53 protein-coding genes and 1 pseudogene (1 of these 54 only partly in view) are annotated in these 55,938 nt (G+C 66.3%); 14 read left to right on the top strand and 40 right to left on the bottom strand.

Annotated features, from left to right (window positions below; genetic code table 11):
* Nucleotides 1–287, bottom strand: the 5' portion of a protein-coding gene (locus N7640_RS12700; protein ID WP_279904884.1) for a DUF1302 domain-containing protein. 1,486 nt of this gene lie to the left of the window's left edge; the window shows 287 of its 1,773 coding nt (coding positions 1–287); its start codon is at nt 285–287; the stop codon falls past the left edge of the window.
* Between the two features lie 254 nt (nt 288–541).
* Between N7640_RS12700 and N7640_RS12695 the strand changes: the two genes are divergently transcribed.
* Nucleotides 542–1,150, top strand: coding sequence for a TetR/AcrR family transcriptional regulator (locus N7640_RS12695; RefSeq protein WP_279904885.1), 609 nt, complete (start codon nt 542–544; stop codon nt 1,148–1,150).
* A 63-nt stretch (nt 1,151–1,213) separates the two neighbouring features.
* Here N7640_RS12695 and N7640_RS12690 read toward each other — a convergent pair whose 3' ends face one another.
* From N7640_RS12690 to N7640_RS12670, 5 genes are all read right to left on the bottom strand, one after another.
* Nucleotides 1,214–2,326 carry a cyclic nucleotide-binding domain-containing protein gene (locus N7640_RS12690; protein WP_279904886.1) on the bottom strand — a complete coding sequence of 371 codons (1,113 nt, stop codon included), beginning with the start codon at nt 2,324–2,326 and terminating at the stop codon, nt 1,214–1,216.
* Nucleotides 2,327–2,342: 16 nt separating this feature from the next.
* Nucleotides 2,343–3,320: a 1-aminocyclopropane-1-carboxylate deaminase gene (locus N7640_RS12685; protein WP_279904887.1), complete on the bottom strand. Its 978-nt coding sequence runs from the start codon at nt 3,318–3,320 to the stop codon at nt 2,343–2,345.
* Nucleotides 3,317–4,684, bottom strand: a complete 1,368-nt coding sequence (locus N7640_RS12680) for a chromosome partitioning protein ParA (protein WP_279904888.1) — start codon at nt 4,682–4,684, stop codon at nt 3,317–3,319. Before N7640_RS12680 ends, N7640_RS12685 begins: the two co-directional genes overlap by 4 nt.
* Before the next feature lie 205 nt (nt 4,685–4,889).
* A complete protein-coding gene (locus N7640_RS12675) occupies nt 4,890–5,321 on the bottom strand; it encodes a nuclear transport factor 2 family protein (RefSeq protein ID WP_220815233.1) in 432 nt (143 codons plus the stop codon).
* Nucleotides 5,322–5,385: 64 nt separating this feature from the next.
* Entirely contained in the window at nt 5,386–7,425 is a 2,040-nt protein-coding gene (locus tag N7640_RS12670) for an NADPH-dependent 2,4-dienoyl-CoA reductase (protein WP_279904889.1), read from the bottom strand.
* Nucleotides 7,426–7,620: 195 nt separating this feature from the next.
* On the opposite strand from N7640_RS12670, the gene N7640_RS12665 reads away from it, so the two are divergent.
* Together N7640_RS12665 and N7640_RS12660 are read left to right on the top strand one after the other, a co-directional pair.
* On the top strand, nt 7,621–8,736 hold the full coding sequence (locus N7640_RS12665; protein ID WP_279904890.1) for a carbon-nitrogen hydrolase family protein: 1,116 nt from the start codon (nt 7,621–7,623) through the stop codon (nt 8,734–8,736).
* Complete coding sequence (locus N7640_RS12660) at nt 8,736–9,773, top strand: AraC family transcriptional regulator (RefSeq protein WP_220815236.1); 1,038 nt, start codon at nt 8,736–8,738, stop codon at nt 9,771–9,773. The genes N7640_RS12665 and N7640_RS12660 overlap by 1 nt, the downstream gene beginning before the upstream one ends.
* A gap of 263 nt (nt 9,774–10,036) precedes the next feature.
* On the opposite strand, the gene N7640_RS12655 is transcribed toward N7640_RS12660, so the two are convergent.
* From N7640_RS12655 to N7640_RS12625, 7 genes are all read right to left on the bottom strand, one after another.
* Complete coding sequence (locus N7640_RS12655; RefSeq protein ID WP_279904891.1) at nt 10,037–10,495, bottom strand: PA2169 family four-helix-bundle protein; 459 nt, start codon at nt 10,493–10,495, stop codon at nt 10,037–10,039.
* A gap of 155 nt (nt 10,496–10,650) precedes the next feature.
* Entirely contained in the window at nt 10,651–12,810 is a 2,160-nt protein-coding gene (gene glgB, locus N7640_RS12650) for a 1,4-alpha-glucan branching protein GlgB (RefSeq protein WP_279904892.1), read from the bottom strand.
* A complete protein-coding gene (treS, locus tag N7640_RS12645) occupies nt 12,807–16,100 on the bottom strand; it encodes a maltose alpha-D-glucosyltransferase (protein ID WP_279904893.1) in 3,294 nt (1,097 codons plus the stop codon). Before treS ends, glgB begins: the two co-directional genes overlap by 4 nt.
* Nucleotides 16,101–16,113: 13 nt before the next feature.
* Nucleotides 16,114–18,105, bottom strand: a complete 1,992-nt coding sequence (locus N7640_RS12640) for an alpha-1,4-glucan--maltose-1-phosphate maltosyltransferase (protein WP_279904894.1) — start codon at nt 18,103–18,105, stop codon at nt 16,114–16,116.
* 115 nt (nt 18,106–18,220) lie between these two features.
* The gene (locus N7640_RS12635; protein WP_220815241.1) at nt 18,221–18,463 is read right to left on the bottom strand and encodes a hypothetical protein; all 243 of its coding nucleotides are present in this window, start codon (nt 18,461–18,463) and stop codon (nt 18,221–18,223) included.
* Between the two features lie 16 nt (nt 18,464–18,479).
* Nucleotides 18,480–18,983 (bottom strand): MgtC/SapB family protein, encoded by a 504-nt coding sequence (locus N7640_RS12630; RefSeq protein ID WP_279904895.1) that lies wholly within the window; start codon nt 18,981–18,983, stop codon nt 18,480–18,482.
* A complete protein-coding gene (locus N7640_RS12625) occupies nt 18,974–19,162 on the bottom strand; it encodes a PSPA7_2676 family Cys-rich small protein (RefSeq protein WP_279904896.1) in 189 nt (62 codons plus the stop codon). The genes N7640_RS12630 and N7640_RS12625 overlap by 10 nt, the downstream gene beginning before the upstream one ends.
* A 139-nt stretch (nt 19,163–19,301) precedes the next feature.
* Between N7640_RS12625 and N7640_RS12620 the strand changes: the two genes are divergently transcribed.
* Nucleotides 19,302–19,670: a Rho termination factor N-terminal domain-containing protein gene (locus N7640_RS12620; protein WP_279904897.1), complete on the top strand. Its 369-nt coding sequence runs from the start codon at nt 19,302–19,304 to the stop codon at nt 19,668–19,670.
* Here the strand turns inward: N7640_RS12620 and N7640_RS12615 are convergent.
* The gene (locus N7640_RS12615; RefSeq protein WP_279904898.1) at nt 19,667–20,119 is read right to left on the bottom strand and encodes a phosphotransferase system, HPr-related protein; all 453 of its coding nucleotides are present in this window, start codon (nt 20,117–20,119) and stop codon (nt 19,667–19,669) included. The genes N7640_RS12620 and N7640_RS12615 overlap by 4 nt on opposite strands.
* Nucleotides 20,120–20,336: 217 nt before the next feature.
* Between N7640_RS12615 and N7640_RS12610 the strand changes: the two genes are divergently transcribed.
* On the top strand, nt 20,337–20,507 hold the full coding sequence (locus N7640_RS12610; protein WP_192322170.1) for a general stress protein: 171 nt from the start codon (nt 20,337–20,339) through the stop codon (nt 20,505–20,507).
* Nucleotides 20,508–20,652: 145 nt separating this feature from the next.
* Here the strand turns inward: N7640_RS12610 and N7640_RS12605 are convergent.
* From N7640_RS12605 to gorA, 4 genes and pseudogenes are all read right to left on the bottom strand, one after another.
* Nucleotides 20,653–21,249: pseudogene (locus N7640_RS12605) on the bottom strand (paraquat-inducible protein A); the annotation flags it as partial.
* The gene (locus N7640_RS12600) at nt 21,236–21,901 is read right to left on the bottom strand and encodes a paraquat-inducible protein A (protein WP_279904899.1); all 666 of its coding nucleotides are present in this window, start codon (nt 21,899–21,901) and stop codon (nt 21,236–21,238) included. The gene N7640_RS12600 and the pseudogene N7640_RS12605, both read right to left, overlap by 14 nt.
* Nucleotides 21,902–21,957: 56 nt before the next feature.
* Nucleotides 21,958–22,581 (bottom strand): trimeric intracellular cation channel family protein, encoded by a 624-nt coding sequence (locus N7640_RS12595; RefSeq protein ID WP_220815248.1) that lies wholly within the window; start codon nt 22,579–22,581, stop codon nt 21,958–21,960.
* A gap of 7 nt (nt 22,582–22,588) precedes the next feature.
* On the bottom strand, nt 22,589–23,947 hold the full coding sequence (gorA, locus tag N7640_RS12590; RefSeq protein WP_279904900.1) for a glutathione-disulfide reductase: 1,359 nt from the start codon (nt 23,945–23,947) through the stop codon (nt 22,589–22,591).
* A 124-nt stretch (nt 23,948–24,071) separates the two neighbouring features.
* On the opposite strand from gorA, the gene N7640_RS12585 reads away from it, so the two are divergent.
* On the top strand, nt 24,072–24,494 hold the full coding sequence (locus N7640_RS12585; protein WP_279904901.1) for a VOC family protein: 423 nt from the start codon (nt 24,072–24,074) through the stop codon (nt 24,492–24,494).
* Between the two features lie 58 nt (nt 24,495–24,552).
* Here the strand turns inward: N7640_RS12585 and galU are convergent, their stop codons facing one another.
* The 11 genes from galU to ppsA form a co-directional block, all read right to left on the bottom strand.
* Nucleotides 24,553–25,392 carry a UTP--glucose-1-phosphate uridylyltransferase GalU gene (gene galU / locus N7640_RS12580; RefSeq protein WP_279904902.1) on the bottom strand — a complete coding sequence of 280 codons (840 nt, stop codon included), beginning with the start codon at nt 25,390–25,392 and terminating at the stop codon, nt 24,553–24,555.
* Nucleotides 25,393–25,435: 43 nt separating this feature from the next.
* On the bottom strand, nt 25,436–26,797 hold the full coding sequence (locus tag N7640_RS12575; RefSeq protein ID WP_279904903.1) for a UDP-glucose/GDP-mannose dehydrogenase family protein: 1,362 nt from the start codon (nt 26,795–26,797) through the stop codon (nt 25,436–25,438).
* A 133-nt stretch (nt 26,798–26,930) separates the two neighbouring features.
* Complete coding sequence (locus N7640_RS12570) at nt 26,931–27,896, bottom strand: OmpA family protein (protein ID WP_220815253.1); 966 nt, start codon at nt 27,894–27,896, stop codon at nt 26,931–26,933.
* 141 nt (nt 27,897–28,037) lie between these two features.
* On the bottom strand, nt 28,038–28,628 hold the full coding sequence (sigX, locus tag N7640_RS12565) for an RNA polymerase sigma factor SigX (RefSeq protein ID WP_279904904.1): 591 nt from the start codon (nt 28,626–28,628) through the stop codon (nt 28,038–28,040).
* A gap of 89 nt (nt 28,629–28,717) precedes the next feature.
* The gene (locus tag N7640_RS12560) at nt 28,718–29,542 is read right to left on the bottom strand and encodes a mechanosensitive ion channel domain-containing protein (RefSeq protein WP_220815255.1); all 825 of its coding nucleotides are present in this window, start codon (nt 29,540–29,542) and stop codon (nt 28,718–28,720) included.
* A gap of 2 nt (nt 29,543–29,544) precedes the next feature.
* Nucleotides 29,545–29,784, bottom strand: coding sequence for a CrfX protein (locus N7640_RS12555; RefSeq protein WP_220815256.1), 240 nt, complete (start codon nt 29,782–29,784; stop codon nt 29,545–29,547).
* 55 nt (nt 29,785–29,839) lie between these two features.
* Complete coding sequence (locus N7640_RS12550; RefSeq protein WP_220815257.1) at nt 29,840–30,820, bottom strand: zinc transporter ZntB; 981 nt, start codon at nt 30,818–30,820, stop codon at nt 29,840–29,842.
* Nucleotides 30,821–30,868: 48 nt separating this feature from the next.
* On the bottom strand, nt 30,869–31,357 hold the full coding sequence (gene rraA, locus N7640_RS12545) for a ribonuclease E activity regulator RraA (RefSeq protein ID WP_279904905.1): 489 nt from the start codon (nt 31,355–31,357) through the stop codon (nt 30,869–30,871).
* A 24-nt stretch (nt 31,358–31,381) separates the two neighbouring features.
* Nucleotides 31,382–31,714, bottom strand: coding sequence for a Rieske (2Fe-2S) protein (locus tag N7640_RS12540; RefSeq protein WP_279904906.1), 333 nt, complete (start codon nt 31,712–31,714; stop codon nt 31,382–31,384).
* 3 nt (nt 31,715–31,717) lie between these two features.
* Nucleotides 31,718–32,713, bottom strand: a complete 996-nt coding sequence (locus tag N7640_RS12535) for an alpha/beta fold hydrolase (protein ID WP_279904907.1) — start codon at nt 32,711–32,713, stop codon at nt 31,718–31,720.
* A gap of 112 nt (nt 32,714–32,825) precedes the next feature.
* Nucleotides 32,826–35,201, bottom strand: a complete 2,376-nt coding sequence (gene ppsA / locus N7640_RS12530) for a phosphoenolpyruvate synthase (RefSeq protein ID WP_220815261.1) — start codon at nt 35,199–35,201, stop codon at nt 32,826–32,828.
* Nucleotides 35,202–35,356: 155 nt separating this feature from the next.
* Here ppsA and N7640_RS12525 point away from each other — a divergent pair, with 155 nt between their 5' ends.
* Complete coding sequence (locus tag N7640_RS12525; RefSeq protein WP_220815262.1) at nt 35,357–36,175, top strand: pyruvate, water dikinase regulatory protein; 819 nt, start codon at nt 35,357–35,359, stop codon at nt 36,173–36,175.
* Between the two features lie 24 nt (nt 36,176–36,199).
* A complete protein-coding gene (locus N7640_RS12520) occupies nt 36,200–36,847 on the top strand; it encodes a LysE family transporter (protein WP_279904908.1) in 648 nt (215 codons plus the stop codon).
* Nucleotides 36,848–36,863: 16 nt separating this feature from the next.
* Here the strand turns inward: N7640_RS12520 and prpF are convergent, their stop codons facing one another.
* The 5 genes from prpF to N7640_RS12495 form a co-directional block, all read right to left on the bottom strand.
* Complete coding sequence (gene prpF, locus N7640_RS12515; RefSeq protein WP_279904909.1) at nt 36,864–38,045, bottom strand: 2-methylaconitate cis-trans isomerase PrpF; 1,182 nt, start codon at nt 38,043–38,045, stop codon at nt 36,864–36,866.
* 211 nt (nt 38,046–38,256) lie between these two features.
* A complete protein-coding gene (gene acnD, locus N7640_RS12510) occupies nt 38,257–40,866 on the bottom strand; it encodes a Fe/S-dependent 2-methylisocitrate dehydratase AcnD (protein WP_279904910.1) in 2,610 nt (869 codons plus the stop codon).
* Between the two features lie 95 nt (nt 40,867–40,961).
* Nucleotides 40,962–42,122: a 2-methylcitrate synthase gene (gene prpC, locus N7640_RS12505; protein WP_279904911.1), complete on the bottom strand. Its 1,161-nt coding sequence runs from the start codon at nt 42,120–42,122 to the stop codon at nt 40,962–40,964.
* A gap of 57 nt (nt 42,123–42,179) precedes the next feature.
* Nucleotides 42,180–43,067 carry a methylisocitrate lyase gene (gene prpB / locus N7640_RS12500; RefSeq protein ID WP_279904912.1) on the bottom strand — a complete coding sequence of 296 codons (888 nt, stop codon included), beginning with the start codon at nt 43,065–43,067 and terminating at the stop codon, nt 42,180–42,182.
* Complete coding sequence (locus N7640_RS12495) at nt 43,064–43,786, bottom strand: GntR family transcriptional regulator (protein ID WP_279904924.1); 723 nt, start codon at nt 43,784–43,786, stop codon at nt 43,064–43,066. Before N7640_RS12495 ends, prpB begins: the two co-directional genes overlap by 4 nt.
* Before the next feature lie 281 nt (nt 43,787–44,067).
* Here N7640_RS12495 and N7640_RS12490 point away from each other — a divergent pair, with 281 nt between their 5' ends.
* From N7640_RS12490 to N7640_RS12475, 4 genes are all read left to right on the top strand, one after another.
* Nucleotides 44,068–44,601: an ATP-dependent zinc protease gene (locus N7640_RS12490; RefSeq protein WP_220815268.1), complete on the top strand. Its 534-nt coding sequence runs from the start codon at nt 44,068–44,070 to the stop codon at nt 44,599–44,601.
* 5 nt (nt 44,602–44,606) lie between these two features.
* The gene (locus N7640_RS12485) at nt 44,607–46,133 is read left to right on the top strand and encodes an inactive transglutaminase family protein (RefSeq protein ID WP_279904913.1); all 1,527 of its coding nucleotides are present in this window, start codon (nt 44,607–44,609) and stop codon (nt 46,131–46,133) included.
* Nucleotides 46,134–46,140: 7 nt separating this feature from the next.
* Nucleotides 46,141–47,124, top strand: a complete 984-nt coding sequence (locus N7640_RS12480; RefSeq protein WP_220815289.1) for an alpha-L-glutamate ligase-like protein — start codon at nt 46,141–46,143, stop codon at nt 47,122–47,124.
* Between the two features lie 181 nt (nt 47,125–47,305).
* Nucleotides 47,306–48,457 (top strand): glycosyltransferase family 1 protein, encoded by a 1,152-nt coding sequence (locus N7640_RS12475; protein WP_279904914.1) that lies wholly within the window; start codon nt 47,306–47,308, stop codon nt 48,455–48,457.
* Nucleotides 48,458–48,464: 7 nt separating this feature from the next.
* Here the strand turns inward: N7640_RS12475 and N7640_RS12470 are convergent, their stop codons facing one another.
* Together N7640_RS12470 and aspS are read right to left on the bottom strand one after the other, a co-directional pair.
* Nucleotides 48,465–49,214, bottom strand: a complete 750-nt coding sequence (locus tag N7640_RS12470; protein ID WP_279904915.1) for a YebC/PmpR family DNA-binding transcriptional regulator — start codon at nt 49,212–49,214, stop codon at nt 48,465–48,467.
* Nucleotides 49,215–49,293: 79 nt separating this feature from the next.
* Complete coding sequence (aspS, locus tag N7640_RS12465) at nt 49,294–51,069, bottom strand: aspartate--tRNA ligase (protein ID WP_279904916.1); 1,776 nt, start codon at nt 51,067–51,069, stop codon at nt 49,294–49,296.
* A 218-nt stretch (nt 51,070–51,287) separates the two neighbouring features.
* Here aspS and N7640_RS12460 point away from each other — a divergent pair, with 218 nt between their 5' ends.
* On the top strand, nt 51,288–52,400 hold the full coding sequence (locus tag N7640_RS12460; RefSeq protein ID WP_279904917.1) for an HD domain-containing phosphohydrolase: 1,113 nt from the start codon (nt 51,288–51,290) through the stop codon (nt 52,398–52,400).
* Between the two features lie 133 nt (nt 52,401–52,533).
* Complete coding sequence (locus tag N7640_RS12455) at nt 52,534–53,004, top strand: DNA starvation/stationary phase protection protein (protein WP_279904918.1); 471 nt, start codon at nt 52,534–52,536, stop codon at nt 53,002–53,004.
* Between the two features lie 118 nt (nt 53,005–53,122).
* Here the strand turns inward: N7640_RS12455 and N7640_RS12450 are convergent, their stop codons facing one another.
* The 4 genes from N7640_RS12450 to N7640_RS12435 all read right to left on the bottom strand — a co-directional run bounded on the left by N7640_RS12450 (nt 53,123) and on the right by N7640_RS12435 (nt 55,865).
* Entirely contained in the window at nt 53,123–53,518 is a 396-nt protein-coding gene (locus tag N7640_RS12450; protein ID WP_279904919.1) for a hypothetical protein, read from the bottom strand.
* A gap of 221 nt (nt 53,519–53,739) precedes the next feature.
* On the bottom strand, nt 53,740–54,120 hold the full coding sequence (locus N7640_RS12445) for a hypothetical protein (protein WP_279904920.1): 381 nt from the start codon (nt 54,118–54,120) through the stop codon (nt 53,740–53,742).
* Nucleotides 54,120–54,668 (bottom strand): hypothetical protein, encoded by a 549-nt coding sequence (locus N7640_RS12440; RefSeq protein ID WP_279904921.1) that lies wholly within the window; start codon nt 54,666–54,668, stop codon nt 54,120–54,122. The genes N7640_RS12445 and N7640_RS12440 overlap by 1 nt, the downstream gene beginning before the upstream one ends.
* Before the next feature lie 24 nt (nt 54,669–54,692).
* Complete coding sequence (locus N7640_RS12435) at nt 54,693–55,865, bottom strand: tetratricopeptide repeat protein (RefSeq protein ID WP_279904922.1); 1,173 nt, start codon at nt 55,863–55,865, stop codon at nt 54,693–54,695.
* Nucleotides 55,866–55,938: the final 73 nt, after the last annotated feature.

Below are 55,938 nucleotides of genomic sequence, written 5' to 3'. Positions count from 1 at the left end.
ATGCCCTTGAAGATCTTCGAGAAGGTCTCGCCCTTCTTGAAGTTCAGGCGGCCGTCGTCGGCCGTGGTGGACGAGCCGCGACCACCGTTGTCGTCGCCGATCAGGTCACGGTCCGGGCTGCGCAGCGCCCAGCTGGCGCCGACGGAGAGGCTGCTGTCGAGCTGGCCCTGGATTTCGCCGAGGTTGAACGTGATGGCCTGCGCGGCCGGCGCGCCGACCACGGCGAGGGCCGCCGCGATGGCACCGAGGGGCCGGTGCCGCCCATGGTGCGTTGTTGTTGTTTTCATGGCAGTTCCACTGGAGTTGGTGGGTACGCTGACGGGCGTCTGCCTGCCCTGCTCCGCCCGGCCCATCGCAAGCGACGAACCGAAGCGGTCATGGGCCTGACTGTCTCGACACCCTTAATAGCAACTTTAGTTGCTTTTAAAAGACAAGTAAACCACCTCCGTGTCGTGCGCACGGATTCGCCGGCTTTCTCTGCCCGGCGCGCAAATGCAACAATCGTTGCGACAGAGGCAGGAAAACCAGCAGGGAGATTCGGATGAGCGATACCGAGCAGGCAGCCGGCGCCGGCAAGCGCGCGCGCCCCGGTGGGCGTGCGGCCCAGGTGGTCGCGGCCGTCCATGCCGCCACCCTGGAAATCCTCGGCGAAGGGGGTTACGAACGCCTGGAGCTGCCCGAGGTGGCCGCCCGCGCCGGGGTCAACAAGACCACCGTCTACCGCCGCTGGCCGACCAAGGCGGAACTGGTGCTCGAGATCGCCCTGCTGCGCATGCGGCAGGACGTGCCACTACCGGACACCGGCACGCTGCTGGGCGACCTGCACCGATTGCTGCTGGATATCGAGGCGACATTGCGCTCGCCGCTGATCGCCGGCCTGCTCCAGGCCGTGGTGACTCAGGGACGGGACATCGAGACGATCCGCCAGGCCCGGGTGCGCTTCTGGGCCGAGCGGTTCGCCGTCAGCGGCCGGCTCGTGGAACGGGCCATCGAACGGGGCGAACTGCCCGCGGGCACCGATCCCCGGCAGTTCCTCGAACTGGCCTCGTCGCCCCTGTTCTTCCGCGGGGTGATCACCGGCGAGCCGTTCGCCGGGGAAGAAATTCTCGAGATCGCCCGGCGCACCCTCCTCGCCTACCAGAGCCCATGAAAAACGACCGGAGCCATCCCGGCCTCCGGTCGTTCTCGATGCGGCGATGGGCGATGCGCGGGGCTAGCCGCTGCGCTCGGTGCGCCCGCCGGAGCGGGCCAGGTAGCCGGGGCCGCTCTCGCACAGCAGGCCGGCGCGATGCACCGCCGGCAGCGCGTCCAGGCCGTCGCGCAGGGCATAGGCGGTGAAGCCCAGCTGGGACAGCAGGAATACGGCGCTGGCGCTGCGCTTGCCGCTGTCGCAGTAGCACAGGTAGGTGCGCTCCTTGTCCAGCAGGCGCACTTTCAGGCGCAGCAGGTGCAGCGGCATGTTCAGCGCCTGCTGGGCGTGGCTGCGTTCGTATTCGGACTGCAGCCGCACGTCCAGCCACTGGGCACCGGCCGACAGCAGGCGCGCGGCCTCGCCGAACGACACCTCGTCCACCACCGGCGCCTTGAGCAGGGCGAAGAAGTCCTGGCGGTCCAGGCGCATCACCACACCGGGCTCGATCAGGGTCACCGTGGCGTTGCGCGGCTGGTCGGACAGCAGCGCTTCCTCGCCGAAGCAGGCGCCGACGTCCAGCTCGGCCAGCACCTGGCGGGTACTGCCCTCGCCGCCGCGGAACACTTCGGCCCGGCCGCTCTTGAGGAAGTAGCAGCAGTCGCCGCCCTCGCCCTCGATCAGCACCCGGCTGCCGGCCGGCAGGTCGATGGGGTGCAGGCGGTCGAGCATGGCCCGCACGTTGGCCGAGGGCACCTTGGTGAACAGCGGGTTTTCCAGCAGGCGCTCCAGCCACTCGACGTCCTCACCGCCGCCGCCCAGGTCCAGCAGCAGGTCCTGGTAGGACAGGCGCCAGGTGAGCAGGCGGCCGAGGTTGGCGCTGTCCAGCGCCAGCACGCTGACATCGCTCAGCGCCCGTGCCTCGTGCTGGCGCGGCAGGGTCGGCGACAGCGGGTGGCAACTGGCCTCGCTGCCGGCCTGCAGCAGCTCCTCGCGGCCGTCGCCGTCGCGCAGCAGCAGCTCGCCGGACAGCAGGTAGTAGGTGGTGCGGGCATGGTCGCCCTGGCGGAACAGCAGCTGGCCGGCGAGCAGGGGCTGCGGCACCAGCTGGTTGCGCAGCTCTCGCCACTGCTGTTCGGAAAGCACGTTGAGGGGAGTGAAGCTGCGCAGCTGTTCAGGGTTCAGCGGCTCGGTCATCGACACCTGTCCTTCATTATTCTTGGCGTACCGCAGCCAGTTCTTCCAGGCGTTGGGCCATGGCCCGGCGTCCTTGCAGCCCTCCGGTATGGAGCAACAGCAGGCGCGTACCCGGAGCAAAGTAACCGGCCTCCACCTCGCCGCGCAATGCCAGCAGCGCCTTGCCCGTGTAGAGCGGCTCCAGTGGCAGGTCGCAGCACCGTTCGCTATCGAGAATGCAGCGCGCCAGCGCCGCATCCACCCGGCCGAAGCCGCCACGGCTGGCATCCACCAGCCGGTAGCCGGCATCGGCCTGCCCCGCCTCGTCGAGGATCGCCGGCAATTGCTGCTCCACGCCATGGCCGGGCGGCACCGCCATCGCCGCATGGATTATTCGCTCCCCCCGCTCGGCCAGCACCAGGCCGGCCGCCGTGGTGCCGGTACCGGCGGCGAGCCACCAGCCGTGGTAGTCGTTCCAGCCCAGGCCGGCCAACTGCGCCCTCGCCAACTCGGCTATCGCCGCGCAGGCCCTGGCCGCCAGCAGCCCACCGCCGCCCTCGGCCACTGGCAACAGTCCCGGATAGCGGGCCTGCCAGGCAGTCCAGAAGTCCGCATCGTGGCGCTTGCGGTAGCCGGCGTAGCCGAGCCAGTGCAGGCGCATGCCGAAGGCCTGCAGGTCGCGCACCGTCGGCGTGTCCTGCGGCTCGCCGCGAAGCAGGCCGAGCGTGGCGAAGCCGAAGCGCCGCCCGGCCGCGGCCAGGGCGTGCAGGTGGTTGGAATGGGCGCCGCCAAGGCTCATCAGGCCTTCGGCGCCACGGGCCACGGCGGCCTCGATATGGGGTTTCAGCTTGAACCACTTGTTGCCCGAGATCAGCGGGTCGAGCAGGTCCAGGCGCAATACCGCCACCTCGACGCCGGCGCGCGCCAGCCAGTCGAGCAATAGCGGTTGCAGGGGGGCCGAGGGCTGCCAGGAGGGAAGGACGACGGGCCGCGGATCGGGCGCCCGCCGGATCATCCGCTCACGGTGCGCAGGCGTGCGCCCGCCTTGTGCCGGGCGCAGCAGTTGGTCTCGCCGAAGACGAAGCGGCTCGGCGTCTCCACCCGGTCGATGGGCATGGCGCAGCGCTCGCCGGACGGCAGCGTGCTCTCGCAGGTCGGCTGCTGGTAGTGGGCCAGCCACTGGCGGTACTGCTCCTCGGAGACGAAGCACTTGGCCGCCGCGTAGCCCAGGGGATTGTTCTGGTAGCGGGCCATGTCCTGCAGCGGGATGGTCAGGTGACCGGCGCCCGGGTGATAGACCACGAACACCACGCCGAGCTTGGCCAGGCGCTCGAGAATCTGCTCGCCGCCCTGGCTGGCCAGGTCGTCGCGCTCGCGGCGCAGACGGTCAATTTCCTGCTGCAACTGGGTGTCCTGCTCGGCGCGATAGGCAAGCTCGACGTCGCGGATCGCCACCTGCTCCCGGTACTCAGCCACGGCCGCCGCCACCCGGGCCTGCAGCTCAGAATCGAACTGGGATCGCAGGATGTCGGCCTCGGTGCGGCCGTGGCGCTCCAGGTCGCGCAACTGACGGGACATGTCCTCCCGGCTCTGCTGCATGCTGTCGGCCTGGGCGCCAAGCTGGGTCTTGAGGCTGTTGTTCAGTTCTTCCTGCTGGCGCAGCGACTGCTGCAGGGCGCCGATCTCCGCCTGCAGGGCGCGATGGCGCTCCTCCGCCGCCAGTTTGATGCGGGCCAAATCTTCTTCGTGCTGCTTGCCTAGCGTGCTGATGCGCAGGCGCTGCTGCTTGATCAGCTGCGCCGTCTTCAGGCGGTTCTCCTGCTCCTTCTGCTCGGCCTGCTTCTCGGCCTGCTCGCGGGCCGGATCGGGCGCCTGCCAGGTATCCTCGGCGGCCACCTGCAGGCGCTCGGGCAGCACCACCGGCGCCTCTTCCTCCACCAGCAGGCCGAGGGCGTTGCGCTTGACCGTTTCGCGCAACAGCACTAGGTCGTTCTTGCCGGGCGCCAGGCTCGGGTCCCACAGGTGCATCTGGTGCCAGGACACCGGGCACTGGCTGCGGCAGGCCAGGCGGATAGGGCCGGCACCCAGGTCCGGGCCACGCCCGGCGTTGTCGGCCAGGTGGCGCAGCGGCAGGTTCCAGCCCTTGTCGGCGGAGCCGTTCTCGTCGAAATCCAGGTAGAAGAACACCACGGCGCGCACCAGCAGGCGCGGGTTGATCAGCACGTAGGCCAGGCGCATCTGCTGGTCGGCGAACTCCGCCATGCTCACCACGTTGTCGAGCAGCGCCTCGAACTCGGGGAACAGCATCTCCTTGCAGATCCCGCGCTCGTTGAAGAACAGGACGGCCTCGACCATCTGCGCTTTGTTCTGCATGCTCATGGGTTTTCCTCAAGGCCATCGGGATCATGGTCGGCACGCAGCGGGCCTGCCCTGCGCGCGCACAGCCTGCGAGGCAGGCGCAATCCCTTGTTTCGGGCAAGTCTAGGGGAAAACGGAATGCGGGCAATGTGACTGGGTTGGCAGCCGCCCGCCACCGACCGCTCTAGGGCCGGCGACGAAGCGAAAGTGTGACGGGTTGGGCGAATCAGGCCTGCTTGGCGGCCAGGAAAGGCGCCAGGCGACGGCCCATTTCCTCGCCCAGGGCCTGCAGGCCGCTCATGGGACGGATCATGACCTCGAACTCGACGATCTTGCCGCTCTCGTCGAAGCGGATCATGTCGATGCCCTTGAGCTGGCGCTCGCCGACCCGGGCACTGAACTCCAGCACCACGCTGAGGCCGTCGGCGCTGGCCAGTTCGCGGTGGTAGGCGAAGTCCTGGAACACCTGCAGCACCGTGTTGAGGATCAGGTTGACCTTCTGCGCGCCCGGATAGGGCGTGTGCGCCATGGGCGAGCGGAACACCGCGTCGGCGTGCAGCAGTTCCGGCAGCGGGCTCAGGTCCTTGGCGGCGATCAGCTGGTGCCAGCGTTGCAGGCTGGCGGCCGCGGCGGGGTTCAGTTGGTTTTCGAGGGACATCGGGCTTCTCCTTGTTGTTGTGGTGCCATAAGGAAGACGCCCCGCACGGGGCGGGGCGTTCCGGTCACAGCTCGGCGGCGAGGCGCGAGCCCTGGTTGATCGCACGCTTGGCGTCCAGCTCGGCGGCCACGTCGGCGCCGCCGATCAGGTGCACGTTCTGCCCGGCAGCGACCAGGCCGTCGTGCAGCTCGCGCAGCGGGTCCTGGCCGGCGCAGACGATCACGGTGTCCACCGGCAGCAGTTGCGGCTCGCCTTCGCCGATGCGGATGTGCAGGCCCTCGTCGTCGACCTTGAGGTACTCGACCGAGTTGAGCATCTGCACGTTCTTGTTCTTCAGGCCGGTGCGGTGAATCCAGCCGGTGGTCTTGCCCAGGCCGTCGCCGACCTTGGTCTTCTTGCGCTGCAGCAGGAACACCTCGCGCGCCGCCGGGTGCACCTCGGCCTTGATCCCGGCGATGCCGCCACGGGCGTCCAGTGCGGTGTCGATGCCCCACTCCTTCCAGAAGGCGTCGCGGTCCAGGCTGGTGGCCTCGCCGCTATGGGTGATGAACTCGGAGACGTCGAAGCCGATGCCGCCGGCGCCGATCACCGCGACCCGCTGGCCGACCGATTTGCGCTGCAGGATGGCGTCCAGATAGCTGATCACCTTGGCGTTGTCGATACCCTCGATGGCCGGGGTACGCGGAGCGATGCCGGTGGCCAGGATCACTTCGTCGAAGCCGCCCTTGGCCAGGTCATCGACATTCACACGGGTGTTCAGGCGCAGGTCGACGCCGGTGCTTTCGACCTTCTTCTTGAAGTAGCGCAGGGTCTCGTAGAACTCTTCCTTGCCCGGCACGCGCTTGGCCACGTTGAACTGGCCGCCGATCTCGCCGGCCGCGTCGAACAGGGTCACCTGATGGCCGCGCTCGGCCGCCACGGTGGCGGCGGACAGCCCGGCCGGGCCGGCACCGACCACGGCGATCTTCTTCACCGTGGTGGTAGGGATATAGTTCAGCTCGGTCTCGTGGCAGGCGCGCGGGTTGACCAGGCAGGTGGTCAACTTGCCGCCGAAGGTGTGGTCGAGGCAGGCCTGGTTGCAGCCGATGCAGGTGTTGATCTCGTCGGCGCGGCCGGCGGCGGCCTTGTTGACGAAATCCGGGTCGGCCAGGAACGGGCGGGCCATGGACACCATGTCGGCGTCGCCCTCGGCCAGCACCTGCTCGGCCACTTCCGGGGTGTTGATCCGGTTGGTGGTGCACAGCGGGATGTTCACCTCACCCTTGAGCTTGGCGGTGACCTTGGTGAAGGCCGCGCGCGGCACCTTGGTGGCGATGGTCGGGATGCGCGCCTCATGCCAGCCGATACCGGTGTTGATGATGGTGGCGCCGGCCTTCTCGATGGCCTTGGCCAGCAGCACGATCTCGTCCCAGGTGCTGCCGCCCTCGACCAGGTCGAGCATGGACAGGCGATAGATGATGATGAAGTTCGGGCCCACGGCCTCGCGCACCCGGCGGACGATCTCCACCGGCAGGCGCATGCGGTTCTCGTAGCTGCCGCCCCAGCGGTCGGTGCGGTGGTTGGTGTGGGCGGCGAGGAACTGGTTGATGAAGTAGCCTTCCGAACCCATGATCTCGACGCCGTCGTACTCGGCCTGCTGGGCCAGCACGGAGCAGGTGACGAAGTCCTGGATCTGCTTCTCGATGCCTTCCTCGTCCAGCTCGCGCGGCTTGAACGGGTTGATCGGCGCCTGGATGGCGCTCGGCGCCACCGACTTCGGGCTGTAGGCGTAGCGGCCGGCGTGGAGGATCTGCATGGCGATCTTGCCGCCCGCCTCGTGCACCGCGCGGGTGACGATCTTGTGCTTCTCGGCCTCTTCCAGGGTGGTCAGCTTGGCCGCGCCGGAGTACACGCCGCCCTCCTCGTTCGGGCCGATGCCGCCGGTGACCATCAGGCCGACGCCGCCGCGGGCGCGCTCGGCGAAGTAGGCCGCCATGCGCTCGAAGCCGTTCGGCTTCTCTTCCAGGCCGGTGTGCATGGAACCCATCAGGGTGCGGTTCTTCAGGGTGGTGAAACCCAGGTCCAGGGGGGCTAGCAGGTTCGGGTAGGCGTTGCTCATGGTCATCTCCACAGCGTCGGGCTCGTCACGGGGCGCCGCGCGCTCGAAGGGGCGCGGTCGTTGTTGCGGCAGACGATAAAGAGCGGCCGCCGACCGCTCAATGATCGAAAAGCACAAGTTATTGATCGTAAGTGACAGGCCGACTAGCCAAGGACGCCCCCTTGCCCTAGGCTGGCGGCTTCATCGCCACCAGGCCTCATCATGCTCAAGTTGCTCCATCGCACTTTCTGGCTGCTGCTCGTCGTCCTTCTGGTCGCCTACGCCGCCTGGATTCAGTGGCGCCCCGCCAGCCATTTCCTCAGCGACCTGCGCAGCTCGCTGGCCTTCAGCCAGGGCAGCGACCAGGGCCGCGGCAATCTGCTGGGCATCCAGCCCGAGCTGTACCGCGCCGACTACCGCAGCGCCCTGCACCTGCATCGCAAGCTGGCCGCCTATCTGGACCAGGCCCGGGATGAAGGCCTGCTCAACCCGAAGACGGTGGTGGTGCTGCCCGAGCACATCGGCACCTGGCTGGTCGCGGTCGGCGAGAAGCGCGAGGTGTTCGCCGCCCGCGACCTGGCCGAGGCCCGCGTCTGGCTGGGCCTCAGCCATCCGCTGGAGCTGATCCGCGCGCTGCTCGCCAACCAGGGCACCGCCCGCTTCAGCGACGCCCTGCTGCGGATGAAGGCCGAGCAGATGGCCGCCGACTACCAGAGCCTGTTCGGCGGCCTGGCCGAGACCTACGGGGTGACCATCGTCGCCGGCTCCATCGTGCTACCCGAGCCCAGCGTGGCGGAAGGCGTGCTGCAGGTCGGCGACGGCCCGCTGTACAACGTCAGCCTGGTGTTCGGCAGCGACGGGCTGCCGATCGGCCAGCCGCAGCGCAAGGTGCTGCCGCACCGTGACGAGGACAGCTTCACCGCCGCCGCCTCCGACCAGGCGCTACAGGTGGTGAACACGCCGGCCGGGCGCCTGGGCGTGCTGATCGGCACCGACAGCTGGCGGCCGGAGAGCTACGCACGGCTGGCGACGCAGCAGGTCGAACTGCTTGCGGTGCCGGCCTTCCTGCACGGCAACGGCCACTGGAACGGCACCTGGGCCGGCACGCCGAGCGACCTGCGCAGCCGCGCCAGCCAGCTCAGCGAGGGCGAGGCCTGGCTACGCCATTCGCTGCCGGCGCAACTGGCGGAAACACCGGCGCGGGCCGGCATGGCTGTGTTCATGCGTGGTCAATTGTGGGGCCTGGGCAGCGACGGACGCAGCATGGCGGTGCAGCGGGACGGCCAGCAGATGGTCGACGAAACGCCCGGCGCGCGCCTGCTCAACCTGTGGCTGTGATGAAACCGACCCGCGTGCGGCTGGGCGACCTCTCCGTCGCCTTCGTCCACAGCCTGGTGGCCGCGCTGCACGAGAAGGGCGTCGCTAGCGACGAGCTGCTGCGCCAGTTCCGCCTTGACGCTGCGCGGCTCGCTCTGCCCCGCGAGCGCCTGTCGATCCCGCGCTACATGCGCCTGGGCCACAGCGCCATCGGCCTGTGCGGCGACCCGGCGCTGGGCCTGGAAATGGGCCGTCACAGCCGCATCAGCCAGGCCGGGCTGGCCGGCGTCACCGCCGCCCAGGCGCCGACCCTGCGCGAGGCGGCGCGCACGCTGATCCGCTTCGAGCCGCTCTACGCCCACAACTACCGGGGCCAGTCGAGCTTCACCGAGGACGCCGGCGGCGCCTGGCTGAGCTTCTACTCGATCAGCCCGTACAACGGCTTCAACCGCTTCGTGGTGGATTCGGTGCTGTCCAGCTGGCGCCACCAGCTCGGCGCCCTGCTGGGCGAAACCCTGGCGCTGGAGCGGGTGGAGATCGAATTCCCCGCCCCGGTCTACGCCGAGCGCTACGAGACCTGCTTCGGCTGCCCGGTGGACTTCGGCGCCGCCCACAACCGGCTGCGCCTGGCCAACGCCAGCCTCGACCAGCCGCTCTCGCAGCACTGCCCGAGCACCTGGCAGCAGCTGCTGGAACTGGCCGAGCGGGAACTGGAACAGCTGACCCGCACCCGCAGCCTGCGCGAACGCATCATCCACCTGCTGGGGCCGATGCTGCACGGGCGGGAGCCGGAGCTGGAAGAAGTAGCGAGAAGGCTGCAGCTGCCGAGCTGGACGCTGCGGCGCAAGCTGGCCGAGGAAGGCACCCAGTTCCGCACCCTGCTCAACGAGACCCGGCGCGACCTGGCGATGGCCTATATCCGCGACACCGAACTGACGTTCGGCGAGATCGCCTACCTGCTCGGCTTCGCCTCGGCGGAGGCGTTCCAGCGTGCCTTCAAGCGCTGGAGCGGGCAGACACCCGGGGAATTCCGCCGCCACCAGCGCCTGCTGGCCTGAGACGCAGGAGGCTGGCGCGCGCGGCGCACCCTAGGGTGGGGAAAGTCTAGAGTTCGGTGGCGTCGTCGGCCGGTTCCAGGGTGTCCTGCTCGAAGGCGCGGGACTCGAGCAGTTCTTCGACGTAGTCGTCCATAGGTTCATCCTCCTGTGGTTGCATCATGTTCCCAACAAGGACCATGCCAACAGCCTGAAGATTCCCCATGACAGAACGATGAAAACGAAAACGGCCGGCAAGATGCCGGCCGCGGTTCGCTACAACCGGATCAGCTGGCGCGGGCCATATTGCGCAGGGCCTTGATCTGGTCGTGGTTGCGCAGTACGCCGGCGTACTGGCGCTGGATCACTTCGCGCACCTTGATCGGCAGCGCTTTTTCTTCCAGTGCCTCGGCGTAGTGCTTCTTGGCCACGTCCTCGCCGCGCTCGCACTCATTGAGGATGGCTTCGTCGCTCTTGCCGGTGACCAGGGCCTTGAGGTCGACCCAGCGACGGTGGATGTCGCCGCCCAGGCTGGTGCTGTCTTCCGGCTTGCCGCCCAGTTCCAGGACCAGGCCCTGCAGTTCGCCGGCAGCGGCGGCACACTCGCGGGCGCGGTTGCTGAACAGTGCCTGCAGCTGCGGGTCCTTGACGTCCTTGGCGCAGGTACGGAAGCCTTCTTCGCCGTCCTTGCTGGTTTCGATCAGGTTGTTGAGGACCTTGATGGTGTCTTTGACGGTATCGCTCATCTCTGTCTTCCTTTGCCGGCCGTGCCGGCGGTTGGGTGGGATGATCGCAGTGGCGCGGTGTTGTCCTGCTTTCGCGCCGCCTGAAGTGTCGACTGCGCCGTTTCGATGGGTGTTCCACCTACCCGATGGGCGGTATGGGTCGATAGATCAATCACTTAGCTCACTGGGGCGAGAATCAGCGCACCCAGCGGCGGCAGGTCGAGGCACAGCGACTGGGGCTGGCCGTGGGCCGACTCCACGGTGTAGCCGAGTTCGCCGCGGCTGCCGGCGCCGGAGCCGAGGAAGCGCTCGTCGTCGCTGTTGAGCAGCACCTGCCAGCGCCCCCGCACAGGCACGCCGACGTGGTAGCCGCTTCGCGGCAACGGGGTGAAGTTGAGCACCACCAGCAGCGGCGCCTCGCCCTCCCCGGCATGCCGCAGCCAGGCGAACACGCTGTTGCGCTGGTCGTCGCCGATCAGCCACTGGAAGCCCTCGGCGCGGCCGTCCTGGCGGTGCAGCGCCGGGCGCTCGCGGTACAGCCGGTTGAGTTCGCGTACCAGGCTCTGCACGCCGGCGTGCTCGCCGTAGCGCAGCAGGTACCAGTCCAGTTGCTGGTCGTGGTCCCACTCGCGCCACTGGCCGAACTCGCAGCCCATGAACAGCAGCTTCTTGCCCGGGTGCGTCCACATGTTGCTGAGGAACAGGCGCAGGTTGGCGAACTGCTGCCAGCGGTCGCCGGGCATCTTGCCCAGCAGCGAGCCCTTGCCGTGCACCACCTCGTCGTGGGAGATGGGCAGGACGAAGTGCTCGGAGAAGGCGTAGATCAGGCCGAAGGTCAGCTGGTGGTGGTGGAAGCTGCGGTGCACAGGGTCCTGCTGGATGTAGGCCAGGCTGTCGTGCATCCAGCCCATGTTCCACTTGTAGGAGAAGCCCAGGCCACCCTCCGCACTCGGCCGGCTGACGCCCGGCCAGGCGGTGGATTCCTCGGCGATCACCAGGGCGCCGGGCGCCTCGCTGGCGACCACTTCGTTGAGGTGACGGAGGAACTCGATGGCCTCCAGGTTCTCGCGCCCGCCATGGCTATTGGGAATCCACTCGCCGTCCTTGCGCGAATAGTCGCGGTAGAGCATCGAGGCCACCGCGTCCACGCGCAGGCCGTCGATGTGGTAGACGCGCAGCCAGTGCAGCGCCGAGGCCAGCATGAAGCCGTGCACCTCGGTACGGCCGAGGTTGTAGATGAAGGTGTCCCAGTCCTGGTGGAAGCCCTCGAACGGGTGCTCGTACTCGTACAGCGCGGTGCCGTCGAAGCGCGCCAGACCGTGTTCGTCGGTGGGGAAATGCGCCGGCACCCAGTCCAGGATCACGCCGATCCCGGCCCGGTGGCAGGCGTCGACGAAAGCGGCGAAGTCGGCCGGCGAGCCGTAGCGCGAGGTCGGTGCGAACAGGGACAGCGGCTGGTAGCCCCAGGAGCCGCCGAACGGGTGTTCCATCACCGGCAGCAGTTCGATGTGAGTGAAGCCCATGTCCTGCACGTAGGGGATCAGCCGCTCGGCCAGCTCGGCCCAGGTCGGCGGGCGGTCGTCGACGTGCTGCCAGGAGCCGACATGCACCTCGTAGATGCTCAGCGGCCGGTCGTGGCCCTGGAGCTCCTGGCGACGCGCCAGCCAGTCCTGGTCGTGCCAGTCGAAGTCCAGCGGCGCCGCGACGCGGGAACCGGTCGCCGGCGGCAGCTCGCCTTCCAGCGCCACCGGGTCGGCCTTGAGCGGCAGCAGGCCGTCAGCGCCGAGGATCTCGAACTTGTACACCTCGCCCGCCTCCAGGCGCGGGATGAACAGCTCCCACACCCCGGTCGGATAGCGCAGGCGCATCGGGTGGCGGCGGCCGTCCCAGCCGTTGAAGCCGCCCACCACTGACACCCGCCGTGCGTTGGGCGCCCACACCGCGAAGCGCACGCCGGGGATGCCGTCCTGCTCCATCAGCTGGGCGCCGAAGCAGCGCCCCAGCGCCCGGTGGTTGCCCTCGGCGAACAGGTAGAGGTCGATCTCGCCGAGCAGCGGGCCGAAGGCGTAGGGGTCCTCGGTCTCCTGCTCGGCTTCCGGCCAGTGGATGCGCAGGCGATAGGGCCGCGGCGCAGGCAGGCGCAGGGTGAACAGCCCGGCGGCGTCCTCCAGCTGCATGGCGCCGAGCGTATCGCCGCTGTCGGCGGCCAGCAGTTCCACGGCCAGCGCGCCGGGCAGCCAGGTCCGCACCAGCACCCCCTCGCCATCGGGCCGCGGCCCGAGGAAGGCGAAGGGGTCGCCGTGCTCGGCGCGGCGCAGGCGTTCCAGGTCGGTCATCGACGGTTTCCCTGTAGTTGGTGGATCAGTTCCAGCAGCCCGTGCAGCGGCACGTCCAGCCAGTCCGGACGGTGGGCGGACTCGTAGAGGATTTCGTAGGCGGCCTTCTCCAGGCTGAACAGCGCCAGCGCGGCACCCTCGCCTTCGCGGGCGTGCCATTCGTGCGGCAGGTCGGCGGCGGCCAGCCGGTAGGCGTCGTAGAAGGCGGTGCGCGCCTCGCTGCGGTAGCGCGAGGCGATGCGCTGGCGCGCCACCGAGGCCTCGTCCGAGGAGTCGCCGCCCTGGCTGTTGCGCAAGGCTACGGCTGCCGCGTAGTCGAAGGAGCGGAGCATGCCGGACACGTCCTTCATCGGGCTGTGGCGCTGGCGGCGCTGCTCCAGCGGCCGGCTCGGCTCGCCCTCGAAGTCGATGATGCAGGCATCGCCCTGCACCACCAGCACCTGGCCCAGGTGCAGGTCGCCATGCACACGGATACGGATGCCGCCGGCGGCCAGGCGGGCCAGGTCATGGACCAGGCGCTGCAGCTCGTCGCGCTGCTGCAGGAGCAGGTCGACCTGGCGCCGGTCCGCCTCGCCCAGGCGCTCGCGGCCACGGTCGAGGGCATCCAGCGCCTCACTTAGCTGCGCGCCGACGGACTCGCCCCATTCGGCGCTGTCACGCTCGTCGGTGGGGCGCGCGCCGAAGTCCGGGTCTTCGCTGGGCTGCGCCAGCACCAGGTGCATCTCGCCCAGGCGCCGGCCCAGGGTGGCGGCGAAGTTCTGCAGCTCGGCCAGGGCGTCGTACTCGCTCTCCAGGCTGGAGCCGCCGCTCAGTTCGTCGCGGATGGCCCGCTGCAGGTTGGTCAGGGTCCATTCCCAGGCATCGCCCTGGTTGCTCAGGTAGCCCTGCAGGATCATCAGGGTGACGGACTCGCCGTCGGCGCCGACCCGCCGCACCTCGCCCAGCAGCGGCGCGATGTTGGCGTAGCCGCGGGCGGTGAGGAAGCCGCCCATCTCCGCCTCCGGGTGCACGCCGGGGAACAGGCGGCGCACCAGCTTGAGCACCATGCGCTCGCCGATGATCACCGAGCTGTTGGACTGCTCGGCGGAGATCAGCCGGGTCTCCTCGCCCGCCACCGCCGGGTAGTCGGCGAACTGACTGGCGGGCAAGAAGTGGATTTCACCGTCGCCGGCCTGGAGCACCTGACGGCCGTGCAGGTGGGCGAGCACCTCGTAGGTGAATTCCGGCAGGCTGAAGCCGTCGGTCAGCAGGCCGACCTGGCGGCCGCGGCGCAGGCGCGCCAGGGCCAGTTGCTGGGCCAGCGGGTTGCCGGCCGAGCCTTCGTCCACGTAGGCCAGCGGCAGTTGGTAGCGCTCGTCGCCGAGAGTGACCTCGGCCAGGGCGCGCAGGTCGCCGAAGGGCTGCACGTAGGCCAGTTCCGGCGCGGCGGTGTCGTTCTCGCGGGCGCTGAACCAGCGGCGGCGGCCCAGGTAGCTGCCCAGCAGGTCCTTCTCCAGGGTGTGCCGGGCGGGCGCCCTGGTCAGCTCCTGCAGGTCGCGCTTGATCACCAGGGTCGGCAGTTCGGCCATGCGCTCCACCGGTACCACGTGCCAGCTCGGCATCTGCGAGGCGTCGGCCAGGTAGAACCAGTAGAAGCCGTAGGGCGGCAGGGTCAGCAAGTAAGTCATCTCGCCGATCGGCGGGAACGAGGCGCCGCCGACCATCTCCACCGGCACCCGGCCATCGTAGGCGGACAGTTCCAGCTCCACCGCCTGGGCCGCCCGCGACAGGTTGGCCACGCACAGGATGCTCTCCTCGCGGCCGTCCGCCCCACGATACTCGCGCAGGTAGGCGAGAATGCGCCGGTTGCTCGGCGAGAGCATCTTCAGGCTGCCGCGGCCGAAAGCCTTCTGCTGCCCGCGCACGGCGAGCATGCGCCGCGTCCAGTTGAGCAGCGAGTGGTTGTCCCGGGACTGGGCCTCGACGTTGATGGTCTGGTAGCCATACAGCGGGTCCATGATCGGCGGCAGCACCAGCTTGGCCGGGTCGGCGCGGGAGAAGCCGCCGTTGCGGTCCATCGACCACTGCATGGGCGTGCGCACGCCGTCGCGGTCGCCGAGGTAGATGTTGTCGCCCATGCCGATCTCGTCGCCGTAGTACAGCACCGGGGTGCCGGGCATCGACAGCAGCAGGCTGTTGAGCAGCTCGACCCGCCGCCGATCGCGCTCCACCAGCGGCGCCAGGCGCCGGCGGATGCCCAGGTTGATGCGCGCGCGGTGGTCAGCGGCGTAGTAGTTCCACAGGTAATCGCGCTCGTCGTCGGTGACCATCTCCAGGGTCAACTCATCATGGTTGCGCAGGAACACGGCCCACTGGCAGTTGGCGGGAATGTCCGGGGTCTGGCGCAGAATGTCGGTGATCGGGTAGCGATCTTCCTGGGCGATGGCCATGTACATGCGCGGCATCAACGGGAAGTGGAAGGCCATGTGGCACTCGTCGCCTTCGCCGCCGTCCTCGCCACCGAAATAGGGACGGGTGTCCTCCGGCCACTGGTTGGCTTCGGCCAGCAGCATGCGGTCGCTGTAGCGCTCGTCCAGCGCGGCGCGGATGCGCTTGAGCACCACGTGGGTCTCGGCCAGGTTCTCGTTGTTGGTACCGTCGCGCTCGATCAGGTAGGGAATGGCGTCCAGGCGCAGGCCGTCCACGCCCATGTCCAGCCAGTAGCGCATCACCCCGAGCACCGCGCGCAGCACCTGGGGGTTGTCGAAGTTGAGGTCCGGCTGGTGCGAGTAGAAGCGGTGCCAGAAGTACTGGCCGGCGACCGGGTCCCAGGTCCAGTTGGACTTCTCGGTGTCGAGGAAGATGATCCGGGTGCCGGTGTACTTGTCGTCGGTGTCCGACCAGACGTACCAGTCGCGCGCCTTGGAACCCTTCTTGGCGCGGCGCGCGCGCTGGAACCAGGGGTGCTGGTCCGAGGTGTGGTTGATCACCAGTTCGGTGATCACCCGCAGGCCGCGCTTGTGCGCCTCGGCGATGAAGCGGCGGGCGTCGGCCAGGGTGCCGTAGTCCGGGTGCACGCCCTTGTACAGGGCGATGTCGTAGCCGTCGTCGCGCCGTGGCGAGGGGTAGAACGGCAGCAGCCACAGGGTGTTCACGCCGAGATCGGCGATGTAGTCGAGCTTGTCGATCAGCCCGGCGAAGTCGCCGATGCCGTCGTTGTTGGCATCGTAGAAGGACTTCACGTGCAGCTGATAGATCACCGCGTCCTTGTACCACTGCGGGTCGTCGAGGAAGGGCTTGCTTCGGGCCATCGGGTTACTCCTGTCAGCGCACCGGGCGCACGCGCCAGATGCCGAATGGCAGATGCCAGGGTTCGATGCGCATCCACTGCACCTTGCCGTGCCAGGTCCAGCGGTGGCCGTTCATCAGGTCCTCGCCCTCCAGGGCGGCATCGTCGGCCAGGCCGAACTCCCACAGCGGCAGCTCGAAATGCGCCTCCTGGGCCTGGTGCGGGTCGAGGCTGACCGCCACCAGGATGAAGTTGTCGAGTTCGGCAGTGCGCTTGCCGAAGAGCAGGATGTTGTCGTTCCAGACGCTGTAGGCCTGGAAGCCGAGGTGGCTGTGCAGCGCGCGGTTGTCGCGGCGGATCTGGTTGAGCCGGGTGATCTCGCCGACGATGCTGCCCGGCGCGTGGTAGTCGCGCGGGCGCAGCTGGTACTTCTCCGAGTCCAGGTACTCCTCCTTGCCCGGCACCGGCGCCGACTCGCACAGCTCGAAGCCGGAATACATGCCCCACAGGCCCGAGCCCATGGTCGCCAGCGCGGCGCGGATGAGGAACCCGGCGCGCCCGGCGTGGTGCAGGAAGAAGGGGTTGATGTCCGGCGTGTTGACGAAGAAGTTGGGCCGATAGCACTCGCGCCAGGGCGACTGGTTCAGCTCGGCGAGGTACTCGGCCAGCTCCTGCTTGGTGTTGCGCCAGGTGAAGTAGGTGTAGCTCTGGGCGAAGCCGAGCTTGCCCAGGCGCGCCATCATGGCCGGGCGGGTGAATGCCTCGGCGAGGAAGATCACCTCCGGGTGCGCGTGCCGCACCTCGGCGATCAGCCATTCCCAGAACGGCATCGGCTTGGTGTGCGGGTTGTCCACGCGGAACAGGGTGACGCCCTGCTCCACCCAGCCCAGCACCACCTCCAGCAGGCCCATCCACAGCTCGGGCACCGCCGCCTCGGCGTAGAAGTCGACGTTGACGATGTCCTCGTACTTCTTCGGCGGATTCTCGGCGTGGCGGATGGTGCCGTCCGGCCGCCAACTGAACCAGCCGGGGTGCTGCTTCAGCCAGGGATGGTCCGGCGAGCACTGGATGGCGAAGTCCAGCGCCACCTCCAGGCCGTGCTCCCGTGCCGCCCGCACCAGCTCGCGGAAATCCTCCAGGCTGCCCAGCTGCGGATGCACCGCCTCGTGGCCGCCTTCCTCGCTGCCGATGGCGTAGGGGCTGCCAGGATCGTCCGGGCCGGCCTTGAGGCTGTTGTTCGGACCCTTGCGATGGGTGCGGCCGATGGGGTGGATGGGAGGGAAATACAGCACGTCGAAGCCCATCGCGGCGATCTCGGGCAGGCGCCGGTGCACGTCGCGGAAGGTGCCGTGGCGGGCCGGGTCGCCGCTCTCGGAACGGGGGAACAGCTCATACCAGCTGGCGAACCGGGCCAGCTTGCGATCCACGTCCAGGGCGAAGGTCTCGCTGCGCACCCGATGCGGGCGGTGCTCGGCGCGCCCCAGCAGCTCGCCGGTCTGCGGGTCGAGCAGCACCGCCACGCGCTGATCCAGGGATTCGCAATCGGCGAAGCGCGCCAGCAGCTCGCCCAGGCGCCCGGCCAGTTCCGTCGGCGCCTCGGCGCCGATGCGCCGCAGCAGCGCCTCGCCCTCCTGCACCTCCAGGCTCACCGGTACGCCGGCCGCGTATTTCTTCTTCAGCTCGTGCTGGTAGCTGGCGTAGATGTCCTGCCAGGCCTCGACGACGAACTCGGCGCGGCCCAGCGCCTCGGGGGTCAGCCAGGCCTGCCAGTGGTCGTTGCCCAGCGCGCGCATCGGCACCCGGTGCCAGTCGCTCTCGCCCGCCTGGCGCCAGAGCAGCGCGGCGGCGATCTGGTCGTGGCCGTCGGTGAAGATTACCGCGCCCACCTCCAGCGCCTCGTTGGCCACGCACTTGGCGGCGAAGCGTCCACCCTCCACCTGGGGCGTCACGGATTCGATGGCGATGCGGGGAGCGCTGGCGGCGCGGATGGCGTGGGTACGGGCTTCGTCCTGACGAATCGAGTGCATCTCGGCGGGCTCCTTGACGCCTGGAGGACGTTGTCTGGGGAACGGGATGAAGGCCGGCGTCGGGCGCCGGCTCATGGAATTCCGAGCCCGCCGCGCCTGCAAAAGTTCAGGTCGCTTAGAGCGGGATACCGTCGGCGTAGAGCACCCCGCGGTCAGGGTGGATGTCGAGAATCGCGCACAGCATGCGCTCGGCAGCGTCCTCGGCCTCGCGCTCGCAGACGCAGCTCGGGTCGATCACCCAGAGCACGGTCACTTCGCCGCCGTAGCGCTTGGGCTGGTACTCGATCAGGCCGATGAAGCTGGCGCCGTTGTACATGGCGTCGGTCCAGGCGGTGCAGTGTTCGAATTCGCGGAACATGGCGCGACTCTCTCGGTTACGGATCGTTGCCGGGTGGCTGCTGTTGCCGCGCCTCGCGCTCGAGCAGCGGCAGGGCGTGCAGGATGAGCAGGGCCAGCACGGTGCCGAGCAGCGCCGTGCCCTCGCGCCCGAGGCCGACGGCGATACCGATACCGGTGCTGAACCAGAGCGAGGCCGAGGTGGTGAGGCCCTTGATCTCGCTGGTGTGGTCGCCCTTGAGGATGGTGCCGGCACAGAGGAAGCCGATGCCCGCGGCGATGCCCTGGATAGCTCGGCTGATGGCGTCGTGCTCGGCGCCATCGAGGTCCAGCACCATGACGAACAGCGCCGCGCCGAGGGTGACCATCATGTGGGTGCGCAGCCCCGCCGCCTTGCCCTTGGCCTCGCGCTCGAAGCCCAGCAACCCGCCCAGCGCCGCGGCCATTACCAGGCGCAGGCCGGCGCGGAACATCTGCTCGGGCTGGCCCAGGTCGGCGAATTCGTCATAGACGACCGCCCACAGGTAGTCGCTCAGCTCCACGGCAGACGCTGGCCGGGACGCAGGTTGAACAGCGCGCGCGACTCGCCCGGCAGCAGGTAGCGGCGGAATCCGCAGCGGCTGCAGCACTCATGCACCAGGTCGCTGCCGCACACGCGCGGCACCGCCTCGGACGGGCCCGGCAGCCACTGGCAACCGGAAATCAGGCAAAGCAGTCTCATGACGCAGGCTCCATCTCCATGGGTCTCAGAAAGATGACCCTGGCGCAGCGCGGAAGGTTTGAGAAATTTCGAACTATCGGAAATGCCGCGCTTCTCTTGAGATGAAGCCGTACTCACGCGAACCCGAGAGGTGAAGACCATGGCACGCGGCAGCAAGGACAAGTACACGGACAAGCAGAAGCGCAAGGCCGCGCATATCGAGGAAAGCTACGAGGCGCGCGGCGTTCCCCGCGAGGAAGCCGAGGCCCGCGCCTGGGCCACGGTGAACAAGCAGTCCGGCGGCGGCGAGCGCAAGGGCGGCTCGGGCCAGGACACCAGCCCGCAGAAGAAGGCGGCGGCCCGCAAATCCTCGGCGCGCCACGCGGTGGCGACCCGCCGCGGCACGCCCCGGCCCGGCTCCACGCTGGAGTCCATGACCCGCCAGGAGCTGATGGAGCTGGCCCGCAAGCGCGACATCCGCGGCCGCTCCACCATGCGCAAGGCCGAACTGCTCGAAGCCCTGCGCTAGCGCTCCTCGCCCCCCTCTGGCGGCGACACCTGGTCGGTCCAGGGTTGGCCGTCCAGCGGGGCCGAGCGCGCCAGTTCGGCCTCGTCCAGGCCGATGCCGCCGCCGATCTCCGATCCGTCCACCACGCTCAGTTCCTTGTCCGCCGGCCGAACCTCACCGCGCTCGCCCGGGGAATAGGCGCCGCTCTCGTCGATCAGCGTCTCGGGGCTGAGGTCGTCCAGGGTCACGTTGTCCTCGTGGACGCTTTCCGAGAGCGCCTCGCCGCCGCTCATGCCGGCCTGGGCCTCTCGCTCCGGAGGGAACTCCCGGGCCACCTCGTCCGCCGGCCGCTCGTCGCCGATCCGCCCCTGGCGCTCGTCGCGGCGCTCGCTGAAGTCCAGCTCATGCATGGAGCCCATGCGGTCCTCGATGTCGTCGATCTCTGTCACTCGGGGTTTGTGCTCGCTCATGGGGCTGCTCCAGTCGCAGTGGTTTCTCTGTCGACTCGCCTGGGCGGGCAATGATTCAGGCTGTTTGACCGGGCGCATCTTTCGGACCTTCCGAAGCCCGAACCCGGCTTGATATACCGACAAGGAATCAAAAAATACTGAACACCGCCTGCCCCCACACCTCCGAATAAGGGTGCCGGTTGGCACAACCCTTAAATTACTGACGAGGATAGTGACTATGGCTGGACATAGAGGCGGTAAAGGCAACTTTGCAGAAGACCCCCAGCGCGCTTCCGAAGCTGGCAAGAAAGGCGGCCATGTTAGCGGCGGGAATTTCCGGAACGACCCACAGCGTGCCTCCGAGGCCGGCCGCAAGGGCGGCCAGAACAGCCACGGCGGACGCAATTAGTCTGTGAGTGGTTCGAGGGCGGAGCGGAGGCTCCTCCCTCACGCTGCGGTCTTGGCTGTCAGCCCCGTCGGCCCTGCGCCGCAGCACCCTCGCCCTCTCCCTCCACTCCTTCTTCGCCCTTCTCTTCGTCCTCGCTGCCATCGAAGGTGTTGTCCCAGATCAGGCGCGGGTCGAAGGTGACCGCGGCCATCATCGTGAGGATCACCACGCTGGCGAAGGCCGCCGCGCCCAGGTTGGCCTCGATGCTCGCCAGGTTGCCGAAGTTGACCGCCGCCACCAGGATGGCGATGACGAAGATGTCCAGCATCGACCAGCGCCCGATCCACTCGATGAAGCGGTACATCAGGATGCGCTGGCGCGCCGACATGGGCTGGTGGCGCTGCACCGAATAGAGCAGCAGGGCGATGCCGACCAGCTTGAAGGTCGGCACCAGGATGCTGGCGACGAACACCACCATGGCGATCGGCAGCATGCCCGCGTGCATCAGCTCCACCACCCCTTCCATGATCGTCGCCGGCGTGCCCTTGCCGAGGAAGTTCACCGTCATGATCGGCAGGAGGTTGGCCGGGATGTAGAGGATCGCGGCGGTGACCAGCAGCGCCCAGGTGCGGGCGATGCTGTCCGGCCGGCGGGCGTGCAGGCGCGCGCCGCAGCGGGCGCAGTGCTGCACCTCGCCCTCGCGCAGGTACGCCAGCTTGTGGCATTCGCCGCAGACGATGATGCCGGCATCAAGCGCGCGCATGGTCGCCCTCCTCGTCTTCGCTCAGCGCATCCCAGACCTGGTGCGGCGACATGGTCACCTCCAGCCAGACCTGGGCCAGCATCAGCGCGATGAAGCAGCCCAGCCCCACGCCCAGGTGCAGTTCGGCCATGTCGATCAGCTTGACGATGGACACCAGGATGCCGAACAGGTAGACCTCGAGCATCCCCCACTCGCGCATGTGGTGGTAGACCCGGTAGCAGTGGCACGCCAGCGGCCGCAGCGCCGGATTGGGCATGGCGAGCAGCACGAACAGCTGGCACAGCAGCTTGAGCAGCGGCACAAGCATGCTGCAGAAGAACACCACCAGCGCCACGCCCTGCATGCCCGACTCGTAGAGCCCCAGCACCCCGCTCCAGACGGTGTCCACGGCATTCTGGCCGAGCACGTTGAGGCTCATGATCGGCAGGAAGTTGGCCGGCACGAACAGGATCAGCGCGGTCAGCACCAGGGCCAGGGAGCGGCGGCGCATGTGCGCGCGGTGGACGATCATCTCGTAGCCGCAGCGCGGGCAACAGGCCTTCTGCTCCTCACCGATCCGCGGATGCTGCATGAGCAGGTCGCACTCGTGGCAGGCGATCAGCGCCTCCAGCGGCGGCAGCTGGCCGGGGGTCGGTTTGTCGGCATGCTCCATGTTTCACCTCTCGAGCGGTATGCGCCGGATATTACCCGCCACTGACAGCGACCGCCTCAGTCGCGGTCCAGCAGGTGGAAACGCGGCAGCGACAGGCGCCAGCGGATCGCCGCCAGGCGGGTGAGCAGCACGCTCAGCATGGCGATGCCGGTGTCCAGCCAGTGCGGCGTCTGCAGCTCGCGCAGGGCAATGAAGACCAGCGAGCCGAAGATGCAGGCGGTGGCGTAGATTTCCTTCTGGAAGATCAGCGGTATCTCGTTGCAGATCACGTCCCGCATCACCCCGCCGGCCACGCCGGTCACCACGCCCATGATCACCGCGGTGCTGTAAGGCATGTTGTGCTGCAGCGCCACCTCGGTGCCGATCACCGTGAACACGGCCAGGCCGAAGGCGTCGGCGATCAGCAGGCCGCGCTCGTGGATCGGCCGGGTCAGCCGCACCCACAGCACGGTGCCGACCGCCGCCAGGGACGCGACCAGGATGTAGGTGTCGTTGCGGATCCAGCTGACCGGGTGGTTGTCCAGGATCAGGTCACGCAGGGTGCCGCCGCCCAGGGCGGTGATCACGGCGATCACCAGCACGCCGAACAGGTCCATGGACTTGCGCCCGGCCATCAGCGCGCCGGTGATGGCGAAGACGGCTACGCCGAACAGGTCGGCCAGGTAGAACAGTTGCTGCATGGCGCCTTCAGTCGGCGACCGGGGTGCGCATGGTGACGAACTCCTCGGCGGCGGTCGGGTGGATGCCGATGGTCTCGTCGAAGACGCGCTTGGTGGCGCCGGCCTTCAGCGCCACGGCCAGCCCCTGAACGATCTCGCCGGCCTCCGGCCCGATCATGTGGCAGCCCAGCACCTTGTCGGTCTTGCCATCCACCACCAGCTTCATCAGGGTGCGCTCCTGGCACTCGGTGAGGGTCAGCTTCATCGGCCGGAAGCGGCTCTCGAACACCTTCACCTCGTACCCGCGCTCGCGCGCCTGCTCCTCGGTCAGGCCGACGGTGGCGATGTTCGGCAGGCTGAATACGGCGGTGGGGATCAGATCGTAGTCCAGCTCGCGGTATTCCTCGGGCCTGAACAGCCGGCGCGCCACCGCCATGCCCTCGGCCAGGGCCACCGGGGTGAGCTGCACCCGGCCGATCACGTCGCCCAGGGCCAGGATCGACGGCTCGTGGGTCTCGAAGTTGTCGTTCACCTCGATGAAACCCTTGTCGTTCAGCTTCACACCGGTGTTTTCCAGTCCCAGGTTGTCCAGCATCGGGCGGCGGCCGGTGGCATAGAAGACGCAGTCGGCGGCCAGTTGGCGACCATCTTTCAACGTGGCCAGCAGGCTGCCGTCGTCCTGCCGCTCGATGCGGTCGATGTCGGTGTTGAATTGCAGGTCCAGCCCCTTCTTCTCCAGCTCCTCCTTGAGGTGCTTGCGCACCGCGCCGTCGAAGCCGCGCAGGAACAGGTCCTTGCGATACAGCAGCGAGGTCTGCGCGCCCAGGCCATGGAAGATCGAGGCGAACTCGACGGCGATGTAACCGCCGCCGACCACCAGCACGCGTCTGGGCAACTGTTCGAGGAAGAACGCCTCGTTGGAGGTGATCGCCAGTTCATTGCCGGGAATGTCCGGCACCTGGGGCCAGCCGCCGGTGGCGATCAGGATGTGCCTGGCGCTGTGGCGCTCGCCGTTCACCTCGACCTCGTTCGGACCCAGCAGCCTGGCGTGGCCTTCCAGCAGGGTCACGCCGCTGTTCACCAGCAGGTTGCGGTAGATGCCGTTGAGGCGCTGGATCTCGCGATTCTTGTTGGCGATCAGGGTCGGCCAGTCGAAGGTCGGCTCGCCCGCGTTCCAGCCGAAGCCGGCGGCCTGCTCGAAGTCCTCGGCGTAATGCGCACCGTGGACCAGCAGCTTCTTCGGCACGCAGCCGACGTTGACGCAGGTGCCGCCCAGGTAGCGGCTCTCGGCCACCGCCACCCTGGCGCCGAAACCGGCGGCGAAACGGGCGGCACGCACGCCGCCGGAACCGGCGCCGATCACGAACAGGTCGAATTCATAGGACATCGAAGGTCTCCTCGCAGGCCGTACAGCATACCGGAGAAGCCCGGCGGGCTGGGTGTATGCTGAAATGCATCCATGTTGACTAGACCCGCGACCGAACGCAGCGGTTCGGGTCGGGAGGAACGCCATGCGCCCCACCCTCACCCACGTCGCCCTGCACGTGCCGGACCTGCAGGCCTGCGTGGACTTCTACCGGGACTTCTGCGGCATGCGGGTGATCCACGAGCGCGCCGGCAAGGGCTCCAGGATCGTCTGGATGGCCGAACCGGGCCAGGAGCACCGCTTCATCTTCGTGATCATGCCCGGCGGCACGGACCGCGAACTGGCCGCCGACGACTACAGCCACTTCGGCTTCGCCGTCGCCAGCCGCGAGGACGTCGATGCGATCGCCGCGCGGGCCGCCGAGCGCGGCTGCCTGGTCTGGGCGCCGCGCGACGAGCCCTATCCGGTCGGCTACTACTGCGGCCTGCGCGACCCGGCGGGCAACTACGTCGAGTTCAGCTACGGCCAGCCGCTGGGGCCGGGCTCCGAGACGATGCCCATACCCTGAACCGGGGGCCTGAAACGACGAAGCCACCCGCAGGTGGCTTCGATCGGCTGGCGGCCCGTCAGTAGGCCTTGCCGGTCTTGTACAGGTTCTCGTAGCAGAAGTTGGTCGCCTCGATGTAGCCCTCGGCGCCACCGCAGTCGAAACGCTTGCCCTTGAACTTGTAGGCGATCACGCAGCCGTCCCGGGCCTGCTTCATCAGTGCGTCGGTGATCTGGATCTCGCCGCCCTTGCCCGGCTCGGTCTGCTCGATCAGGTCGAAAATGTCCGGGGTCAGGATGTAGCGGCCGATGATCGCCAGGTTCGACGGGGCGTCCTCGGGCTTCGGCTTCTCTACCATGTTGTTCACCCGGAAGATGTCGTCACGGATCATCTCGCCGGCGATCACGCCGTACTTGGAGGTCTCCTCGCGCGGCACCTCCTGGATGGCGACGATGGAGCAGCGGAACTGGTTGTACAGCTTGACCATCTGCTGCAGCACGCCGTCGCCTTCGAGGTTGAAGCACAGGTCGTCCGCCAGCACCACGGCGAACGGCTCGTCGCCGATCAGCGGGCGGCCGCTGAGGATGGCGTGGCCGAGGCCCTTCATCTCGATCTGGCGGGTATAGGAGAAGGTGCACTCCTCGATCAGGCGGCGGATGCCGACCAGGTATTTCTCCTTGTCGGTGCCCTGGATCTGGTGCTCCAGCTCGTAGCTGATGTCGAAGTGGTCTTCCAGGGCGCGCTTGCCGCGGCCGGTGACCATGGCGATCTCGCTCAGGCCGGCCTCCAGGGCCTCCTCGACGCCGTACTGGATCAGCGGCTTGTTGACCACCGGCAGCATTTCCTTGGGCATGGCCTTGGTGGCGGGCAGGAAGCGGGTGCCGTAGCCAGCCGCCGGAAACAGACATTTCTTGATCATGGCAATCCTTGGAACTGCGGGGCGGAATTGCCGCGCAGTCTAATCAGGCGGCGTCGGCCTTACAATGCCCCGCCGGTGGCCTGCCGATACCCCGGTAGAGGAAGCCCGACCGGGCGATCTCGGCCGGATCGTAGATGTTCCGACCATCGAACAGCACCGGCATTCGCATCGTCGCCCGCACGCGCTGGAAATCCGGCTGGCGGAACTGCTTCCACTCGGTGACCAGCACCAGGGCATCGGCGCCCTGCACCGCCGCATAGGGCGACTCGCCCAGGCTCAACTGCCCGCTTTCCAGCGCCTCGCCGTAGCGCTCGGCCACGGCGGCGCACGCCACCGGGTCGCAGGCCTGCACGCGGGCACCGGCGGCCAGCAGCGCATCGAGCAGGACCAGGCTCGGCGCCTCGCGCAGGTCATCGGTCCCCGGCTTGAAGGAAAGTCCCCAGAGCGCGATCACACGGCCATGCAGGAAACCGTTGAAATGCTCGCGCAGGGCCTGGAACAGCAGGGTCTTCTGCAGCGCATTGCGCGCCTCCACCGCCCGCAGGATGCCGGGCTCGAAGCCCTCCAGCTCGGCGGTGCGGATCAGCGCCCGCACATCCTTGGGAAAGCAGGAGCCGCCATAGCCGCACCCGGCGTAGATGAAGTGGGTGCCGATCCTGCGGTCGCTGCCGATGCCTCGCCGCACGTCCTCGATGTCCACCGCCAGCCGCGCGCAGAGCCCGGCCATCTCGTTCATGAAGGAAATCCGCGTGGCGAGGAAGGCGTTGGCCGCGTACTTGGTGAACTCGGCCGCGCGCACACCCATGCACAGCACCCGGTCGTGGTTGCGCAGGAACGGCGCGTAGAGGCGGCGCAGCTGCTCCTGGCTTTCGCCGTCGTCGCAGCCCAGCACGACCCGGTCCGGGCGCATGAAATCCTCGACGGCGCTGCCCTCCTTGAGGAACTCGGGATTGCTCGCCACCTTGATCCGGAACGGCAGGCCACGGTCGGCCAGCCCTCGATTGATGCGCTGACCGACCCGCTCCGCCGTACCCACCGGCACGGTGGACTTGTCGACGATCAGGCAGGGCGCGGAGAGGCACTGCCCCAGCTGGTCGGCGACCGCCAGCACATGGCTGAGGTCGGCCGAGCCGTCTTCCCCGGTCGGCGTGCCCACGGCGATGAACACGACCTGGGCCTGGCGCACGCCCTCGGCCAGCATCCCGGTGAAGCTCAGCTGGCCGCTGGCGAGATGGGCCCTGAGCATCGGCTCGAGACCCGGCTCGTAGATCGGCGACTCCCCGCGGGCCAGCTGCGCCAGCCTACCTGGGTCGCGCTCCACGCAGACCACCCGGTTGCCCATCTCGGCGAAGCAGCTCGCCGTCACCAGCCCCACATAACCCGCACCGATCACGCACAGTCGCATCGCCTGGCTCCCGAGAGTCCTTGTATGGCGATTGCAGCGCAGTGATATGGCGGAGGAATGACGCGGACGTGACAAATCGCGGGCAACAAAAAACCCGGCCGAGGCCGGGTTTTCTGCAGAGCGCCGGGCCGGATTACTTGGCCTGGGCTTCCACTTCGGCTTCTACGCGACGGTTGACCGCGCGACCGGCTTCGGTGGCGTTGTCGGCAACCGGGCGGGACTCGCCGTAGCCAACGGAGCCAACGCGCTCGGAACCTACACCGTACTCGTTGACCAGTACGTCGCGAACGGCGTTGGCACGACGCTCGGACAGCTTCTGGTTGTAGGCGTCGGTGCCGACGGAGTCGGTGTGGCCTTCAACGGTGGTGTTGGTCTGCGGGTACTGGTTCATGAAGTCGGCCAGGTTCTTGATGTCGCTGTAGCTTTCTTCCTTGACCTTGGACTTGTCGAAGTCGAACTTCACGTCCAGCTCGACACGTACGGTCTCGGCGGCTTCCGGAGTAGCCGGAGCTTCTTCGACGTACGGGGCCGGCTCGGCAACCGGGGCCGGAGCCGGGGCGGAACCGCCACCGAAGTTCAGGCCGATACCGATGCTCGGGGCCCACTCGGTGTCGCCCTGGTCGATGTTGTACTGAGCTTCAACGCCAGCGCGGGCGTAGAAGTTCTCGGTGAAGTAGTACTTGGCACCGCCGCCCAGGTTGGCGAAGGTGGAGCCATTACGACCGCTGCGGCCGTTCTGGCCGATGCTCTGGTCGGAGAAGCCGGCGGAGATGTACGGACGCAGGCTGTCGCTCGGGGAGTTGAAGTGGTACAGAGCATCCAGGGCGGTGTTGGAGCCCTTGATGTTGCGACCATCGTTGGAACGAGCGTTGTGCACTTCGTCGTAACCCAGGCGCAGCTCGACATCATCGGTCAGGAAGTAACCGATGGAACCGCCGAAGAGGTTGCCGTCGTTGTCGAACTCGCGAGCGCTGTCGAAGTACTGCTTCTTGGCGAAGCCTTCGATTTCAACGGCGCCCTGGCCTTGGGCCAGTGCATTCAGAGAAGAGACAGCAACCAGCGAGCCGATGACTACGCCCAAGGTGTTTTTAAGTTTCATCCGTAAATCCCCATCAAAAAGACGATTAGTAGTTGCCCGCTCCAGAGACCGAGAACAACAGGGCGGCGAGTGTAACAAAACCACACACGGTGGTGTAGTTGATATTTCACGCACCCAGCGCGTAAGAGGCGCTCGGGCTAATTAAGTTTCACCAATATTCCCGAATTTTTCCCGAAGCCGGTCCAGCGCACGTTTGTAACGCATCTTCGTGGCGCTCAATCCCATGTGCATGATGTCTGCGATCTCCTGGAACTCCAGTTCGGCGACGAAACGCAGCACCAGTATTTCCCGGTCGATCGGATTGACGTGAACCAGCCAGCGGTCGAGACCGCCCTTCTCCTCCAGCCTCGGCGCCTTTTCCTCCGAGGCTTCTTCCTGCGGGTCCAGGCTGAGCGCATCGAGCAGTCGGCGCTTGCGGCGCTCCTTGCGGTATTGGGTGATGCATTCGTTGTAAGTGATGCTGTAGAGCCAGGTCTTGAACTTGGACTTGCCCTCGAAGTTCTTCAGACCATAAAGAACTTTGAGCATAACTTCCTGACACACATCGTCGGCATCCCGCTCGTTGCCAAGGTAACGCGCGCATACATTGAACAGGGTGCGCTGGTAACGCCGCATCAGCTCTTCATAGGCACGGGTGACGTGGAACAGCTCGACGTGAGCACGCTGCACCAGCTCCTCGTCCGAGAGCTCGCGTGGGTCGTACCGCGTGGGAAGCGATTGGGCCTTGTTCAAAACAGCTCGTGCCGACAGTCAGATCAGATGGCAGCGCCACAGCGCAACGCGAGTGGCGCCGGTCGCATACATTAGCAGGGATTGATGCGTCAGCGGCTGCTGACGCGCTGCTCGAGCAGAGTGCGGTTGGCCACCGAGACCAGCTCACCGTCGTCGGTGAGCAGAACGGTCTTCACGGTGCCGATCTCCTCGATCTGGCCTTCGACCTCGCCGACCTTCACCTGTTGCCCGACCTCGTAGAGTTCGCGCACATAGATGCCGGCCAGGATCTGCCCGGCGATCTCGCGGCTGCCCAGGCCGAGCGCCAGGGCCACGGCCAGGCCCACGGAAATCAGCACGATGGCGATCACGTTGTTCAGCAGGTCGGTCTTCACTTCCAGCTGACCGATGGCCACCGAGATGCTGATGATGATCACCAGACCCTGGGCGATGCGGCCGAGGCCCGCCGAGTAGTCCAGGCCGACACCCTCGGCGGCTCCGCGGACCAGGCTGCTGACCAGTTGGGCGAGCAGCACGCCGGCGAGCAGTACCAGGGCCGCGCCGAATACCTTGGGCAGGTACAGGGCCAGCACATCGAGGGTCGCCGACACGCGCTGCAGGCCCAGCGACTCGGCGGCGGAGACCAGGAAGATCAACAGCACGAACCAGTAGATGATCTTGCCGATCAGGGTCGACACCGACACCTGAATGCCCACGCGCGCCATCAGCTTGGTCAGGCCGGTGCCCGCCATCAGGCGGTCGAGGCCGAGTTTGGCCAGCAGCTTGGAGATCAGGGTGTCGAGCAGCTTGGCCACCACGAAGCCGAGCAGGCCGAGGATCAGCGCGACGAACAGATTGGGAATGAAGCCCGCGATCTTGCTCCACAGGGTGGTCATGGCGGCCACGAGCGCTTGGGTCCAGGGATCGAGTTCCATAGTCAGTCAGCCTTGTCTGCAGAGCGGGCGGTGGAGCGGGAAACCGGCGTCAGGTGGCCCGAGCCGTTGTTGAGGGCGATCATCAGAGCCTCCAGGCCACGGCCCATGAGGCCGAACAGATCGCCGGCGCCCACCTGGCGATTGGCGGTCTTGAGCACGCGCCCGAGGGCCGCATCGTCGTCATGCTCGGAGGGCGACGAATTCAGCAGATTGCGCAGGGACTCTTCGAAAGGATCGTACATGCCTACCTCGCACGGATTTGTTGGCTAGACGTGGCGCTCGCGGGCGAGGTCACATCTACAGCCAGCGCAGACGGCGGAACAGCCACCACTGCAGGGTGCCGATCCCCGCGAGGATGGCGCAGATGAGCAGGAAGCCATACCGGCTGTCCGCCCCGGGTATGCCGCCGACGTTGATGCCGAGCAGGCCGGTGAGAAAGCTCATGGGCAGGAAGAACACCGTGGTGACACCGAGCAGGTACATGGCGCGGTTCATCTTCTCGCTCATGCGCCGATGCTCGGCTTCGAGGATCAAGCCCACCCGTTCGCGGACCATCTCCAGCTCTTCCAGGTAGCGGGTCAGCCGGTTGTTCAGCTCGTTCCAGTAGTCACCATCGCCGAAGCCGCTGCGCGTGAGCTGGCCGAAGATATCCCGCTGCGGCGCCAGGAAGCGACGCAGGCCGGCAGCCCGACGGCGGACATGCAGCACCAGCCCGTGGTCGGGCATGAAGCGCTCGTCGCCGTCGAGCAGTTCTTCCTGCCCCTCCAGCTGCTCGGACAGATTGTCGATCAGCCCATCGACGCGATCGGTCAGGTGATGGGCCAGCTCCAGCACCAGTTCGGCGCTGTTGCGCGGCCCCTGCCCCTTCTCCAGCAGCGCGATCAATTCCTCGGTGGCGCGCAGCGGGCGCAGACGCAGGGAAATGACCCGGCGCGCGCCGGCGAAGATGCGCACCGACACCATGTCCTCGGGATCGGCGCCGGGATTGAGGTTGACGCCGCGCAGGAACAGCAGCAGCTCGTGCTCCGGTAGCGTCAGCAGTCGTGGGCGAGTGTTCTCTTCCAGCAGCAGGTCGCAGCTGAATTCGCTGAGGCCGCTGTGCTCACGCAGCCAGGCGCCGGTCTGCGGATGGCCGCGATCCCAGTGCAGCCACAGGCTCTCGTGCTCGGCCAGGCGCAAGCCTTCCAGCTGGTCCCATTCCAGGCTGCGGGCACCACCCTCGCCGTCAAGCACGAAGGCGTGCACCAGCCCCCAGTGCAGGTTGTCTTTCTCGTACATCCCAATTCGCATCCTGTCGGGGCCCGCTGAAGACGAGCCCCGACGGCATCACTCCGGCATCTTCAGCGGCTCGGGGGAAACGATCACGCCGTTGTTGTCGGCATATACGTAGTGGCCCGGCTTGAAGGTCACGCCACCGAAGGTCACCGGTACGTTGAGGTCGCCGATGTTGCGCTTGTCGGTCTTCATCGGGTGGCTGGCCAGGGCCTGCACGCCCAGGTCGGTCTGCGCCAGCACGTCGACATCGCGCACGCAGCCGTAGATCACCATGCCTTCCCAGCCGTTCTTGGCGGCCTTCTCGGCGATCATGTCGCCCAGCAGCGCGCGGCGCAGGGAGCCGCCGCCATCCACGACCAGGACCTTGCCCTTGCCTGGCTCGTCGGCCTGAGATTTGACCAGCGAGTTGTCTTCGTGGCACTTGACGGTGACGATCTCGCCGCCGAAGGAGTCGCGGCCGCCGAAGTTGGCGAACATGGGCTCGACCACTTGCACCAGCTCCGGGTAGGCGTCGCACAGATCGGGAGTGACGTATTGCATGGAAAAGCTCCTTTCAGTTGAACCTCAGACATCGATACCGATGCGGTCACCGTCGTACGCCAGGCTGAACCGGCGAAGCGCCGCGCAGGGCGCGTTCAGCGGCTGGCCGCTGTGCAGGTCGAACTCCACGCCGTGGCGCGCGCAACGCAGCACCGAGCCGCTGAGGGTGGCGTCCTGCAGCGGCGCCCCGCGATGGGGGCAGCGATTCTCCAGCAGCAGCGGCTGTCGCTCGACCACCAGCAACAACAGGTCGAGACCGGCGACCGGGAAGGCCTGCCGATAGCCGTCCTGCAGATTGATCAGACGCTCCAGAGCGACGAACATGCGGATCGTGACCGAGCCGGCGGATTTCGTCACATCTTAGCCGCATGCCAGAGCGCTTGTAACCTCGTCCTGGCGTTTTTCGGGCGGCAGTCCCAGTTCCCGCAGCCAGTGCTCGACCAGCGGCCAGACCTCGGTCTGCGCCTCCTTGCTGACCAGCATCTCGATATGGCCGAAATCGCTGGAGTAGCCCTTTTCCTTGCCCAGCAGCAGGAAGCTGCGCGGCGCCGAGATGAACTGGTCGTAGAGCTTGCGGCAGGCCCAGGCCGGGTCCTGCAGGTCGCCCGTGGCGCTCACCGCCAGCAGCGGCACCGTCACGTCGGCCATGCCGGCCCACCAGTCGCGCTCGGCGTCGCCGAAGCGGCCGAACAGCCGGTGCCAGCGCAGGCTTTCCAGCGCCACGCCGATCGGTTCGTCCTCGGGTCCGCGCTTGAAACGGGCACCGGAAATATGAGGAAAGCCCTTGAGCAGCAGGCGGCTGCCCCATTCCAGGGGCGGCACCTTGAGCGGCCAGTAGACACGGCTGATCTGGCTGCCGAACAGGGCCGCCGACGCGGCGCTGCTCTCGTCCAGGTAGCCGCCGCCCAACGCGGCGGCCAGGGTGATGCCGCCCAGCGAATGCCCCACCCAGTGCGGCACCTGCCCGCTCTGCTCGCGGACGAAGGCGGCGATGGCCGGCAGGTCGTAGCGGGCATACTCCGCCACGCTGTTGTGTTTGTACGCCTGGTTGCGCGGCGACAGGCCGTGTCCGCGCATCTCGGCGATCCATACGTCGAAACCGGCGCGGGCCAGGTGCGGGCCGAGCCCGATGCTACGCGGCGAGTACCAGAAGCGCCGGTTGGAGAAGCTGCCGTGCAGCAGGATCACCGGCTGGCCACGCTCCTGCTGGCCGGCCAGGCCCAGCCGGGTCACGGCCAGCTCGACGGAGAAATCCGGCGCAGTGCCGGGCTTCAGGCGGTACACGTCCTCGCTCAGATCGCCGCGCAGTTCGGCGCTGATCAGGGCGACGGGGAACAATTCGCTACTGCTTTGCATACTGCTTTCTTGCACAAGAATTGCCGGGAGCGACTACTGGCGTCGTCCCTGGGCGATAGCCCGGAGCCACAAAAAAGGCGGGATCGCTCCCGCCCTTCTGCATGCGACCGGATCAGCCTTGCTGCTGGCCCTCGGCGAGGAAGAACCAGGTGTCCAGCACCGAGTCCGGGTTCAGCGACACGCTCTCGATGCCCTGCTCCATCAGCCACTTGGCCAGGTCCGGGTGGTCCGACGGGCCCTGGCCGCAGATGCCGATGTACTTGCCGGCCTTGTTGCAGGCGGCGATGGCGTTGGCCAGCAGCTTCTTCACCGCCGGGTTACGCTCGTCGAACAGGTGGGCGACGATGCCGGAGTCGCGGTCCAGGCCCAAGGTCAGCTGGGTCAGATCGTTGGAGCCGATGGAGAAGCCGTCGAAGAACTCGAGGAATTCGTCGGCCAGCAGGGCGTTGGACGGCAGTTCGCACATCATGATGACCTTCAGGCCGTCCTGACCGCGGTTCAGGCCGTTGCTGGCGAGCAGCTCGACCACCTGCGAGGCCTCGCCCAGGGTGCGCACGAAGGGCACCATGATCTCGACGTTGGTCAGGCCCATCTCGTTGCGCACCTTCTTCAGCGCGCGGCACTCCAGTTCGAAGCAGTCGCGGAAGCTCTCGCTGATGTAGCGCGAGGCGCCGCGGAAGCCGAGCATCGGGTTCTCTTCCTCCGGCTCGTACAGCTTGCCGCCGATCAGGTTGGCGTATTCGTTGGACTTGAAGTCCGACAGACGCACGATGACCTTCTTCGGCCAGAAGGCCGCGGCCAGGGTGCTGATGCCCTCGACCAGCTTCTCGACATAGAAGCCGACCGGGTCGTCGTAGCCGGCGATGCGCTTCTCGACGCTGTCCTTGATCTCCGCCGGCAGGCCGGCGAAGTTCAGCAGCGCCTTGGGGTGCACGCCGATCATGCGGTTGATGATGAATTCGAGACGGGCCAGGCCGACGCCCTCGTTGGGCAGCTGGGCGAAGTCGAAGGCGCGGTCCGGGTTGCCCACGTTCATCATGATCTTGAACGGCAGATCAGGCATGGCGTCGACCGAGTTCTTGCGGATGTCGAAGCCCAGCTGGCCTTCGAAGATGAAGCCGGTGTCGCCCTCGGCACAGGAGACGGTCACGCCCTGGCCGTCCTGCAGCACCTGGGTGGCGTTGCCGCAGCCGACCACGGCCGGGATGCCCAGCTCGCGGGCGATGATCGCCGCATGGCAGGTACGACCGCCGCGGTTGGTGACGATGGCGCTGGCGCGCTTCATCACCGGCTCCCAGTCCGGATCGGTCATGTCGGAGACCAGCACGTCGCCCGGCTGCACCTTGTCCATCTCGGACACGTCATGGATGACGCGCACCTTGCCGGCGCCGATGCGCTGACCGATGGCGCGGCCTTCCACCAGTACCTTGCCCTTCTCCTTGAGCAGGTAGCGCTCCATCACGGTAGCGCTGCTGCGGCTCTTCACGGTCTCGGGGCGGGCCTGGACGATGTACAGCTTGCCGTCATCGCCGTCCTTGGCCCACTCGATGTCCATCGGGCGGCCGTAGTGCTTCTCGATGATCAGCGCCTGCTTGGCCAGTTCGGTGACCTCGGCGTCGGACAGAGCGAAGCGGGCGCGATCGGCGCGGTCCACGTCGACGGTCTTGACCGAGCGACCGGCCTTGGCTTCGTCGCCGTAGACCATCTTGATCGCCTTGCTGCCCAGGTTGCGACGCAGGATCGCCGGGCGGCCGGCTTCCAGGGTCTGCTTGTGCACGTAGAATTCGTCGGGGTTCACCGCGCCCTGCACCACGGTCTCGCCGAGGCCGTAGGCGCCGGTAATGAACACCACGTCGCGGAAGCCGGACTCGGTGTCCAGGGTGAACATCACGCCGGCGGTGCCGGTTTCCGAACGCACCATGCGCTGCACGCCGGCGGACAGGGCGACCAGCTTGTGGTCGAAGCCCTGGTGTACGCGATAGGCGATGGCGCGGTCGTTGAACAGGGAGGCGAACACTTCCTTGGCCGCGCGGATCACGTTGTCCACGCCACGGATGTTGAGGAAGGTTTCCTGCTGGCCGGCGAAGGAGGCGTCCGGCAGGTCCTCGGCGGTGGCCGAGGAGCGCACGGCAACGGCCATGTTGTCATTGCCGGCGCTCATCTCGGCGAAGGCGGTGCGGATGTCGGCGTCCAGCTGGGCCGGGAACTCGGCGTCCATCACCCACTGGCGGATCTGCGCGCCGGTCTTGGCCAGGGCGTTGACGTCGTCCACGTCCAGCGCGTCGAGGGCGGCGTGGATGCGGTCGTTGAGGCCGCTCTGTTCGAGGAAGTCACGGTAGGCCTGGGCGGTGGTGGCGAAACCACCGGGGACCGATACGCCAGCACCGGCGAGGTTGCTGATCATCTCGCCGAGGGATGCGTTCTTGCCCCCTACATGCTCCACATCGTGGACGCCGAGCTTATCGAGGGAAATGACGTACTCTACCAAGGTGAACTCTCCACTGTACGTGGCAGAGCCGGTGCAGCGCCGCCGCATCCTGGCTTTGCCTCAAGGAAATAAGTCACAATGCCGACCAGTACGGGCCCGGCAAAGGGGGCCTATCATAGCCAAGAATCGTTCCTGACTTAAGGCCTCTGGCATCAATGAAACGAACCGCATTCTTCATTTCCGACGGCACCGGCATCACCGCGGAAACCCTTGGTCAAAGTCTGCTGGCGCAATTCGAGACCATCAGCTTCACCAAGCTCACGCGCCCCTATATAGACAGCGTCGAGAAGGCGCGGGCCATGGTACAGCAAATCAACAATGCTGCCGAGAAAGACGGCGCCCGGCCGATCATCTTCGACACCGTGGTCAACCACGAAATCCGCGACATCCTGGGCCAGTCCGAAGGCTTCATGATCGACATCTTCTCGACCTTCCTGGCACCGCTGGAGGCCGAGCTCAGCGAGCATTCGTCCTACTCGGTCGGCAAGTCCCACTCCATCGCCAGCAGCACCAACTACATGGAGCGCATCGAGGCGGTCAACTTCGCTCTGGACAACGACGACGGCGCCCGCACCCATTACTACGACAAGGCCGACCTGATCCTGATCGGCGTCTCCCGCTGCGGCAAGACGCCCACCTGCCTGTACATGGCCATGCAGTTCGGCATCCGCGCCGCCAACTACCCCCTCACCGAGGAGGACATGGAGCGCCTGCAGCTGCCGACCGCCCTCAAGCCCTACAAGCACAAGCTGTTCGGCCTGACCATCGACCCCGACCGCCTCACCGCCATCCGCCACGAGCGCAAGCCCAACAGCCGCTACGCCAGCTTCGCCCAGTGCGAGTTCGAGGTGCGCGAGGTGGAGAACCTGCTTCGTCGCGAAGGCATCAACTTCATCAACTCGACCCACTTCTCCGTCGAGGAAATCTCGGCGAAGATCCTGGTCGAAAAAGGCGTCGAACGGCGCCTCAAATAATCCACTTGCCCAGCCGGTGATGTCATGACACTCATGGACGCGGTTTTGTTCGCCCCCATCGCGGCGCTGATCTCCCTCGGCCCGGGCCCCAACAACTTCTGCGCCCTCAACAACGGCATCAACTACGGCCTGCGGGCCGCGCTGCTGGCCACCTTCGGCCGGCTGGCATCCTACGCCATCTTCCTGTTCATCTCCGCGGTCGGTCTGGGCGCCATGCTGCTGGCCTCGGAGACCGCCTTCACCCTCATCAAGTGGGTCGGCGCGCTCTATCTGGTGTACCTGGGCATCCGCACCTGGCGCAGCACCGAGTTCAGCGGCCTGAAGGTCGACGAGGGCGAGTTGCGCCCCAAGTCCGCCGCCAGGGCGCCCATCGGCAAGCTGATGCTCAACGAGTTCCTGGTCGGCATCAGCAACCCGAAGGCCATCCTGCTGTTCGCCGCGATCTTTCCCCAGTTCATCAAGCCCGGTGAGCCGGCCGCCGAGCAGTTCCTCTACCTCGGCAGCACCTACCTGCTGGCCGAGCTTTGCGTCGCTTCCATGGCCTATGCCCTGTTCGGCCTGCAGATTCGCCGCCTGGTGCGCAGCCGCAAGGGCGTCAGCCGCCTGAACAAGGGCACCGGTGCCTTCTTCGTCGGCGCCGGCGGCCTGATGCTGGGCGTCAATCACCACTGACACCCGGCGCGGCGACCTAGATCGCGTCGCCCGGCACCCTCACCCAGCCTTCCATCAGGATGCGCGCGCTGCGGCTCATGATGGCCTTGGTCACCGTCCACTGCCCTTCGACCAGCCTGGCCTGTGCGCCGACCCGCAAGGTGCCGGACGGGTGGCCGAAGCGCACCGCCTCGCGCTCGCCGCCACCGGCGGCCAGGTTGACCAGGGTGCCGGGGATCGCCGCCGCCGTGCCGATGGCCACGGCGCAGGTGCCCATCATGGCGTGGTGCAGCTTGCCCATGGACAGGGCGCGCACCAGCAGGTCGACATCGCCCGCCTCGACCGTCTTGCCGCTCGATGCCCGGTAGCTGCGGGGCTTGGTGACGAAGGCGATCTTCGGCGTGTGCTGGCGGGTCGCCGCCTCCTCCGCGGTCTTGATCAGCCCCATGCGCAGGGCGCCGGCGATACGGATCTGCTCGAAGCGCGCCAGCTGCGCCGGGTCGCCGTTGATGTCCTCGCGCAGTTCGGTGCCCTGGTAACCGATGTCCTCGGCGTTGACGAACACGGTGGGGATGCCGGCGGTGATCATGGTCGCCTTGAAAGTGCCGATGCCGGGGACTTCCAGATCGTCGACCAGGTTGCCGGTGGGAAACATCGAGCCGCCCTCCTCGCCGTCATCGGACGGATCGAGGAACTCCAGCACGATCTCGGCGGCCGGGAAGGTGACGCCGTCCAGCTCGAAGTCGCCGGTTTCCTGGACCTGGCCGCCAGTGACCGGCACGTGGGCGATGATGGTCTTCTGGATGTTGGCCTGCCAGATGCGCACCACGCAGGTGCCGTTCTCGGGGATGCGCGCCGGATCGACCAGCCCCGCATGGATGGCGAAGGCGCCGGCGGCGGTGGACAGGTTGCCGCAGTTGCCGCTCCAGTCGACGAAGGCCTTGTCGATGGAGACCTGGCCGTAGAGGTAGTCGACGTCGTGGTCCGGCTGGCTGCTACGCGACAGAATCACGCACTTGCTGGTGCTGGAGGTGGCGCCGCCCATGCCGTCGATGTGTGCAGCATAGGGGTCGGGGCTGCCGATCACGCGCATGAACAGCCTGTCGCGCGCCTCGCCCGGCACCCGGCAGCTTTCCGGCAGGTCCTGCAGGCGGAAGAACACGCCCTTGCTGGTGCCGCCACGCATGTAGGTAGCGGGAATCTTGATCTGTTGCGCCATGATTTCGTCCTGGCTGATGAAGGTAGATCCTATGTTCATAGGCAGTGATTTGGCGCTGTGAGCCTACTGGGTCCCCGCCTTCGCGGGGACGACGGCATGGAAGGATGGCGGGCCTGCCCCCGTCATTCCCGCGTAGGCGGGAATCCAGGTGTTGCTGGCCCTCAGGGCCTACTCCCTCTCCCATTCATGGGAGAGGGAGCAGGCCGTGCCATCAGGCAACCGCCCCTTCAAGGAAGTCCTTGGCGAAGCGCTGCAACACGCCACCGGCCTTGTACACGCTGACGTCGGCGGCGGTGTCCAGGCGGCAGGTCACAGGGACCCTTACCACCTCGCCGTTGCGCCGGTTGACCACCAGGGTCAGGTCACAGCGCGGCGACACTTCGCCCTCGATGTCATAGGTCTCGGTGCCGTCCAGGCCCAGGGTCAGGCGGGTGGTGCCCGGCTTGAACTCCACCGGCAGCACGCCCATGCCGACCAGGTTGGTACGGTGGATGCGCTCGAAGCCCTCGGCGACGATCACTTCCACACCCGCCAGACGCACGCCCTTGGCCGCCCAGTCGCGGGACGAGCCCTGACCGTAGTCGGCGCCGGCGACGATGATCAGGTTCTGCTTGCGGTTCATGTAGGTCTCGATCGCCTCCCACATGCGCATGACCTGGCCTTCCGGCTCGACGCGGGCCAGCGAGCCCTTCTTCACCGCACCGTCGACCACGGCCATCTCGTTGACCAGCTGCGGGTTGGCGAAGGTGGCGCGCTGGGCGGTCAGGTGGTCGCCGCGGTGGGTCGCGTAGGAATTGAAGTCCTCCTCCGGCAGGCCCATCTTGTGCAGGTATTCGCCGGCGGCCGAGTCCATCAGGATCGCGTTGGACGGCGACAGGTGGTCGGTGGTGATGTTGTCCGGCAGGATCGCCAGCGGACGCATGCCCTTGAGCGTGCGCTCACCCGCCAACGCGCCTTCCCAGTACGGCGGGCGGCGGATGTAGGTGGACATCGGGCGCCAGTCGTACAGCGGGCTTTCCGCCTCCTGCACACTGCCCAGGTCGAACATCGGGATGTAGACCTGGCGGAACTGCTCCGGCTTGACGCTGGCGGCGACGATGGCGTCGATCTCCTCGTCGGACGGCCACAGGTCCTTGAGGGTGATCGGGTCGCCGTTGGCATCGGTGCCCAGTGGGTCCTGCTCGATATCGAAGCGCACGGTGCCAGCGATGGCGTAGGCCACCACCAGCGGCGGCGAGGCCAGGAAGGCCTGCTTGGCGTAGGGGTGGATGCGCCCGTCGAAGTTGCGGTTGCCGGAGAGCACGGCGGTGGCATACAGGTCGCGGTCGATGATTTCCTTCTGGATCACCGGATCGAGCGCACCGGACATGCCGTTGCAGGTGGTGCAGGCGTAGGCGACGATGCCGAAGCCGAGTTTTTCCAGCTCCGGCAGCAGGCCGGCCTCTTCCAGATAGAGCCTGGCGACCTTCGAGCCGGGGGCGAAGGAGGTCTTCACCCAGGGCTTGCGTACCAGGCCCAGCGCATTGGCCTTCTTCGCCACCAGGCCGGCGGCGACCACGTTGCGCGGGTTGGAGGTGTTGGTGCAGCTGGTGATGGCGGCGATGATCACCGCGCCGTCCGGCATCAGGCCCTCCGCTTCCTCGACCTTGCCGCTCTGCAGCTTGGCTTCGTCGGCGATGCCGCGCTCGGCCAGCGCCGAGGTCGGCAGGCGGCGGTGCGGGTTGGACGGGCCGGCCATGTTGCGCACCACGCTGCCCAGGTCGAAGGACAGCACGCGCTCGTACTCGGCGGTCTTCAGCGCATCGCTCCACAGGCCGAGGGCCTTGGCGTAGTTCTCCACCAGAGCCACCTGCTCCGGCTCGCGGCCGGTGAGCTTGAGGTAGTCGATGGTCTGGCCGTCGATGTAGAACATCGAGGCGGTGGCGCCGTATTCCGGGCACATGTTGGAGATGGTCGCGCGGTCGCCGATGGACAGGCTGTCGGCCCCCTCGCCGAAGAACTCGACGTAGGCGCCGACCACGCGTTCCTTGCGCAGGAACTCGGTGATCGCCAGGACGATATCGGTGGCAGTGATGTCGGGCTTGCGCTGGCCGGTCAGTTCCACGCCGACGATATCGGGCAGGCGCATCATCGACGGATGGCCGAGCATCACGGTTTCCGCTTCCAGGCCGCCGACGCCGATGGCGATCACGCCCAGGGCATCCACATGCGGGGTGTGCGAGTCGGTGCCAACGCAGGTATCGGGGAAAGCCACGCCGCCGCGCGCCTGGATCACCGGGCTCATCTTCTCCAGGTTGATCTGGTGCATGATGCCGTTGCCGGCCGGGATCACGTCGACGTTCTTGAACGCGGTCTTGGTCCACTCGATGAAGTGGAAGCGGTCCTCGTTGCGGCGGTCCTCGATGGCGCGGTTCTTCTCGAAGGCGTCCGGGTCGAAGCCCGGCGCTTCCACGGCCAGCGAGTGGTCGACGATCAGCTGGGTCGGTACCACCGGGTTGACCTTGGACGGGTCGCCGCCCTGCTCGGCGATGGCGTCGCGCAGGCCGGCCAGGTCGACCAGCGCGGTCTGGCCGAGGATGTCGTGGCAGACCACCCGCGCCGGGTACCAGGGGAAGTCCAGGTCGCGCTTGCGGTAGATCAGCTGCTCCAGAGAGGCGGTCAGGCTCTGCGGGTCGCAGCGGCGCACCAGTTGTTCGGCCAGCACGCGGGAGGTGTACGGCAGGCCGGCCCAGGCGCCGGGCTTGATGGCGTCCACCGCCGCGGGGGCGTTGTAGTAGTCCAGGTCTGTGCCTGGCAGGCGTTCACGGTATTGGCTGTTCATGGTCGAACCTGTATGGGCTTGGCGGGCGGCCCCGGCGACCCTCCCCCGTCCGGGAGAAGGCGCGCTGCACGGTCAGCGAGGGGCGCGCCGCTGGATTACGGACGGTCCTTGAGGGGCACGAACTTCAGGTCTTCCGGACCGACGTAGTTGGCGCTCGGCCGGATGATCTTGCCGTCGATGCGCTGCTCGATGACGTGGCTGGACCAGCCCGAGGTGCGGGCGATCACGAACAGCGGGGTGAACATGGCGGTGGGCACACCCATCATGTGGTAGCTGACAGCGCTGAACCAGTCGAGGTTGGGGAACATCTTCTTGATGTCCCACATGATGGTTTCCAGGCGCTCGGCGATGTCGTACATCTTGGTGTTGCCCTGCTCGCCCGAGAGCTGGCGGGCCACTTCCTTGATCACCTTGTTGCGCGGGTCGGCCACGGTGTAGACCGGATGACCGAAGCCGATCACCACTTCCTTGCGCTCGACGCGGGCACGGATGTCGGCCTCGGCCTCGTCCGGGTTGTCGTAGCGCTTCTGGATCTCGAAGGCCACCTCGTTGGCGCCGCCGTGCTTGGGCCCGCGCAGCGCGCCGATGCCGCCGGCGATGCAGCTGAACATGTCGGAGCCGGTGCCGGCGACCACCCGGGAGGTGAAGGTGGAGGCGTTGAATTCGTGCTCGGCGTACAGGATCAGCGACGTGTGCATGGCACGTACCCAGGACTCGCGCGGCTTCTCGCCGTGCAGCAGGTGCAGGAAGTGACCGCCGATGGAGTCGTCGTCGGTCTCTACCTCGATGCGCCGGCCGTTGTGACTGAAGTGATACCAGTACAGCAGCATGGAGCCCAGCGAGGCCATCAGCTTGTCGGCGATGTCGCGGGCGCCCGGGTGGTTGTGGTCTTCCTTCTCCGGCTGCAGGCAGCCGAGCACGGACACGCCGGTGCGCATCACGTCCATCGGGTGGGCGGACGGCGGCAGCTGCTCCAGCGCGGCCTTGAGGCCCGCCGGCAGGCCGCGCAGTGCCTTCAGCTTGGCCTTGTAGGCGGCCAGTTCGGCGACGTTCGGCAACTTGCCGTGCACCAGCAGGTGGGCGATCTCCTCGAACTCGCAGGTGGTGGCGACATCGAGAATGTCGTAGCCGCGGTAATGCAGATCGTTGCCGGTACGGCCGACGGTGCACAGGGCGGTGTTGCCGGCGGCGGTGCCGCTCAGGGCCACGGACTTCTTCGGCTTGAAGCCAGGGGTGGTCGCTTCTTGGGCGCTCATCGCGGGTCTCTCCTCATCATTCGTTCTTGTGCGTGCGCAGGCGGACCTGCGTGCCGATCACTTCTTGCCGGCGGCGAACAGCGCGTCCAGCTTCTGCTCGAAGGCGTGGTAGCCGATGCGGTCGTACAGTTCAACGCGAGTCTGCATCTGCTCGATGACGTCTTTCTGATGACCGTTCTGGCGGATCGAGGTGTAGACACTTTCCGCTGCCTTGTTGGCCGCACGGAACGCCGACAGCGGATACAGCTGGATGGCTACACCGACCGAGGCCAGCTCGTCGCGGGTGAACAGCGGCGTGGCGCCGAACTCGGTGATGTTGGCCAGCACCGGCACGTTCAACTCGCGCACGAAGCGCTCGTAGGTCGGCAGGTCGTAGGCGGCCTCGGCGAAGATGCCATCGGCGCCCGCCTCCACGTAGCGCCGGCAGCGCTCGATGGCGGCGTCCACGCCCTCGGCCTGAATCGCGTCGGTACGGGCGATCAGGAAGAAGTCCGGGTCGGTCTTGGCGTCGGCGGCGGCCTTCACCCGGTCGACCATTTCCTCGCAGGAGACGATTTCCTTGCCCGGGCGGTGGCCGCAGCGCTTGGCACCGACCTGATCCTCGATGTGGGCGGCGGCGGCGCCGGCCTTGATCAGGCTCTTGATGGTGCGTTCGATGTTGAAGGCGCTGGGACCGAAGCCGGTGTCGATGTCCACCAGCAGCGGCAGGTCGCAGACGTCGGTGATGCGGCGCACGTCGGTGAGCACGTCGTCCAGGGTGTTGATGCCCAGGTCCGGCAGGCCGAGGGAACCGGCCGCCACGCCGCCGCCGGACAGGTAGATGGCGCGGAAGCCGGCACGCTTGGCCAGCAGTGCGTGGTTGGCGTTGATCGCGCCGATGACCTGCAGCGGTTTCTCTTCGGCAAGGGCCTGACGGAAACGCTGGCCGGCGGTGTTCTGACTCATGACTCACCTCGTGTTTTGGACGGGTTGGCGAGCGCTTCCTGGTAGTGGCGCTCGATGTTGCGCTTGGAGGCGCCGATGTGACGGCGCATCAGCAGCTCGGCCAGTTCGCCGTCACGATCGGCGATGGCATCGAGAATGCGGTGGTGTTCGGCGAAGGCCTGGTGCGGCCGGTTGGGCATGCTGGAGAACTGCAGCCGGTACATGCGCACCAGCTGGTACAGCTCGCCGCAGAGCATCTGCGCCAGGGTCTTGTTGCGGCTGCCCTGGATGATCCGGTAGTGGAAGTCGAAATCGCCTTCCTGCTGGTAGTAGCCCACGCCGGCCTTGAACGCTGCGTCCTGCTCGTGCAGTTCGAGCACCCGGCGCAGTTCGTCGATCTCGTCCTGCCCCATGCGCTCGGCCGCCAGGCGGCAGGCCATGCCCTCCAGGGACTCGCGGATCTCGTACAGTTCGATCAGCTCGGCATGGCTGAGCGACACCACCCGGGCGCCCACGTGGGGAACTCGCACCAGCAGCTTCTGTCCCTCGAGACGGTGTATCGCTTCGCGCAACGGCCCGCGGCTGATGCCGTAGGTGCGCGCCAGTTCGGGCTCGGAGATCTTGCTGCCCGGGGGGATTTCGCCCTGCACGATGGCCGCCTGGATGCGGCGGAAGACGTGTTCGGCCAGGGTTTCCGAGTCACCCTGGTCGGCAGCGGTCGAGTCGATAAATTCGAGCATCATTGTCAACAACACTGACTTCAACGAGCCCAAAATAAGCCCTGAAAAGCTTTTATGTCAATGAACAAAACCAGGATTGTCGACAATCTGAAGAGAGAGCAAAACGGTGCCCAACCGACCATTTCACCTGCAGAAACGCTCATAAGCGGCTGTCGCCGCAGAAAAACCCCATGTTAGAATGCCGCCCGCATCCACCGGCCCAGGCCACCCGTGCGCCTGCTAGACTTCATCGGCCGGCCCCATGCCCCGCCGCCCCGACGACGCGACCCATCAAAGGATTTATGCGACTCACGTCCCTCGCCATCCTCCTCGGCATCCTGATGCTTCCCGGCCTGAGTCCCGCCGCCGAAAAGACCGTCTATGGTCTGAACGAATACGTCAGCCTTACCGAACTGGACCTGCAGGTCGCCGCCAAGCTCGACACCGGCGCCAAGACCGCGTCCCTCAGCGCCCGCGACATCAAGCGCTTCAAGCGCGACGGCGAGACCTGGGTACGCTTCTACCTGGCCATCGACGACGCCCACGAGCATCCGATCGAACGCCCGCTGGCGCGCATCAGCAAGATCAAGCGCCGCGCCGGCGACTTCGATCCCGACGAAGACAAGACCTACACCGCACGCCCGGTAATCGAACTGCAGCTGTGCATGGGCAAGGCCCGACGCACCATCGAAGTGAACCTGACCGACCGCAGCGCCTTCCAATACCCGCTGCTGATCGGCTCCGAAGCGCTCAAGCGCCTGGATGCCCTGGTCGATCCCAGTCTTAAATATGCTGCTGGCAAACCTGGCTGCACCTCCGCAAACTCTGCCGAGTAACTCACATGCGCTCTCTTACCCTGCATCTGAAAGTCCTGATCACCCTCCTGGTGACGGTGGGCGTTCTGGTCACGGCCTACCAGATATTCATCCTCGGCATCCCGGTGACCGAAGACGAGACCGACGATCTGTGGAACATCGACGCCAAGGTCGAATTCCAGGCCAGCCCGCGCGAACCGGTGAAGGTGCAGATGTTCGTGCCGCCGCTGAACCAGGACTACGTCAGCCTCAACGAGAGCTTCATCTCCAACAACTACGGCGTGAGCGTCAACCGCGTCGACGGCAACCGCAAGCTGACCTGGTCGGCCCGCCGCGCCAACGGCAACCAGACCCTCTACTACCGCCTGGTGCTGACCAAGCGCTACAGCGGCGAGCCGGCCAAGGCCAAGGGCCCGATCTTCCGCGACAGCATCGCCGTGGAAGGCGCCGAGAAGATCGCCGCAGAAGCCCTGCTCGCCCCCATCCGCCAACACTCGGCGGACGTGCAGACCTTCATCAGCGAGACCATCAAGCGTGTCAACAATGCCGGCGACGACAACGTCAAGCTGCTGCTCGGCGGCGACTCGTCCACCGCCAACAAGGCCAAGGTGATCGACCTGCTGCTGTCCATCGCCCACGTGCCGATGGAGCGCGTGCACACCATCCGCCTGGTCGCCGACACCCAGCAGACCCCGGAACTTTGGCTGCGCAGCTTCAACGGCGACAACTGGCTGTACTTCAACCCGGAAACCGGCGAACAGGGCCTGCCGGTCGATCGCGTGGTCTGGTGGACCGGCGACGAGCCGCTGGTGACCATCGAGGGCGGCAAGAAGCCGCAGGTCAGCTTCACCCTGAACAACAGCGAGATGAACGCCATCCGCCTGGCCAAGCTGACCGACGAGAACACCGACGTCGACTTCCTCGAATACTCGCTGTACGGCCTGCCGCTGCAGACCCAGCAGACCTACCAGATCATGATCATGATCCCGATCGGCGTGCTGGTGATCCTGATCCTGCGCAACCTCGGCGGCCTGCAGACCCTCGGCACCTTCACCCCGGTACTGATCGCCCTCGCCTTCCGCGAGACCCAGCTGGGCTTCGGCATCGCGCTGTTCACCATCATCACTGCCCTCGGCCTGTCATTGCGCTCGTACCTCGAACACCTCAAGCTGCAGATGCTGCCGCGCCTGTCGGTGGTGCTGACCTTCGTGGTGGTGCTGATCGCGGTGATCAGCCTGTTCAGCCACAAGCTCGGCCTGGAGCGCGGCCTGTCGGTAGCCCTGTTCCCGATGGTGATCCTGACCATGACCATCGAGCGCCTGTCCATCACCTGGGAAGAGCGCGGCGGCGCCCACGCCTTCAAGGTCGCCGTCGGCACCCTGATCGCCGCATCGCTGGCCCACATGCTGATGAGCATCGAGCAGCTGACCTACTTCGTCTTCACCTTCCCGGCCGTGCTGCTGATCCTGGTGGGCTTCATGCTGGCGATGGGTCGCTACCGCGGCTACCGCCTGACCGAGCTGTTCCGCTTCAAAGCCTTCCTGAAGGATTGAACCCATGATCGGCCTGTGGAAGACGTGGAAGGCCCTTGAAGCCAAAGGCATCATGGGCATCAACCGACGCAACGCGGACTACGTGCTGAAGTACAACAAGCGGCACCTGTACCCGATCGTCGACGACAAGATCATCACCAAGGAGCGGGCCATCGAGGCCGGCATCCACGTACCGGAGCTGTACGGCATCATCTCCACGGAGAAGGAGATCGAGCGCTTCGACGAGATCATCGGCGGGCGCAGCGACTTCGTTATCAAACCGGCCCAGGGCGCCGGCGGTGACGGCATCCTGGTGATCGCCGACAAGTTCGAGGGCCGCTTCAAGACCGTCTCCGGCAAGATCGTCAGCCACGACGAGATCGAGCAGCAGCTCTCCAGCATTCTGTCCGGCCTGTATTCGCTGGGCGGCCACCGCGACCGCGCGCTGATCGAATACCGCGTCACTCCGGACCCGATCTTCAAGAGCATCAGCTACGAAGGCGTGCCGGACATCCGCATCATCGTGCTGATGGGCTACCCGGTGATGGCCATGCTGCGCCTGCCGACCCGTCAGTCCAACGGCAAGGCCAACCTGCACCAGGGCGCCATCGGCGTCGGCGTGGACCTGGCCACCGGCGTGACCCTGCGCGGCACCTGGCTGAACAACAAGATCACCAAGCACCCGGACACCACCAACGCGGTGGACGGCGTGCAGCTGCCGAACTGGGACGGCTTCATGAAGCTGGCGGCCGGCTGCTATGAACTCTGCGGCCTCGGCTACATCGGCGTGGACATGGTGCTGGACGTGGACAAGGGCCCGCTGATCCTCGAACTCAACGCCCGCCCCGGCCTGAACATCCAGATCGCCAACGACTGCGGCCTGACCCATCGCGCCCACGCGGTGGAAGCCCGCATCGCGGAACTGGCGAAGGACGACATCAAGGAAAGCCCGGAAGAGCGCGTGCGTTTCTCCCAGCAGCTGTTCGGCCACATCAAGCCGAAGGAAGTCTGAGACAGGGCGCGCGGACGAAGCCCCCTCAAACCCCGTCATTCCCGCGCAGGCGGGAATCCATGCGCTGCGTTTCTGGGTCCCCGCCTTCGCGGGGATGACGGGACGGTGCGCCACGAGCGCGGTCACCATTCGGTCATCGCCCCGTCACCTGCGCGACACGGCATCGGTCCAGACTGATGCCATGAATGTCACAAGCCTGCATATCGCCCTGGTCAGCGAGACCTATCCGCCCGAAGTCAATGGCGTGGCCAACACCCTCGGTCGGCTCTGCCAGGGCCTGCGCGAACGCGGCCACCAGCTACAGCTGGTGCGCCCGCGCCAGGTCGACGAAGCCGGCGCCAGCGACGAGGAACTGCTGCTGACGCGCGGCTGGCCGCTGCCCGGCTACGCCGGCCTGCAATGGGGACAGTCGTCGCTGCACAAGCTACTCCGGCGCTGGCAGCGCAACCGGCCGGACGTGCTCTACATCGCCACCGAAGGGCCACTCGGCCTCTCGGCCCTACGCGCCGCGCGGCGCCTCGGCATCCCGGTGGTCAGCGGCTTCCACACCAATTTCCAGCAGTACAGCAGCCACTATGGCCTGGGCCTACTCACCCGCCTGCTGACCGGCTACCTGCGCTGGTTCCACAACCGCTCGCGGCTGACCCTGGTGCCCAGCCCCAGCCAGCGACTGGAACTGCAGCGGCGCGGTTTCGAGCGGCTGGAACTGCTGGCCCGCGGCGTGGACGGCCAGCTGTTCCACCCAGCACGGCGCTCGCCGGAACTACGCGCCGCCTGGGGCCTGGAGGAAGACGAGATCGCCGTGCTGCACGTCGGCCGCCTGGCCGCGGAAAAGAATCTGCAACTGCTGGTGCGCACCTACCGGGCGCTGCAACAGTCCCGGCTACGCCTGCGGCTGGTGATGGTCGGCGACGGCCCGCTGCGAGCGCAGTTGCAGGAAGAGCTGCCGGACGCCGTGTTCTGCGGCGTGAAACGCGGCGAGGACCTGGCTACCCACTACGCCAGCGGCGACCTGTTCCTCTTCCCCAGCCTGTCGGAGACTTTCGGCAACGTCCTGCTGGAGGCCCTGGCCTCGGGGCTTGGCGTAGTCGCCTTCGACCAGGCGGCCGCCGCCCTGCATATCCGCCACGGCCACAACGGCGCACTGGCAACACCCGGCGACGAGCAGACCTTCATCGACGCGGCGCACTGGCTGCTGCACGACACCGAAAGCCTACGACGGGTGCGCCTGAATGCCCGCCAGCATGCCGGCAAGCAGGGCTGGCCGCAGATCGTCGCCCAGTTCGAGGCGCACCTGCACCAGGCCAGCCGGCCCGGCACAGATCAGTCCTGAATGACGATCAGTCCAGCTGCTCCATCAGCTCGTCGGGGATTTCCGCGTTGTGGTAGACGTTCTGCACGTCGTCCAGGTCTTCCAGCATGTCGATCAGCTTGAGCACCTTCTTCGCGGTCTCCAGGTCGGCAATCGGCGCGCTGACCGACGGGATCATGGCGATCTCCGCTTCCTCACTCTTGAAACCGGCACCCTGCAGGGCCTCGTTCACCGCGTGGAAGTCGGAGAAGCTGGTAGAGACCAGGGCCGAACCATCCTCGCCCATCTCCACGTCGTCGGCGCCGGCCTCCAGGGCCGCCTCCATCAGCGCGTCCTCGTCCACGCCCGGGGCGTAGCTGACCTGCCCCTTGCGCTCGAACATGTAGGCCACCGAACCGTCGGTGCCGAGGTTGCCGCCGCACTTGGTGAAGGCGTGGCGTACGTCGGCGGCGGTGCGATTGCGGTTGTCGGTCATGGCCTCGACGATGATCGCCACGCCACTCGGCGCGTAGCCTTCGTAGCTCAGCTCGATCATGTTGTCGGCTTCGTTGTTGCCGGCGCCACGGGCAATGGCGCGGTCGATCACGTCGCGCGACATGTTGGCGGTCAGCGCCTTGTCCACCGCCAGGCGCAGGCGCGGATTGTCCGCCGGCACCCCGCCGCCGTGCTTGGCAGCCACGGTCAGCTCACGGATCAGCTTGGTGAAGATCTTGCCGCGCTTGGCGTCCTGACGCCCCTTGCGGTGCTTGATGTTGGCCCATTTGGAATGACCAGCCATAACTCACTCCGTCTCTTCGATCGATTTCGTACCGCTGAAATGCAAGGAGCCTGGCATGCCAGGCTCCTGTCGCTCTCTCTTATTCCGCCTTGGGCTGTTCGCGCAGGCGGATGTGCAGCTCGCGCAGCGCCTTGGCATCGACGATGCCCGGCGCCTGGGTCATTACGCAGGCCGCGCTCTGGGTTTTCGGGAAGGCGATGACCTCGCGGATCGAACTGGCGCCAGTCATCAGCATCACCAAGCGATCCAGGCCGAAGGCCAGGCCACCATGGGGCGGAGCACCGAACTTCAGCGCGTCGAGTAGGAAGCCGAACTTCTCCTGCTGCTCTTCCTCGCAGATGCCAAGCACGCGGAACACAGCCTGCTGCATGCCCTTGTCGTGGATACGGATGGAGCCGCCACCCAGCTCGGTGCCGTTGAGCACCATGTCGTAGGCGCGAGAAAGTGCGGCGGCCGGGTTGGCCTCCAGCTCTTCCGGCGAGCACTTGGGCGCGGTGAACGGGTGGTGCATGGCGGTCAGGCTGCCGTCGTCGTTCTCCTCGAACATCGGGAAGTCGACCACCCACAGCGGCGCCCACTCGCAGGTGAGCAGGTTCAGGTCGTGGCCGACCTTGATGCGCAGCGCGCCCAGGGCGTCGCAGACGATCTTGGCCTTGTCGGCGCCGAAGAACACGATGTCGCCGTCTACGGCGCCCACGCGATCAAGGATGACCTTCAGGTTGTCTTCCGGGATGAACTTGACGATCGGCGACTGCAGGCCCTCGACGCCCTTGGCGCGCTCGTTGACCTTGATGTAGGCCAGGCCCTTGGCGCCGTAGTTGCCGACGAACTTGGTGTAGTCGTCGATCTGGCTGCGCGGCATGGAGGCGGCGCCCGGCACACGCAGGGCGGCAACGCGGCCCTTCGGATCGTTGGCAGGGCCCGAGAACACCTTGAATTCCACGTCCTTGAGCTGGTCGGCCACGTCGACCAGCTCCAGCGGGATGCGCAGGTCCGGCTTGTCGGAGCCGAAGCGACGCATGGCCTCGGCCAGGGTCATGTGTGGCAGCTCGCCGAACTCCACGTCCAGCACTTCCTTGAACAGGTTGCGAATCATGGTCTCGGTGAGGCCCATGATGTCGTCTTCGTCGAGGAAGCTGGTCTCGAGGTCGATCTGGGTGAATTCCGGCTGGCGGTCGGCGCGCAGGTCCTCGTCGCGGAAGCACTTGGCGATCTGGTAGTAGCGGTCGAAGCCGGCCACCATCAGCAGCTGCTTGAACAGCTGCGGCGACTGCGGCAGGGCGAAGAAGCTGCCGGCGTGGGTACGGCTCGGCACCAGATAGTCGCGCGCGCCTTCCGGGGTGGCACGGGTCAGGATCGGCGTCTCGACGTCCAGGAAGCCGTTGTCGTCCAGGTAGCGGCGGATGCTGCTGGTGATGCGCGAACGCAGCTTCAGCTTGGCGGCCATCTCCGGGCGGCGCAGGTCGATGAAGCGGTAGCGCAGGCGGGTTTCCTCACCCACGTCGGAGTATTCGTCCAGCGGGAACGGCGGGGTCTCGGCCTGGTTCAGCACTTCCAGCTCGTAGCCCAGGACCTCGATGGCGCCGCTGGCCATGTTCGGGTTGCGCGCGCCTTCCGGACGCAGGCGCACCTTGCCGGTGACCTTGACCACGTACTCGCTGCGCACGCGGTCGGCCTTGGCGAAGGTGTCGGCGCGATCCGGGTCGAACACCACCTGGGCCAGGCCTTCACGGTCGCGGATGTCGAGGAAGATCACGCCACCATGGTCGCGACGGCGGTGAACCCAGCCGCAAAGGGTGATTTCCTGGCCGTCCAGGCTCTCGTTCAACTGGCCGCAATAGTGGCTGCGCATCATGGTCGTGGTTCGCTTCTCTAGATCAGTCTTGAATTCGCGCCCGGCTCGGGCGTGTTCTGCAATCGGCGGGAAACGGGCGACCGATGGCGCCATGGTCGATGCGTCTCCGCACCCGCGGGACAAGGGGCGGGATTATATAGCGTTAATCGCACCTGCGCAGCCCACCACCGCCCCGCAGCCTTTCTATACTGAGAGTCCAGCCCTGCGGAGACCACCCCATGGCCCTGCCCCGCCCCGCCGACGTACCCAGCGATCTGCTGGATGACTTTCGCCTCGATACCGAGGAGCAGCTGCCGCGCTGCGAGCAATTGCTGATCGAACTGGAGCGCCACCCGCAGGATGGTGGCCGGTTGCGCGAACTGTTCCGCCTGGTGCACAGCATCAAGGGCAACCTCGGCTACGTCGAACTGAACCACCTGCTGCCGCTGCCCCAGGCGATGGAGGACGTGCTGGAGTGCCTGCGCGCAGGCACCCTGCAGTTCGACAGCCTGCTCGGCGACATCCTGCTGCTCAGCCTGGACCAGCTGCGCAACATGATCCAGGCGGCCCTCGGGCTTGCCGCAGCGCCGGACCAGCGCCAGATCGACAGCCTCTGTCAGGCACTCCAGGCACTCGCGGCGGCCCCCGCATCCCGGCAGACCGAAGTCCGTCGCGGCCTGCTGCAGAACCTGGCGCCGGAAACCCGCCTGGAGCCTGTCGAAATCGGTGAAGGGCAGCTCGCCCAGCTGCTCTCCGATCATGGCATCGAGGCCAGCGCCGACCTGCTGTTCTTCGCCGGACTCATGGAAGCGGGCGAGCAGCGTTCACCCTACTGGCAGGGCCGCGGCCTGCGTCTGCTCGACCTCGCACTGGGCATGAACGAATCCGCCGGCAAGCCGGTGGCTCCCGAGCAGCTCGCAGCCGCGGTATTCCTGCACGACCTGGGCATGGCCTTCCTGCCGCTGGACCTGTTGCACAAGGGAAGCGACCTCAGCCGCGAAGAACGCCGGCAGATGCAATCCCACCCCCGCCAGGCCAGCGAACTGCTCAAGCGCATGCCGCTCTGGAGCGAAGCAGGCGAGATCATCCTCCAGCACCAGGAGCACGCCGACGGCAGCGGCTATCCGAAGGGACTGCGCGAGGCGGAGATCCATCCCGGCGCATTACTACTGAACATCGCCGACACCTACGACGCACGCACCCACGAGCGAGCCCACCAGACCCTGAGCAAGCGCCCGCGCCTGCGCGCGATCCTGGAAATCAACAACCTGGCGGGCCAGCAATTCAGCCGCCACTGGGTCGAGGCATTCAACCACACGCTGCAGAACAGACCGGAACTCGCCCACCTTTGAACGGAACCGCAAACCCGGCAATAGCCTCCAAGCATGGCATTCATTGATTCAAGCCAAGCTGGAAGCCACGTGGCCTATGTTAGGCTGCACCCATCACTGGGAGCTTGTGCTCCGGCCATATGAGGAGAAAGGTATGGAAATCAACATCGGTATCGCCGAACAGGATCGCGCCGCCATCGCCGAAGGTCTGTCCCGCCTGCTGGCGGACACCTACACCCTGTATCTGAAGACCCACAACTTCCACTGGAACGTCACCGGCCCGATGTTCAACACCCTGCATCTCATGTTCGAGACGCAGTACACCGAACTGGCCCTGGCCGTCGACGCCATCGCCGAACGCATCCGCGCCCTCGGCTTCCCCGCCCCCGGCACCTACTCCGCCTACGCCCGCCTCTCCTCCATCAAGGAAGAGGAAGACGTACCCAGCGCCGAGGAAATGATCAAACTGCTGGTCCAGGGCCAGGAAGCGGTGGTACGCACCGCCCGCGGCATCTTCCCGCTGCTCGACAAGGTCAGCGACGAACCAACCGCCGACCTGCTGACCCAGCGCATGCAGGTACACGAGAAGACTGCATGGATGCTGCGTAGCTTGCTGGCAGACTGATTTGTTAGAGAAATAGCGTATCTCCCGCGACAGAGGGACACGCCAGAAAGAACATAGCCCCCAAAAATTGATATTTTTAGGGGCTTTTTATTGACCTGTCAGCCCATCAAAGCACAACTCACTCACCACACCACTCCGCCTTCTTCCGAGCAATACGCTCAGTAGTTTTCAGATTGTGCTGTTGCAACCAGAATTGGCACTCAACCGATTGGAGCCTTCTTTCCCTTTCTTCCCTGCTCCGCTCTGCCTGACTTCGCGCTTGCTCTTCTGCGAATTGCCTAGCTCGAAACTTTTCCTCCCATGAAGGGAACTCAGCTTGGTCTTGCCCCTCCTGCAGCCCTTCTTGATCAAAGGCTTGTTGCAATTCCGAGAGCTCCTCGCCAGGGGCAGTCTTTACATGTTGCTCTTGAAAAAACTCATAAGCTAACGTTATTCCCCAAAAGCCAAAAACAACAATCACGGAGGCCAAGATAATGGCGCGACCTGTATTCAATCCCTCGAACTCCAGTGCCATCTACCTCCTCCAAGCCTTTTTTAAACTGTCTATCCATGCTCTTTCTTTCCCACTACCACTGCTCTTCTGTAGCAGTGCATAACTACAAACTAAATGATCGTGGTCGACGGAGCACGCGTGATCCGTAGTCAGGATGAATACACCAGCACAGTGACTCATAACACTAACTGCGCACAGCCTCTGGTTCGGATTAAAGTATTCAGCCTGTCAACCTCAGCGCTCTACAAATGCTCCTCGCTCAATAGATTTATCAATCGCTTGAGTGAGCCCTGCGCATCCGGGGATGCCTGCAAAGCTTCTGAAATCGAACCAGTCGCCTTCTTGAACGCATCATGCTCCGCGATCTCGCTGCCGAACTCCCAGAGCAGGATTTCCTGAACCAGCACAACGGGGGCGGCCGATTCGAATTCGTCGGCAGATATCTGGCGCAGCTTTTTCAGTCGGGACTTCAATGTGCCGCGCAGTATCGAGATGTCCCGAGGTGCCTTTGCGGCCTTGGGTCCAGCCGCCTCGTTACGCCTTGCATTGGCCCCCGCCTTGCTCTGGGGAGAGGTCAACGACGCCAGAATCTGAACAAGTCGGGAGGGCTCGATCCGAGACATCAAGACAGCTCATCTGAACTACGATAGGCACCCAGATAGATGGGCTGCGCAGCCTCGGCAGACTCTTTCACCACCTCATCTGGAGTCGATGAGAGACTGGACAACACCCGACTCATATCCGCCTTCAGCGCCGGATTACCGCAAACCTTCAAGCCTTCGTTCAATTGTTCGATAGCCTCGTGCTGCCGCTCGTCCAGCAGATGCAGATAGGCATTCGCGAAAGCCAAGAGGCTTTCATCCCCGGCAGACTCGGCAATCTCCTTGAAAACCAGCCGCGCAGGCTCTTTGCGATCCAGTTGCAGATTCAGCAAGCCCAGCTGGAAACGAGCGATCTCCATGCCTGGCGCAATCAGAAGCAGCTCCTGCATCTCTTCGCAGGCTCGCTCATACAAGCCGAGCTCCGCGTGCTCCGCGGCAAGAAAGTAGCGCGCCCCGGCATGGGACGGAGCCTGCGCCAGGGCCTTGTGCAGATGTTCCAGCGAGGCATGGTGATCGCCGGTCTGGCTGGCTTTGATGGCCAGGTGCAGGTACTCGTCCGCGTCCAGCATGTGCTTATCCTGTCAGTGATGAAATCAATGGTGTCCGGGAGGGGATTTCTGCGATGGCCCTTTGCGGGCCGACATCCATTTCTCGACCATAGCGACACCGGTTTCGGTACCCGATGGAACCGTGCGAGCCAACATGTCGCGAAAGAGTTTCTTCCCCTCTTCCGGCTTGCCCTCATGGCTCAGCAGCAGCATCTGGGCATAACTGGCCGCTCGACAACCAGCATCGAGACGAAGGGCTCTGCGGACTCCTTGCCGAGCCTCGTCCAATCTTCCGTCCAGCACGTCACAGGCCGCAAGCGCCCCGTGAGTCTCGCTGAAATTGCGGTCCAGAGCATAGGCCTGTTGCAAGGCCTTGCGGGCAGGCTCGCTTTCCGAGCGCAGGATGTGAATCCAGGCCAGCAGGTGCCAGGTACCAATATGATTAGGCATATGAAGCACTGCGCGTTCCAGATGCTCCAGCGCCACATCGAAGCTCAGATCGTTGAATTCTATCTGCCCCAGCCCACCCCAGGCCCGGCCACATTCGGGATAGATTTCGACCGCATGCATCCAGGTCTTGCGTGCCGCCTCGATCGTGCCCTGCTCGAAATGGGCGGACGCACATGCAACCAAGGCATCCAACTGGTCCGGATTCCTGGACAGTGACTCCTGGGCGGTGCGAATGGCAGAGGGATTGTCTCCATTCTCGAACTGCTGTAGAGCCAGCAAGCCAATGGCTTCCGGATTCTCTGGCTCAAGCTGTACTGCCCTTGCCGCCAGAGACTCCGCCTCCTCGTTGCATTCCAAGTGGTCCAGAGCACGAACATGAAGCATCAACGCTGCCACCGGGCAGTCGGAGCCAACCGTCAAGCGCTCCAGCAAGGCGGATGCAGCCTCGTAGGCGTCACTGTGAAAATGGCCGAGTGCGGTGTTGAAGACTACAGCCGGATGCTCCAGACCTGCAGCGATTGCATGATCCCCATACTCCGCTGCCTTCTTATATTGCCCAGTCCGGAGCAACAGATAGGTTGCCTGAGCATAGAGATGCGGGTCCTTGCTCGGATTGGTCTCCAGATGCTCGATCAACCGCATGCTGCTGGACGCCTCGCCACACTCCACGGCCAGCGCCAATGCATCGCCCAAAAGTCGGGGGTTACCGGGGTCCGCCTCAAGGTAGTCGAGTAATCTGGCGAGTCTGCTCGAAGCGTCGGATTGCATGCTGATGACCATTGGAGAAGTTCAGGCAGGATTTTGCAAAGTCCGGATTATGGCTGCGGCCTTTTGCGAATGT

The organism is Pseudomonas sp. GD04015 (genome assembly GCF_029837675.1).
In the GTDB taxonomy this organism is placed as follows: Bacteria; Pseudomonadota; Gammaproteobacteria; order Pseudomonadales; family Pseudomonadaceae; genus Aquipseudomonas; species Aquipseudomonas paralcaligenes.
This window is presented reverse-complemented; position numbering and strand designations above follow the sequence as displayed.

Coding starts and splice junctions, on each gene's coding strand:
- N7640_RS12695 (WP_279904885.1), top strand. CDS start 542: ATGAGCGATACCGAGCAGGCAGCCGGCGCCGGCAAGCGCGCGCGCCCC.
- N7640_RS12690 (WP_279904886.1), bottom strand. CDS start 2,326: ATGACCGAGCCGCTGAACCCTGAACAGCTGCGCAGCTTCACTCCCCTC.
- N7640_RS12685 (WP_279904887.1), bottom strand. CDS start 3,320: ATGATCCGGCGGGCGCCCGATCCGCGGCCCGTCGTCCTTCCCTCCTGG.
- N7640_RS12680 (WP_279904888.1), bottom strand. CDS start 4,684: ATGAGCATGCAGAACAAAGCGCAGATGGTCGAGGCCGTCCTGTTCTTC.
- N7640_RS12675 (WP_220815233.1), bottom strand. CDS start 5,321: ATGTCCCTCGAAAACCAACTGAACCCCGCCGCGGCCGCCAGCCTGCAA.
- N7640_RS12670 (WP_279904889.1), bottom strand. CDS start 7,425: ATGACCATGAGCAACGCCTACCCGAACCTGCTAGCCCCCCTGGACCTG.
- N7640_RS12665 (WP_279904890.1), top strand. CDS start 7,621: ATGCTCAAGTTGCTCCATCGCACTTTCTGGCTGCTGCTCGTCGTCCTT.
- N7640_RS12660 (WP_220815236.1), top strand. CDS start 8,736: ATGAAACCGACCCGCGTGCGGCTGGGCGACCTCTCCGTCGCCTTCGTC.
- N7640_RS12655 (WP_279904891.1), bottom strand. CDS start 10,495: ATGAGCGATACCGTCAAAGACACCATCAAGGTCCTCAACAACCTGATC.
- glgB (WP_279904892.1), bottom strand. CDS start 12,810: ATGACCGACCTGGAACGCCTGCGCCGCGCCGAGCACGGCGACCCCTTC.
- treS (WP_279904893.1), bottom strand. CDS start 16,100: ATGGCCCGAAGCAAGCCCTTCCTCGACGACCCGCAGTGGTACAAGGAC.
- N7640_RS12640 (WP_279904894.1), bottom strand. CDS start 18,105: ATGCACTCGATTCGTCAGGACGAAGCCCGTACCCACGCCATCCGCGCC.
- N7640_RS12635 (WP_220815241.1), bottom strand. CDS start 18,463: ATGTTCCGCGAATTCGAACACTGCACCGCCTGGACCGACGCCATGTAC.
- N7640_RS12625 (WP_279904896.1), bottom strand. CDS start 19,162: ATGAGACTGCTTTGCCTGATTTCCGGTTGCCAGTGGCTGCCGGGCCCG.
- N7640_RS12620 (WP_279904897.1), top strand. CDS start 19,302: ATGGCACGCGGCAGCAAGGACAAGTACACGGACAAGCAGAAGCGCAAG.
- N7640_RS12615 (WP_279904898.1), bottom strand. CDS start 20,119: ATGAGCGAGCACAAACCCCGAGTGACAGAGATCGACGACATCGAGGAC.
- N7640_RS12610 (WP_192322170.1), top strand. CDS start 20,337: ATGGCTGGACATAGAGGCGGTAAAGGCAACTTTGCAGAAGACCCCCAG.
- N7640_RS12600 (WP_279904899.1), bottom strand. CDS start 21,901: ATGGAGCATGCCGACAAACCGACCCCCGGCCAGCTGCCGCCGCTGGAG.
- N7640_RS12595 (WP_220815248.1), bottom strand. CDS start 22,581: ATGCAGCAACTGTTCTACCTGGCCGACCTGTTCGGCGTAGCCGTCTTC.
- gorA (WP_279904900.1), bottom strand. CDS start 23,947: ATGTCCTATGAATTCGACCTGTTCGTGATCGGCGCCGGTTCCGGCGGC.
- N7640_RS12585 (WP_279904901.1), top strand. CDS start 24,072: ATGCGCCCCACCCTCACCCACGTCGCCCTGCACGTGCCGGACCTGCAG.
- galU (WP_279904902.1), bottom strand. CDS start 25,392: ATGATCAAGAAATGTCTGTTTCCGGCGGCTGGCTACGGCACCCGCTTC.
- N7640_RS12575 (WP_279904903.1), bottom strand. CDS start 26,797: ATGCGACTGTGCGTGATCGGTGCGGGTTATGTGGGGCTGGTGACGGCG.
- N7640_RS12570 (WP_220815253.1), bottom strand. CDS start 27,896: ATGAAACTTAAAAACACCTTGGGCGTAGTCATCGGCTCGCTGGTTGCT.
- N7640_RS12560 (WP_220815255.1), bottom strand. CDS start 29,542: ATGGAACTCGATCCCTGGACCCAAGCGCTCGTGGCCGCCATGACCACC.
- N7640_RS12555 (WP_220815256.1), bottom strand. CDS start 29,784: ATGTACGATCCTTTCGAAGAGTCCCTGCGCAATCTGCTGAATTCGTCG.
- N7640_RS12550 (WP_220815257.1), bottom strand. CDS start 30,820: ATGTACGAGAAAGACAACCTGCACTGGGGGCTGGTGCACGCCTTCGTG.
- rraA (WP_279904905.1), bottom strand. CDS start 31,357: ATGCAATACGTCACTCCCGATCTGTGCGACGCCTACCCGGAGCTGGTG.
- N7640_RS12535 (WP_279904907.1), bottom strand. CDS start 32,713: ATGCAAAGCAGTAGCGAATTGTTCCCCGTCGCCCTGATCAGCGCCGAA.
- N7640_RS12525 (WP_220815262.1), top strand. CDS start 35,357: ATGAAACGAACCGCATTCTTCATTTCCGACGGCACCGGCATCACCGCG.
- N7640_RS12520 (WP_279904908.1), top strand. CDS start 36,200: ATGACACTCATGGACGCGGTTTTGTTCGCCCCCATCGCGGCGCTGATC.
- prpF (WP_279904909.1), bottom strand. CDS start 38,045: ATGGCGCAACAGATCAAGATTCCCGCTACCTACATGCGTGGCGGCACC.
- acnD (WP_279904910.1), bottom strand. CDS start 40,866: ATGAACAGCCAATACCGTGAACGCCTGCCAGGCACAGACCTGGACTAC.
- prpC (WP_279904911.1), bottom strand. CDS start 42,122: ATGAGCGCCCAAGAAGCGACCACCCCTGGCTTCAAGCCGAAGAAGTCC.
- prpB (WP_279904912.1), bottom strand. CDS start 43,067: ATGAGTCAGAACACCGCCGGCCAGCGTTTCCGTCAGGCCCTTGCCGAA.
- N7640_RS12495 (WP_279904924.1), bottom strand. CDS start 43,786: ATGCTCGAATTTATCGACTCGACCGCTGCCGACCAGGGTGACTCGGAA.
- N7640_RS12490 (WP_220815268.1), top strand. CDS start 44,068: ATGCGACTCACGTCCCTCGCCATCCTCCTCGGCATCCTGATGCTTCCC.
- N7640_RS12485 (WP_279904913.1), top strand. CDS start 44,607: ATGCGCTCTCTTACCCTGCATCTGAAAGTCCTGATCACCCTCCTGGTG.
- N7640_RS12475 (WP_279904914.1), top strand. CDS start 47,306: ATGAATGTCACAAGCCTGCATATCGCCCTGGTCAGCGAGACCTATCCG.
- N7640_RS12470 (WP_279904915.1), bottom strand. CDS start 49,214: ATGGCTGGTCATTCCAAATGGGCCAACATCAAGCACCGCAAGGGGCGT.
- aspS (WP_279904916.1), bottom strand. CDS start 51,069: ATGATGCGCAGCCACTATTGCGGCCAGTTGAACGAGAGCCTGGACGGC.
- N7640_RS12460 (WP_279904917.1), top strand. CDS start 51,288: ATGGCCCTGCCCCGCCCCGCCGACGTACCCAGCGATCTGCTGGATGAC.
- N7640_RS12455 (WP_279904918.1), top strand. CDS start 52,534: ATGGAAATCAACATCGGTATCGCCGAACAGGATCGCGCCGCCATCGCC.
- N7640_RS12450 (WP_279904919.1), bottom strand. CDS start 53,518: ATGGCACTGGAGTTCGAGGGATTGAATACAGGTCGCGCCATTATCTTG.
- N7640_RS12445 (WP_279904920.1), bottom strand. CDS start 54,120: ATGTCTCGGATCGAGCCCTCCCGACTTGTTCAGATTCTGGCGTCGTTG.
- N7640_RS12440 (WP_279904921.1), bottom strand. CDS start 54,668: ATGCTGGACGCGGACGAGTACCTGCACCTGGCCATCAAAGCCAGCCAG.
- N7640_RS12435 (WP_279904922.1), bottom strand. CDS start 55,865: ATGCAATCCGACGCTTCGAGCAGACTCGCCAGATTACTCGACTACCTT.